Here is a 57,671-nt window from a genome sequence, read left to right on the forward strand (position 1 = left end):
AAGATAAGATCCGGTCATATGACTGGGTCTTTTTTTGGTGAGCGCGAGCCGGCGCGTTTAGGAGTCGGAGTGTAAGTGGCCTTGGGCGTGATGGCGGTCTTTGCCATTGCGACCAAGGTCCTTACACGCAGACTCCTGCGCCGGGGAGCGCGTTATGGAGTAAGACACGTTTTAAACAGCCTCGGTCGTGATGGCCTGGGCTTTGGCCATAGCGACCAAGGCCACTTACATGCAGATTTCTGCGACTGCAAGCGCGTTATAGAAACCTGAGCAAGACATCAAGCCTGCCCCAAATAAAATGAAATTCATAACTCACCACTAACAGGAAATCAAAAAATAATCTTGAAACAACAGTACCATGCGTGCTACATTGCAGAAGCAAGCGGAAAAGGGGGCCATAAAATGCCGGTGAACGCGACGAAAGAGACACTAAAGGAGTTGACCGCTACTGGAACGGTGGTTGTCGACTTTTGGGCGCCGTGGTGTGGGCCTTGTAAGGTGCTTGATCCGATTTTAAGTGCGCTTGAAAAAGAACTGTCAGGGCTAAAAGTAGTGCGCTATAACGTGGAGGCGGATGCTTCGGTGCCGCAAACATTGGGAATCATGTCGGTGCCGACAATAGTAGTCTATCAACAAGGACAACCAAAAGAAAAAGTGAGTGGCGTTTATGCCAAAGAAAAATTGAAGCGTTACTTTGAAAAGAAGTTAGAGGCAGCGCGATGACACATTCAATTGAACAAGAAAAAAACCAAACTCCAAATCGTGTCTTAGCTACCTGCCTTTTAGCCGGGCGAATTATGATCGAAGGCGGTTCGGAAATGTATCGGGTGGAAGACACGATGCGCCGAATCGCTTTTAACGCTGGTCAACCGCAAACTTTGGTGTTCACGACGCCAACTGGGATTTTTGCGAGTATTGAAAATCAACCGTATATTCAGGAACGGCCGATTAGCAAACGCTCGATTGATATGGAAAAAGTCTCACGGGTGAATCAGCTTTCCCGATCGTTTGCTGCCAAAGAAATTGACTTGGATGCATTATATGCGGCACTGCTTAAATTAGATCAGAATACGCCGTTTTTTCCAATTTGGTGGCAGGTGATCGGTGCCGCCGTTGTCAGTTTGACCTTAATGGTTTTATTTGCGCAAAAATACAACTGGTTTGATATGCCTTTGGCGGCGTTGGTTGGCGCACTTGGTTTTTGGGTGAATATCAAGGTGAATGCCTTAACAAATATCCGCTTTATCAGTGAATTACTCGGCGCTTTGGTTGTCGGATTAACGGCATGGATCGGTGTTAAATTGGGGTTAGGTCATGATCTGGATGACATTATCATCGGTGCGATTATGCCGCTGGTGCCGGGTGTGGCGATTACCAATTCGATCCGGGATATGTTGGCCGGGCACCTGCTGTCCGGCATGGCGCGCGGAATGGAAGCAATCTTAAGTGCCTGTGCAATCGGTGTTGGAATTGCCATAATATTTCGTTTCTTTTAGTAAAGGAGGCAGTGCTTTTGCCGTGGTTTGTTGCGTTATTGATCCAGCTATCTTTTAGTTATTTAGCAACCGTTGCGTTTGCGGTGATTATTAATGTTCCACGCAAAGCACTGAACCTTGCTGGCTGGGCTGGCATGATGGGCTGGCTGGCATACTGGCTATTGATGGAGGCAGGCATTGGCCGGATGATGGCTAACTTGACCGGTGCCTTTGTCATTGGTGTATGCGGCATCTTCTTTGCGCGTTATAAAAAAATGCCGGTCATTATCTTCAACATCCCGGGATTTGTCCCGTTGGTGCCAGGCGCCGTTGCCTATCAGGCGGTTCGCGCCGTGGTGATGGGGCAGTTGGATAGTGCTTTGCAATATGTCAGTCGCGTGATCATGATTGCCGGGGCGATTGCGGTCGGTTTCATGTTGGCCCAACTCTTGTCAGAATTGTTGTATAAACAGGCAGTCTTGAAGCCGAAAAAGTGATATACTGTTTATATGCGATGAGTCGAGTAAGCACGGTTCTTGTGCTGAAAGTTGCAGCTGACTGGTTAAAAGCCACCCGCCGGATTGTGGGGTCAGCGATCTCAAGGTTGTGGAGCCAGCGAGATCCTATCCAAGTTAAATTGGGTACTGTAAAAATTGGCAGTCAAGCTTAATGCTTGGCTGCTTTTTTTCGTTGCATTTAAAGTTAGCTGTTTTCGGCTTGTTTTTAAAAAGCCGCAACGAGTTATGACGGCTTCCCGTTTTATTAATAGAATTATGAGAAACTCCCCTCGATTTTAGTTACATTTCACATTTTGACGGCGCCCGGAGAATGGTTGAACCGCGATATATCGGCTATTCCAACTGGACACTCAAAAAATTAAAAAATTAAGTTGACTTTTTGCGTGAATCCAATTAGTATTCTAACCAATCATTAATTTTAACGGGAGAAGGCGAGTCAATGTCATCTATGTGTATGTCATCTAAAAAGCGCAATATTCGTCAAAGCATATGCTTAGTCTTGTTGTTGATGCCAGGAACCCGACAGTTTGATCGTTAATGATCAGCGTATCGAGCCCCGTTTTCGTATTGACAGTGGGGCTGATACTTGGCACCCATTCGTCGGAATGGGTGCCTTTTTGTTAAAGATTAATGAAAATTACTAGGGATGTTGAAAAAGAGGGGGAACCAAAGTGAAAAAGAGTGTTGTGAAAGCCTTGATTGGTGCTGGGGTTGTTGCCATGTCCATGCTGGCACTGACTGGTTGTGCGACCAAGAGTGCGGCGAACAAAGGAAATACTGCGGGCAATACCATTGAGATCGGCGTAAATATGGAACTGTCCGGTGCCGTAGCTGGTTATGGCGAGCAGGAAAAGCAAGGAGTCGAGCTGGCAGTTAAGCAGATTAATGCCGCTGGCGGCGTGAAAGTTGGCAACAGTAAGAAAAAGCTGACAGCAGTTTATCGGGACAACAAATCTTCAACCAACGGCGCGGCAGCGGTTGCGGCGCAGTTGGCGAATAACGAGAAGGTCGTTGCTATCGTCGGACCGGCAACTACTAATAATGGAACGGCTTCAATTCCAAATGTCACCAAAGCAGCGGTGCCAATGGTGGGGCCAAGCGCAACGGATCCTAATTTCACCTTGCAGAAAAACGGTCAGGTGCAGCCTTACGTTTTCCGCGCCTGTTTTACAGACACCTTCCAAGGACAAAAAGCCGCGGTTTTTGCCGATGACACGCTGAAAGCCAAAAATGTGGCAATTATTGCCGATAACTCAACGGATTATGGGACCGGTTTGACCAAAGCGTTTAAGAAGAAGTTTACCGGCAAGGTTGTAACCACGGAATATTATCAATCAGGCGATAAAGATTTCAATGCCATGTTGACGAATATTAAAAACAAGAAGATCGATGCGATTTATGCACCGGGTTACTATTCCGAACTGGGACTGCTGATTAAACAAGCGCGTCAGTCAGGGATCAAGGTGCCGATCATTGGGGCAGATGGCATGGCCGATCCTAAACTGGCCCAGATTGCCGGCAACGAAAATGCGACCGATGTTTATTACACCACGCCATTTTCAACACTGGGGGCTAATCGTAGTTCGCTGGTTAAGACGTTTATGAACAATTATCAAAAGCAATACAACGCGAACGCACCGACATTTTCTGCGCTAGCTTATGATTCGGTTTACATGATCAAGCAAGCCATCGAAGATCAAAAGTCAGCGGACTCGGCAAGCATTGCGAAGGGACTGGCGAAAATCAAGAATATGCCTGGCGTGACTGGGACAACCAGCATTGATAGCAAGCATAATCCGGAAAAACCGATTGCAGTTGAGGAATTGACTCAAGGCAAGATCACGAAGGCCTATACCGTTAAATAGGCGTTTTCCACAATTCTGGGAAGGGGGCACCAACTTTGCAGACCATGATGCAACAAATGATCAATGGACTTTCACTCGGCAGTATCTATGCCTTGCTTGCGCTGGGCTACACCATGGTCTATGGGATCATCAAGTTGATCAACTTCGCTCATGGCGATATTTATATGCTCGGCGCGTTTTGGGGTTATTACGCGATTAATTTTTTACACTTAGGGTTTGTTGCCGCTTTATTATCTGCGATGGTGATGGCCAGTCTTTCAGGAGTTTTAATCGAGTATCTGGCGTATCGGCCATTGCGTAATTCACCGCGCATCGCTGCTTTGATTACCGCGATCGGCGTATCGTTTTTCCTTGAAAATGGCATGTCATTCCTTTTTGGCGCCAATGCCCGGAATTTTCCGCAAGTGATTACAACCAAAACTTATTATGTGTTCGGTGTGGGGATTTCCAATGTGCAACTGCTGATTTTATCCACATCGTTGCTGCTGATGGTGCTGTTACAATTCATCATTAAGCAAACCACGATGGGGAAGGCGATGCGCGCGGTCGCGGTGGATCCGCAGGCGGCACAACTAGTTGGAATTAATCCGGATCATGTTATCTCTTTCACCTTTGCGTTGGGCTCTGCGTTGGCAGGGGCAGCGGGCGTTATGATCGGACTTTATTACAACTCGATCGATCCTTTGATGGGGATGGTGCCTGGGATCAAGGCGTTTGTCGCGGCGGTTGTCGGCGGCATCGGCTCGGTGCCGGGTGCGGCAGTCGGCGGCTTCCTGATCGGGTTGCTGGAAACCGGCGTGCAGGCCATTGGGTTATCGGCTTACAAGGATGCGGCGGTTTATCTGGTTCTGATTTTGGTGCTGGTGGTTTTGCCGGCGGGCTTGTTCGGCAAACGTCAACGGGAGAAGGTGTGAGCGCATGCTAAAAAACTTACGCAGCAAATTAATCTGGTTGGCGATCATGGTTAGCGGCTTTGTTCTGATCAATGTTGGCGAATTAACCGGTGTGATCAATGCCTTTATTGAAAATGCCTTGGTGACAGTTGGCATTAATATTATTTTGGCAGTTGGTTTAAATCTGATCATCGGGTTTTCGGGTCAATTTTCGCTAGGACATGCCGGGTTCATGGCCATCGGTGCCTACGCGACGGCGATTGTGACCCAAAATATGGCCACACCGCTTGGCTTTTATCTGGCGATGGCGCTGGGGATGGTGATTGCGATCGTGGCGGCGTTGATTGTTGGCATTCCGACTTTGCGACTGCGCGGCGATTACCTGGCCATTGCGACCATGGGAGCGGCGGAAATTATTCGCGTGGTGATTAACAATCTGAAAATCACCAACGGCCCTGCTGGTATGTTCAACATTCCGCCGCTGGCATCATGGCCAACGGTTTATGTCTTGATGTGCGTGACAACAGTAGTCATCGTCAACTTCATTCATAGTCGGGCTGGACGCGCCGTGATGGCAATTCGCGATGATGACATTGCGGCCGAATCGATCGGGATTAACCCGACCAAATGGAAACTGGCTGCGTTTGTGTTAGGCGCCGCGACTGCCGCGATTGGCGGATCGTTGCATGCCAGCTATTTGCAAACCATTGCGCCAGGGGACTTTGGCATTATGAATTCGATCTCACTGCTCATCATTGTGGTGTTGGGCGGTGTCGGTAGTATGACCGGAACCTTTGTGGCGGCGATTGTCTTGGGGATCATCGACACGGCGTTACAGAATTTTGGCACGCTCCGGATGGTGATTTATGCACTCGCCTTGATTTTGCTGATGGTCTTCAAGCCGTCCGGGCTACTGGGACACTACGAGCTTTCTTTTGGGCGTAAACGGCGCGCGCGAAAGGAGGCGGCATCCTCATGACGAATCAGCTTGTAATCGATCATGTCAGTAAAGTGTTTGGTGGGCTAAAAGCAGTCGCCGATGTGAGTTTGACCATTGAGCAAGGTACGTTAATCGCGTTAATCGGTCCAAATGGGGCTGGCAAAACCACCTTGTTCAACATGTTGACCGGTGAATCCGGGCCGACGACCGGGAAAATAACCTTAACGACGTCTAACGGCGATGTCGATATTACCAAAAAGAAGGCGTACCAAGTTGCCAAGTTAGGCGTTGCCCGAACCTTTCAGAACATTCGGTTGTTCGGCGCCATGTCAGTGAAGGAAAATGTGCTGGTGGCCAGAACCCATCTGTACCACGAAGATTTTCTTGGAACGGTTTTACGCTTGCCGCAATTTTATCAACGGGAACATGACGTCGGATCTGCGGCTGATGAGTTACTGGACTTTTTTGAACTAGCCGACGTCGCAGATGAACCCACGGCGAGTTTGCCTTATGGGACCCAACGGCGGGTGGAAATTGTTCGCGCCGTGGCAACTAAGCCACAGTTATTATTTTTGGACGAGCCAGCAGCAGGGATGAATCCGGAAGAAACGGCTGATTTGAGTCGGCTGATCGCCCGGGTGCGGGAGCATTTTGGCATTACCGTGGTGCTGATTGAACATGATATGTCGTTGGTGATGAATCTGGCCGAATATATTTATGTGTTGGACCACGGCGCGATGATTGCCGAGGGAACCCCGCAAGTGATTCAACGCGATCCGCAAGTTATTCGGGCCTATCTAGGAGGTGACGTGCATGCTTGAGATCAAAGATCTAGTGGTTAATTATGGCGGGATCCAAGCGGTCAAAGACGTCAGCTTCCGCGTTCACACTGGCGAAATTGTGGCGCTGATCGGTGCGAACGGTGCGGGTAAAAGTACCATCTTGAAAACGATCTCAGGTCTGTTGCGGCCGCGCTCCGGAACGATTTTATATGAAGATAAAAACATCGTGGGCATGGCGGCCGCTAAAATCGTAAAAATGGGGGTCTCGCAAGTGCCAGAAGGCCGGCATATCTTTGCTGGGCTGACGGTCAGCGAAAACTTGCAGATGGGTGCGTTCGGTCTCAAAGACAAGCAAGCTGCCAGCGACCAGTTGGCGGTGGTTTACGATCGGTTTCCGGTTCTAAAGGAACGGCTCAATCAAGACGCCGCAACCCTGTCCGGTGGCGAGCAGCAGATGCTGGCGATGGGGCGTGCACTCATGGCGCGGCCGAAGCTTCTTTTACTAGACGAGCCGTCGATGGGCTTGTCGCCGATTTTCATTCAAGAGATCTTCGACATCATTACCAAAATCAACGAACAAGGAACTACGGTTTTGTTAATCGAACAAAATGCCAAGCAGGCGTTAGCGATCGCAAATCGCGGGTATGTTTTGGCCAGTGGAACAGTGAAGTTGACCGGCACGGGTGCGGAATTGCTGGCTGATCCCGCGGTTCAGGCAACTTACCTGGGTGCACAGCCAACTTGATTGTGGGCAGAAAATCAAAATTCCATTATTTTGGATAGGTGGCCATGGGCTGCCTATTTTTTCAAAAAGTATGGCTTCGACAACTATGCTGGCGTAGTATGGAAAACGAATGTAATTTTTAAACAAGGTCGTCAGGAGATACGTTGTGAACGACATTAGGAGGATGAAAATTGACATTAACCGAACACCAGCATTGGCTAGTTCACTTTTACCAGAAGCACAATTGGTACGCTTATAGTCCCTTCATCCGCCTTAATTTTCTGACCGAAGAAACCGGTGAATTGTCGCAGGCGATTCGAGCGTTGGAAATTGGCCGCGATCATCCGGGGGAACCGGTTAAAAGTCAGCATGCCTTGGATGCCAATTTGAAAGAAGAATTGGCGGATGTTCTCGATCAAGTTCTGATTCTAAGCGACAAGTTTGGTATTGATCCGGAAAGTTTGCTTGAACAAAGCGAACGAAAGCTGACGCAGCGGTTTAAGCGCCATGCGTGAAGCCATGAGTCTTGCCAGCTAGTTTAGACTTTTATGAATCGGATCGCATAACTAGCAAAAAAACAGGCCGACCGCAATTGCGATTGACCTGTTTTTTAAATGCTTCAATTATCGCGGCTTGTTCATCAAGGATTCTGACTGCCGTCACGTGGCGCTGGGCCGACACCGCGACCGCTACCACCTTGACCCGGACGAACGCCTTGTTGATTTGGTGTTGCGACCATGTACTGACTGATCAGACTAACAATTTGCCGGTTTTGCGGCAAGGCGCTGTGGTTGGCGTCATCGCCAGAAACTGTAATCTGGGTGTAGTGGGCAACCTGATTTTGGAAAATATACTTACCGGCTTCGACACTTTCGATTGGCACAGTACCGTCGCCATCAAGATTTTCGGTTCCGGCAATCGAGTAAACGGTTAAGGTGCTTGGCAACTTATCGCGACTGGTCATGAAGTCGTTCAACATCTGGGTGCGGTTGTTCGGATTACTTTCTTCAAGATTATACGGCGTTCCGATCGTCATGAGCCGGGTCATCTGCACGTCGGACTCGTTGTAATATTTTTCGAGAAAAAGCGTGAAAATGAGGCCGCCGTTACTGTGGCCAATGCCGCGGAAACGGTTGAAGTTATACGTTTTGGCGAGCTGCTTGAAGGCGATATTAAACCATGCTGCCTGTTTTTTGATATTGTTGTAGCCGTCCTTGTTGTTTTCGAACGCAACGACGATGTACGGCTCGGTGTCGCGCGCAGCGATTTTGCCGCTATAAGTCAGCGTGCCGTTCGTTTTCACTGTGATTTTCAAAAGGCTGTGACCGTTTGTTTGATTATTGAGTTGCGTGATTAAAGTGTTGAAGCGGTCTTCAGTCGCCGAACTCCCGGGAATTAAGATGATAGGCTGCATCCGCGAATTATGGACGACCCGCGCCGATTTGACGTTTTGGGCCATCCATTTGGTTGCAGGGAACACAACCGCGCCAATCGCAAGAATGCTGAAAAGAATAAGCAGCCATCTGCGCCAGTGTTTAATCATGATGATCACCGACTTTCGCTGATTCAAGACTGACGGTTTCGGCCAGCCGGACAAACGGCGCATAAATCAATACCGAGACGATTAAGCAGATCACGGCCACTACTAAGGCGACCAGATTGCCATTCGTGCCAAGAAACGCTGCCAAGGGTCCCGGTGTGGTAGTCGGCACCGTGTAAACCGAAGGCGGCATGAGACGCAGGCGGATAGCAACCCAGGCGATTGCCATGTTAACCAAGGGCGTGATCAAAAACGGCACTAACAGAATCGGATTAAGGGTTACCGGCCATCCGATCATCACAGGTGAACTAATATTGACCAAACCCGGCAGAAGCGATAGCCCGGCAATCCGCCGTAATGGTTTGGACCTACCTACCCAAAGTGTCGCAATAATCAACGCTAATGTCATGCCAACGCCGCCAAAGCTGGCAAACGGATGGTAAATGGTATTCATGGTGATCGGGTTAGGCACGTTGAACAAATTAGCGTGTTCCAGCGCATAGTTTAAGTTCGCCGTGCCAGTCGTACTTCCTGACTGCACCATCAATGGATTAATGGGGCCTTCAATCCCGCCCCACCACATAAGCGCATTGATCGTTGTGACCAGTGCGAGCCGAAGCGACACATGTGGTATGTTCGCAGCCGGTACTTGAAAAATGACATAGAAAAGGCCGATAAATCCTTCTGTTGACACAAGACTAAGGCCGTAAGTGATCGCGACACAACTAATCAGGATCAGCAGAGTCAACCAGGTACCACGCAACCCGCGACTGATCAGGCCGGCGATGGTGTAGTGCTGTGAAGGTTCTTCAAAATCAGCGCGGGTGAAGCGAAACAGCCAGCCGATCAGCAAACCGAAAACAATTGCGACGAATAAGCCACGGTAGCCGAAGTTGTTCATCTGAAATGGTGACTGAGCGTTACGCTGCGCATTAAAATTCAGGATCAAAAAAGCACCGACGCTGGTGAGCGCCGCCAGTGAATCGTCTTTTTTATAAGACCGGGCAATATACTTTGCAACGAAAAAGGCAGCCATAACGGACATCAGGTCAACGGTCACGGTTTCAATGATCAGCAAAAGCGTGCGGATTTGGTTGTAGTGAGGGATGACATTGTCGAGATTATAGATAACCGCAAAAAAACCATTGCGTGAAAAGACATTTAGTTCCAGCATCTGGGCCCACGCGCCGACCATGACAAAGGGGAAAATGACAGCAAAAGTTTGCTGAAGTGCACGATAAATGCGGTTATGCCGCAATCGAACACTGTTTGCCACGAGCATGGGAAGCAATCTTTGCATGAGATTGCTCATTACTGCCATCTCCCTTAATTTTTATTTGATGAAGTTCTATTAAGGTTATTCTAACAAATATTAGTGTAAGCGAGTAGCTTTAAGCCGGAATCTTAACGGGTTTAATGAATTGCTGAAAAAGCAGGCATGAAAACTTATTTTCCAGAATGCAAGGGTTTCCGTACCATGGTATTCTTAAGTCAGGACAGTAAACGGAAACGCGTTCGCTGGCGCAGAAACCTGCGTGTAAGGACCTTGGTCGCAATGACCAAAACCGGGTCATCACGCCCAAGGCCGCTTACACTTCGGTTTCTAAGCGCGCCAGCTCACGCTCTACTGAAACGCGTTCGCTGGCGCAGAAACCTGCGTGTAAGGACCTTGGTCGCAATGGTCAAAACCCGACCATCACGTCCAAGGCCACTTACACTCCGGTTTCTAAGCGCGCCAGCTCACGCTCTTAATTCTTGGAGGCGTAAAAATGAATAAGAACGAAAAACCATTGGCAAAATATATTGATCACACCTTATTGAAACCGGATGCAACGCAGGACGAGATTGATGTCGTTTTGGATCAGGCAAAGCAGTATGATTTTGCCTCGGTTTGCATCAATCCTTATTGGGTTGCGCGAGCCGCGGCCAGCTTACACGATACGGATGTCAATGTTTGCACCGTGATTGGATTCCCACTTGGCGCCAATATAACGCAGACCAAAGTTTTTGAAGCCGGTCAGGCGCTTGATGAAGGCGCAAAGGAAGTCGATATGGTCTTGAACATCGGCGAACTAAAAGCAGGCCATGATGACCATGTTCGCGCCGATATTCAGGCAGTTGCCGATATGACCCATGCAAAAGGCGGCTTGTTGAAAGTCATCATTGAAGCGGTTTTGTTGACTGATGAAGAAAAAGTAACGGCTTGCAAGTTGGCGGCTGCTGCCGGCGCTGATTTTGTTAAGACGTCAACTGGCTTTGCTGCGGGCGGGGCAACGGTTCATGATGTTGCGCTTATGCGGCAGACAGTCGGCGATAAGCTGGGTGTTAAAGCTGCTGGCGGTATTCACTCCTATGCCGAAGCCAAAGCGCTGATTGAAGCCGGCGCTGATCGGCTAGGGGCAAGTGCCGGGGTACAGATTTTGAAAGAAGCGGGTGAGGCATAGTATGGCATTTGAGCGAATTATTACCATTGTTTTAGACTCGATCGGCATTGGCGAAGCGCCGGATGCAGCAAAGTTTCATGATACAGGCGCCGATACGCTTGGTCACATCGGCGATTATTTTGACGGGAAACTTGCGCTGCCAAACTTACAGGCGATCGGACTGGGCAATATCGCGCGGCAAACGCCAATTGCTGGCGTCGGGCCATTGGGGAGTCCCAGCGGCTATTTTGGCAAAATGGCGGAGATTTCTGCCGGTAAAGATAGTATGGACGGCCACTGGGAGATGATGGGTCTACCGGTCACCGAACCGCTTGGCTATTTTCCTGACGGCTTCCCGGCCGATTTGATTAAACAAATCGAGGACTTTTCCGGACGCAAGGTGATTCTTAATAAGCCGTATTCCGGCACCGAGGCCATCAAGGATTATGGCGAGCAGCAGTTGAAAACCGGCGATCTCATTGTTTATACGTCGGGTGATTCAGTGCTACAGATTGCCGCGCAGACTGATGTGATTCCGCTTGAAGAGTTGTATCGGATTTGCCGCTATGTTCGCAGTATCACCATTGATGCCCCTTATCGAATCGGCCGGGTCATCGCTCGCCCATATGTTGGCACCGATCCGACAACCTTCACCCGGACTAGTGACCGTCACGATTACACGTTGCAGCCGGATAAGCCGACGGATCTCGATCGCTTGCAAGGAGCTGGCGTACCGACTTATGGTATCGGGAAAATCAATGATATTTTCTCGGGACAAGGCTTGGACGATGGCGTGCACACCGTCAGCAACACAGACGGCATGGACAAAACGATTGAAGCGGCGAAATCTGACCGTAAAGGGTTTATTTTCACGAATCTGGTCGACTTCGACGCCATGTATGGCCACCGGCGTAATGCCCAAGGTGATGGCGAGGCGTTAATGACGTTTGACCGCCAGCTGGGCGATTTGCTGACGGTCTTACGGCGCGACGATTTACTCATGATCACGGCTGACCACGGGAACGACCCGACTTTCCGCGGGACGGATCATACGCGCGAATATGTGCCATTGTTGGCTTACAGCAAGCAATTCGTTGGCAATGGTGATTTGGGTGTCCGTTCACCGTTTGCTGATTTAGGCGCCACGATTCTCGACAATTTCGGCGTCCGCGGCAATCAGGTCGGCCAATCATTTCTGAGCTTGTTAAAATAACACAACCCAGCGAAAGGGGATCAAACATGAGTACACATATTGCAGCTCCAAAAGGCGCCATCGCGGATGTGGTGTTGCTGCCGGGCGACCCATTGCGCGCCCAATATATTGCCGAGAACTTTTTGGAAAATGCGACGCGCTACAACACCGTTCGCAATGCGTTTGGCTTTACCGGAACCTTTGAAGGCCGGCGCGTGTCGGTTCAGGCAACAGGGATGGGCATTCCATCGATTTCGATTTATGTCAACGAGTTGATTCAGGATTATGGCGTCAAAACGCTGATTCGCGTGGGTACGGCTGGTGGCATGGGGAAAGAAGTCAAGGTTCGCGATGTCGTGTTGGCGCAAGGCTCATCGACAGACAGCAGCATCATTTTGAATACCTTTGGCGCTGGCGTGTACTTTGCGCCTTTGGCAGACTTTCAGCTATTACGCGAAGCAGCAAATTTGGCAGATGACAGTTCGATCCGCTACCATGTTGGTAATGTACTAGGCGAAGACCGCTTCTACAATGATGAGATGGATCGCCAAAAGCTGATTGACTACGAAGTTCTGGCCACCGAAATGGAGACACCGGCGCTGTACCTGCTCGCAGCCAAGTTCCATGCGCAGGCGTTATCAATCCTGACTGTCTCGAACCATTTAATCACAGGCGAGGAAACTACCGCTCAAGAGCGTCAGACCAGCTTCAATGACATGATCGGATTAGCACTCGGCGTGGCTAAAAAGGTTCCTGTACGTTAAATAACATATAAATTTTATGTATACCAGCGATGGTGCTTCAATCAAATTTTGGTTGTAACAGCAATTTAATATGCGAACAGGTGGGAAACGTGTTATTCTGTATATGGTTTCTTAAGAAAAGGTAAATGACAATTGAATTGTAAAACTCAGTCTCATGCAATTATTCAGTCTAGGAATGGAGGAGTACATACATGGTAAAATCTAAAAAAGTATGGTCAGTAACGGCGGGCTTTGTTGGTGCTGCCGGTCTGGCGGCTTTAGCAACCGGTGCTAATACTGTTTCCGCATCAACAACCGGAACAGTTAACTACAAGACCGGTGCAACCACCGTATGGAATAGTCCATCATGGAACCACGTAAAACGCTATGTAACGTTTGGCGACACGGTGCAGCTATTAGGTAAGACAGTTGACCACAATGGGGCCACCTGGTACAAGGTTGGCGACAACCAGTGGATCCCTGAGCTCTATTTGAACGTTGACGGGAAGACTGCCCAAGTTGAAGCACCAGCATCAACTGCCAGTCAGGCACCAGCTAGCCAAGCACCGGCATCCCAGGCACCGGCAAGTCAAGCGCCTGCCAGCCAGGCGGCACCTGCAACGACTCCAGCAGCTACACAAAGTGCCAACATCCAACTTTATGTTAAGAATGTTGGCTCGGCTGTGACGGTTTGGGCAACGCCTGCATACGGTCGGGCAACGGGTCAGTATCTTGAAGGCCAGCAGTCAGTTACAGCTGTGGCTCAACAGCAAGCAAACGGTGAGACCTGGTACCAGCTTTCCAACGGTGGCTACGTACCTGCACGCTTTGTCAGCACGACACCTGTAGCAGCGGCACCGCAATCCACAGCACCTCAGTCGACTGCGTCAAGCGCAGCTGCGCAACCTGCACAGTCTGCTGCATCCCAGGCACCTGCCTCAAGTTCAGCAGCACAACCAAGTCAAGCGCCAGCATCCCAGGCGCCGGCTTCTAGTGCAGCATCGTCAGAAGCAAGCCAAGCTCCGGTATCACAAGCGCCTGCTTCAAGCTCAGCTGCTGAAAGTCAGGCTCCGGCAGCATCCCAGGCACCAGCTTCGAGTTCTGCTACGCAACCGGCACAGACAAGTCAAGCGCCGGCATCATCAGCAGCACCGCAGGCCCAAACAGTGCAAGTAAACAATACCAACGCAAGTAATAATGTGCAGGCGCAACCAGCAGCTTACTCAGCACCTGTAGCGCCAGCCGCAACTGACACCTCACGCTCGGCCAAGGTTCAGGCAGTTATCGCGGTTGCTGAACAGCAAATCGGCAAGCCATATATCTGGGGCGGTAAAGGTCCTACAGGCTTCGATTGCTCCGGCTTAATGTACTATGCATTCCTTCATGGTGCAGGGGTTAACATCGGCGGTTGGACCGTACCACAAGAATCTTCAGGTACGCAAGTTTCGCTGGACGCCCTTCAACCAGGTGACTTACTCTTCTGGGGCAGTCATGGGTCAACATACCACGTTGCGCTTTACATCGGCGGCGGTACCATGATCCAAGCACCGCAACCAGGTGAAAATGTTAAGTACACCGCAGTACAGTACTTCACACCTGATTTTGCGGTTCGTCCGAACCTGTAAACTTAAATTGAATTATCTTTTTCAAAGAAGAGCGTCTTTTAGCGAGGCGTTCTTTTTGTTTAGCTTTTATTTCGGTATTTATGTGGCCAATTTGGATTGCCATTATTTAACTTTATAATGACTAGGAAATCCCCACACCTTCTTACATCCGAGATTAGGAGTCAAAAAACCCTCAGGGCAGTTGTTCCCCGAGGGTTTAAATATTTATGTGACGCGGAGGTGAAAATGCTCAGTCAGAGCTTAAGCCACCGGTTCTTTATCCGCCGCATTAGCCTTCTCAACCGCCGCCATCGCCACAGCGTTGACCCAGTTGATCGGCTGGTCGAAGTTTGGCTGGAACAGCATGTCGACCATAGCGAGGGTTTCGATGGTCATGTGGGTTTGGATGGCCAAGGAGATGACGTTGGCGCTTTGGCTGATGTCGTGTTTGGAGAAGAATGCGCCGCCTTTAACCTCGTGCGTCTTCGGATCCCAGGTCAGGCTGCACAGAACCGGTGTGGTGGTCAGCATGAAGTCTGGGCGATAGTCTTGTTCAATGGTGACGCTATCAAGTTCAAGCCCGCGTGCCTTGGCGCCTTCGGTTGTGAGACCGGATGCGGCAATGGCATGATCAAAAAGTTCAACTGCCGAACTTGCCTGTGTGCCGAGGTACTTCTCAGTCGGTGCCACAATGTTTTTGCCAACCAGAATGCCTTGACGAACAGCGTTGGTTGCCAGTGGAATATAGTCATGCTTGCCCGTTGGATTATAATGCACAGCCGCGGTGTCCCCAGCGGCAAAAATAGCTGGATCACTGGTTTGCATGTAGGCATCGGTGATGATGGCGCCATTTTGCAAGGTGTCGAGATGATCTTTAAGCAAGTCGGTGTTTGGCCGGAAGCCGGTGCATAAGATCGCAATGTCAGCGGTGTAGGTACCCTTGTCAGTTGTGACTACAGTCTCACCTTGATCATTTTTCGCGAAGCTGGTGACCATTTCGCCGAGTGCCAAGTGAACGCCATGATCGGTGTAGAGTTTTTCAACGCGATCGGTGATGGTGGCGTCAAAGTTCTTTGCCAACACCCGCGGCAGACCGTCGATTAACGTAACCTGCTTATCAGTGACGGCATATTGTTCAGCGAGTTCGGCACCGATATAGCCGGCACCGATGACAATCGCACTCTTGATGGTTGGCGCCAGATCTTTTAAGGTTTTGGCATCTTGCCAGTTCTTGCACAGGTGAACATCCGTGTCATGAATGCCCGGGATGTTTGGAACGATTGGAGTAGAACCGGTGGTGTAAACCAGTTTGTCATAAGTATCAGTGGTGACCTCGCCAGTGTTTAGATCCTTGACTTCAACGGTTTTGGCGTCAGGATCAACGCTTAGGACGTCATGCTCCATTTGCATATTGGCGCCAAGCTTGGCAAGTGCTTCAGGGCTGGAATAGAACATTTTGTTGGGATCGCTGACATGATCACCGACCCACAAGGCGATGCCACAGGAGAGAAACGACAGGTTGTTGTTGCGCTCGTAAACGGTGACGTCTGCATCTGGGTGGTCGGTTAGAATCTGTTGGGTCGCAAACGTACCAGCATGGGTGGCACCGATAACAATAATTTTCATAGATAGAACGCTCCTTTGCGTTTTTGATAATGATTTCACAAAGAAAGTGTAACACAATTAATTGTGCGCGGCTAGATTGCAAGGGACCTTTTTTGTGAAAAAATAGTTAAGAAGCGTTTTCACCTTGTGCTGTTAATCTTGCAGCCAGCGGCCGATCATCTCTAAATGGTGCATCAGTTGAAACTTTCGGACGACGCCTAGGCCGGGGAAATGGTGATCGGCAGCGGCCTTCATGAGTGCCGCTACTCCAGCTGTTTGTGCTTGGGGATGATAGGGCAGCCAGGCGGCGAGTTGCGTGAGTATTTCGAAAAATTTGGCTTGTGGGTTGGTGAAATTTTCATTATTGACGGAGACAAAATGATGCAGTCGTAGGGAGCCATCAGTTGCGGGGTAGACTAAGTGGATCGCCAAGGCGCGTTGAGGGAAGCCGTGCTCAAAGTAGTCTGAGGTAGCGAGCGGATAGTCGGCAAAGCCAACGCCGGGCAACATGTCGGGTGGGTATTGATAAAACTCGTCTTGCAGCAAGCCGTACGCCGACGTATGCGAATAGACGGTGAAATGGTCATTGAGATACACGGCGCGCCGCAGAGCTAACTGCCGAACCCGTGCTTCATCCGGCACTAAGGCGAGTTGGCGGCGTGCCAGCAGTTTGGCCTGGGCAGCGGTGGTGGCAATGATCAATGGTGCTGGCTGGGCATCAAAAATCCGCGCGACTTGCACTGATGGACTCAACATCTGCAAGTGCCGCGGCGTTGCCAATAATCGATAGGTGCCGACTTGCGGATTCTGAATGACGTAGGCCGTGTGGGCAGTTTTCGTTAGTGCCTGCGTGGTCTTGGTCAAGCCGGGGATGTCTTTGACAGGTTCAAGCACCGGAATGACGGTCGCAGGTAGTCGCTGGCTGTTCGCCAAGGCGGTGATCGCTGCCAAGTCGTATAATTTTCCGCGAATGATAGGGAAATAGTTCATGATAAGCGATCCATTTTCAATGTTACCACTTCCGCATTGAGGGCGTCGACTTCTTCTTGAAGCGCAGTGATGGTCGTGTTGTTGAGGTCATCGACAAACTGGTCATAAAGATTTTTATCAGGATGATAAATGTCATAGTCAGCGGTTCGTTTTCGCAGTTCAGTAAACAATTCCGCAGTGGAAAATTGTCCGAGTCCCTTGGCGACTTGCTTGGCTTTGACGACTTCACGATTCAGACTGGCGATGAAATGATCGGTTAATTGTTCTTCCGCGACCTGTAAGCTCTGGCGTCGCGCCGGTTTAGCGATTGTCAGTGTACCAGGTGTGCTCACTGGAACGGCACTGGCAGCAATGGCCGCCTTGGAGAACGGATGGTAGACGAAGACGCCGATACCGGCTGGGATTTCAGCAGCGACCACTTGATAAAGCCGCTGTGGTAACACGAAATAATTATAATGGCCGATAAAACTCAAGCGAGCCTGACTGTGGAAGTCCGCTTTCGTGACTTTTAGCTCAAAACAGCGCCAAATCGTCTCATTTTCCTGTTTTTGCCGCACCAAGGTGTCCACAATGCCGTAATCATCGGGCATCGTGACTTCTTCAACAGCAGTGGCACCTTGTTCTTCCCAATAGGCATACAACGTCTTTTCTAGATCACGCGTGAGTTGGGTTTTCATGATGCGCCTCCCAAAAGTGAGTGAGTAACTGAGCGAGCTGCGCCGGATTGCGACTAACCTGAGCATGTGTCCAGTGGTCCGGAAACAGGCGCGCATAGCGAGGGGTCACAAACCGTTCATCGATGAGCAAAATAACCCCGACATCCTTAGCGCCACGAATGACCCGGCCACCCGCCTGCAAAACATTGTTAAAGCCAGGCAGTTGATACGCGTAGGCAAATCCCTGGCCTGCATTTTGATCAAAATAATCCCGCAACTGATCGGTTTCCGCATTGAGTCCCGGTAAGCCGACCGAAACAATGGCGACGCCGATCAGCTGGGCACCGCGCAGATCAATGCCTTCTGCAAAAATACCGCCAAGAACGGCAAAGCCAATCACTGGTTCATGGCCGGCTTTGAAATGATCAAGAAAAGCTTGGCGATCCGCTTCGGTCATGGCATTTTCCTGCACACAGGTTTTAAGTGTGGGATTGGCAGCGGTAAACGCGGCATAAGCAATTTTTAAATAAGCATACGACGGGAAGAAGAAAAGATAATGCCCTTTTTTGGCGCTGACTAAGGTTGTGAGACTCGCAATCAGCTGCGGCAGGTCTTGCTCGCGCCGGCGATACGTGGTGTTGACGCTGGTGTCGACGATGATAGCCTGATTCTTTGGGTCAAACGGCGACGGTAAGGCGTAGGTCAGACTATTGTCAACGCCGCCGAGTAACTTTTGAAAATAAGGCATCGGCGATAAGGTGGCAGAAAACAACACGGCACCGCGGCCTTTTTTCAATGATTCATCGACAAAATGTGATGGATCCAGGCACAATTCCTTGACTGTGACAACGCCATGATCCTTAGTAATCTCGGTTTTGAACGTCTCATCGTAAAAATCGCCAATGCGTAAATATTGATTCGCCAGGAAGAAAACCGGTAACACGAGATCAACGGCGGGCTGCAAGGCGGGCGTTGGCGGTTCGGCTAACCAATCGTGGACCGTTTCCGTGAACTTGGCGAGGACATTGGTAAGGTCATCAAGCGGGGCTTCTTCAAAGACAGGTGATTGTTTCATTAACCGCTGATCGGCGATGGCTGACAGGGTATTCACGATCCGGGTGATGGCGCGCCGCAGCTTGGTGAGTGCCGCACCTTTATAAGGAACGAGCGCCTGCTTGAGATTGGTAAAGTCCTGATCGGTGATGCTGGCAGTATACATGTCCCGTGCCCGACTCACGAGATTATGGGCTTCATCGACTAAGAAAAACTGACTGTCATCGGCATCGCTAAAGAACCGCTGTAAAAAGACCAATGGATCAAACAAATAATTGTAATCGCAAATAATGACATCACAAAACAGGCTGGCGTCTAACGAAAATTCAAATGGATCGACCGTGTGTTTTCGCGCGTAGGCTTCGATGACAGACCGAGTGATTTGGTCCTCGTGTGCCAGCAGGTCATGCAGTGCCGGTTTTAAGCGGTCGTAATAGCCCAGCATGTAAGGATTTTGACTGGGATCGTCTGGCTCATCGGCAAAAGTGATCGTGTCTTTGGCCGTCAGCGTGATGCTTTTCGCCTTAAGCCCCGAGCCTGCCATCAACGCCATTGCCTGCTCAGCTACACGCCGGGTACTTTGCTTGGCGGTTAAATAGAACGCCCGCTGAATCAAACCGCTGCCCATAGCTTTGACGGTTGGAAAAAGCGTCGAAATCGTTTTGCCGGTACCAGTGGGTGCTTGGACGAAAAGGCGCGCGCTGCTGTAAATGGCTTTGTAAACGGCGGCGGCGAATTCGTGCTGGCCGGCGCGATATTCGGGAAACGGAAAATCAAGCGCATCAATCGACTCATTGCGGCGCTTGATGATGTCGCTGCGTAACTTAAGCCAATCGGTGAACTCTGTCAGTAAATCCGTGAAATCATCGGCCAACTCGGCGGCCGTTTTGGTTTCAGTGAAACGGCTGATAGTGTCAGTACTGGTTTGCACATACACTAAGGTAATGGTCGCGTGATCAAGGTGACGTTGTTGACAAAGTAAGTGACCATAAATGCGTGCTTGGGCCCAGTAGCGATCTTTGGTATTTTGGGGGCAATCTTCCCATGGCCGGGCGCTGGTTTTGATTTCTTCAACGGTTAATGTCTTGTCGCCATCGGTCCAGACCCCATCGGCGCGGCCTTCGAGCTGGTAATCTTCATCTTCGACGGTAACCGTGGTTTTCAAATAGACTTCTTTTTCGTAATCCGGCTCACGGTGAGCCGCCTGCAATTTGCGGTGGATTTGGCTGCCGATGATGGCGGTATTATTTGAATTGCTGGTAATCGGGTTGAGATCGCCGGTACGAACGGTTAATTCAACAAATTCCCGAATGCCAATACGATTATGCGCCATCATCGGACCTCCTAAGCGTGAGCCGGCGCGTTCAGGAGTCGGAGTGTAAGTGGGCCTTGGGCGTGATGGCCCGGGCTTAGGCCATTGCGACCAAGGTCCTTACACGCAGACTCCTGCGCCGGTGAGCGCGTTAATGCCGTACTCAAATACAATTAGCTTTAAGTATAGAACATACATTCTGTTTGGGGAAATGGCTAACATAATATTATCAATGAATTCCGGGTGTTCCTTGGTTTTTATTTTAATTAGAGGCATAATAAGGGGTGTCAAGACATATGACAAATACGGCGGCTTGCAAACACTGTCGATCGGTAAGCCGCGACATCAAATGAGGGACATAAGATGAAGAAGACTAGTTTCTGGCGTTTGTTAGGTTTTTTGGGTGCGATTTTGGTCTTGTTGACCGCTTGCGGTAAGCAGAGCTCAGCAGCAAAATCGTCGTCATCCAGTGCACCAGTAAAAATTACATACTGGCACCGGATGACAGGTTCGTATGACAAGGCATTGAACAAGCTCATCACGAAGTTCAATCAAAGTCAAAAGAAGTACAAAGTGGTCGCAACGTCACAGGGATCTTACAACGCGCTGCAGCAAAAGATTATGGCTGCGGGCAAATCCAAAACTCTGCCGACGATGGCTCAGTCGCCTTATACCAACATTGGCGACTATGTAAAGAACCAATTGTTGTTACCGTTCGACCCTGAAATGTTGAGCGGTTCGGATAAGTTGAGCAGTAGTCAACTTAAGGATATTTACCCGAGCTTTTTGGCCGCCGGGAAGTATAAAGGTAAATACTACGGTCTGCCATTCTCGGTTTCGACTTCGGTGCTTTTTTATAACAAGCGTCTGATGTCACAATATAATATCAGTATGCCAAAGACATGGGCGGACTTTGCGGCTGATCAGGATAAGTTAAAAGGGACGGACATTAACGCTGTCGAGCTGGATCAAAGCTACGATGTTCCGTTAGAAGGGATGGCTTACGGTGCAGGTAGTCAACTGATTACACCAAAGCTAAAAGCCAACCTGAATGCACCGAAGACGTTGGCCGCCGTCAATCAGATTCTTGATCTGCGCAAGAGCGGCGCATTGAAGACAGCAGGCGAAGATCAGTACTTCAGCGTCCCGTTCGCAAATGGTAAAGCCGTCTTTGGAATTGGCTCATCAGCCACCGTTCCGGTCTTATTACAACAGGCGCCCAAGGATCTTGAATGGGGAACGGCTGTGATTCCTGAATATGAAGGCAAGCGCAGCAATCCATTAAACGGAAACTACAATGTCTTGTTCAAAGGTGCATCCAAGGCGCAACAAGCCGGCGCATGGGCATTCCAGAAATTCTTGTTGAAGTCGGAAAATGCTTCACAGTGGGCGATGGATTCCGGTTATGTACCAGTTACCAAGAGTGCATCTAACAGTACGACCTTTAAGAATTACCTGAAGAAACACGAGCAATACAAAGCAGCGGTTTCTGCCGTGCCGCAAAGCTTTGCATCAACCGTCTTTGCTGGCTACACAGATTACCGCAACGACCTTATGAGCACAGTTGACAGTACCTTGACGAAAAACGTCAGTGGCGAAACCGCGTTTGATCAGTTGCAGAAGCAGACTGAGAAGATTTTAAAAGAAAATCAGTAATGGTATTCCACTAGGTTAGTGGTACCCTTCATAGTCTAAAAAATGACCGAGCTGCCAGATTTTTTGGCAAGTTCGGTCATTTGTTTTACAGATTCAAATTTTTGAAGTGGGTAAAGAAACTATTTTATCAGGCTATGACAAGAAAATCCGGGATCGTCTTTTGGTTTCAATTTTTATTTGCGCTCATACGTAAGCACGAACCAGCCGTACGCAAGAAGTATGATGCCGAGGGTTGCGATTCCTAATGAGTTGATCAATGTATCTATTGTCAGTCCGTCTTTCGAGGTGAACCAAATCAGAGCGCTGACAAACATGATCGCCCAACTGATTGAGTAAATCAAAAATGCCTTTTTATGCGATTTCATAGCATCTTAAAACCTCCATGCTTAGTAAATGGGTAACATGATATTTGGAAATAATGCCATTGTACCGTTAACTGAAACTAATAATCAAATAATGTTATAATTACAAAAAGATCCATCTAATTATTAACTGAGAACTTTATTTATGTGCCAATGTTTATAGCCTTAAAACATTATAAAATTACTTGACGACCAGGGAATATGAAACTCATTTTGCTGCTTCAATTGGCGAAATACCGTAACTGCGACATATTCAACGCAGACACAATTTCCTTATGGCGTTTGCGTCACCCAACCTCAGTGGGCTATGATGGTCGGAGGATTGTTAAGCATTAAAGGAGACCGATATGGAAATCAATGTACACAAGTTTCAGGAAGCAGTTTTAGCAGGCACTTTCGAGCATACAGAAGTGCATCTGACCGCAGCCGCTTTTAAGAAAGACGGCGTTGATGCCGCGATGGCGAAGGTGTTCGCGGATGTCCGCAACGCCATCGAAAAGAACCAGTTGATTCAGGCTGATTTGGTTATCGACTTTCCTGAGCCGACCACGATCACAGTTGAAACCGGCGTGATCAACCTGCCTTTTGCAAACGTCAATAAAATTACGAACTTTCTTGAGCCGGATGAAATTGTCCCGGTCCGCGTTTATTTAATCGTGACTTCTCCATTCGTCAACGTTTCTGGCTTGCGGATTGACGAAGCAGCAACGGCCGCTGATTATCTGCAGGACTTCGCAACGATCAATGACCAGATGATTGCCTCAGTTCAGGAAAAACTGGATCACATTCAAACCGAGATGGCTAAACCTAAGGAAATCGCCAAGGAAGTTCCGGCCAATAAACAAAAACCTGCGGCCAAAAAAACAACCAGACGGACTGCCACGAAGAAACGTACCACAACGCGGAAAACAACCAAAAAAGCGGCAACTGCAAGCAAAACAGCGGCGAAAACCACCGCTGCTAAAAAGACAACGACACGAAAAACCGCTAAAAAGTAAACGAGAAAATGATGTTACGGATAGTCAGCGATACTTAGTTGGATCGCTGGCTATTTTCATGCACGCAGAAATGGCATTTCAATTTCCAAAGGCGTAACCAACGATGAGTTAATAATTAATCTGAGGAAAACGTGAGAATGATATGTGAAAAGGGCCGAATGAATTGAAATGAAAACGATTGCATATTATTCTTGAGATGTTGCCGGAATAGGCCAATTTTGTTTCAGACACCAACCATAGGGGAGGTCGAGTTATTGAAAAAGCAGGGGATCCACGTCTGGCTCTTGGCACTTGCGGTACTACTGGGTATTGCCGTGGGTTTGAAGCAGCCACCGAAGCAGGTCGCAGCTGCGGATAATCGGTTACAAAGTGTCTTTTCAATTGATGCCGGGCGGAAGTACTTTTCGGTTGATCAGTTGGAAACGATCATTGATCGGGCACACACGGATGGATACACCGATGTGCAGATTCTATTGGGTAATGATGCGTTACGCTTCATGCTGGATGACATGAGCCTGACTGTTGACGGGAAGACGTATACCAATGATGCGGTTAAGCAAGCCGTACTTGCCGGGAATCAGGCTTACTACAACGATCCGAACGGTAATGCCTTGACGCAAGCTGATATGGACGCGGTTTTAAAGTATGCCGCTGAGCGAGACATCAACATTATTCCGGTGATCAATAGCCCCGGACATATGGATGCGATTTTAACGGCAATGACAAAGCTTGGGATCAACAATCCGGCGTTTAATGGCTCCAAACGAACAGTTGATTTGAACAACGACACAGCTATTGCGTTTACCAAGGCTTTGTTACAAAAGTACGTTAGCTATTTTAAGGACCGGGTGACGATTTTTAATTTCGGCAGCGACGAATATGCCAACGATGTCGATACCGGCGGCTGGTCCAAGTTGCAGCAAACCGGCACTTACCGCAAATTTGTGGCGTATGTAAATGGCTTGGCTCAGATGGCGGAAAATGCCGGGTTGAAGCCTATGGTGTTCAATGATGGGATTTATTACAACGACCGCACGGATTTTGGCACGTTTGACCAGGATCTCATTGTGTCTTACTGGACGGCAGGGTGGTTTGGCTATGACGTTGCCAAGCCGGAATTCCTGGCGAATAAAGGCTTAAAGATCATGAATACTAACGATGGCTGGTACTGGGTGTTAGGGCGTATGAGCGGCAATCTGTATAGTTATGAGACTGCGGTTGCCAGCTTAAAGAGCAAGAAATTTACGGATGTGCCGAGTGCCAGCAGCACGGTTCCGATTATCGGCAGTGTTCAGGCAGTTTGGGCCGATAACCCGAGCGCAAAGCTGGATATGCCTGCACTCCTGAAACTGATGGATCAATTTTCCACCACGTATACTGCCTACATGCCACGACCGGCGGATTACAGCAAAGTTGATGCTGCGCTTGCCACCGTGCCGCGGCAATTGAGCCAGTACACGGACGCCTCGTTAGCCAAATTAGAAGCAACACTTAATGCCGTGATTCGCGGTAAAAAAGCCAACGAGCAGGCTACTGTTGATGGCTATGCCCAAGCGATTACCGCTGCCGTTAAGGGCCTGCAGTTACGTGGCGCTGATTACAGCCAAGTCGATGCCGCGATTGCCACAGCCAAAAAGTTGGACCGGCAGCATTACCAAGACTTTGCTGCAGTTGATGCTGCGATTGCGGCCGTGAAACGCGGTCTGGACATCACCCAGCAAAGCAAGGTCGACGCGATGGCGACTGCGATTCAGACGGCGATCAAAGGACTGGCACTTAAACCGACACCACCAAAAGCGCCAACGCCGACAACACCGGAACCCGCACCAAAACCGACAGCAGCCGCACCGTCAAAAGAGACAAACAAGCAACCGCCGTTACCAAGTACGGCAGAAGCAACGACACCAGCGTTAATGCTCGCAGGTGCTTCGTTGCTCGCGAGCATGGGCCTGTTATACTGGCGCCGTCGTGAGACAGATTAGTTATTTTTAAACTGACAATAACACCCGCTGCGCTTAATTGCGTAACGGGTTTTTGGTTGCCCCAAAACCGGTCAAGTGGCCGGCTACGACACGTTCAGCAACGAAAGGAATCAACATGAATGACAGTTTTTGGAATCACGGCGCAATAACAGTGCAAGAATTGCGCTTTCATAAATGCAAAAGCAAGCGTTTGCAACAGCTGACAGGTGGTCTAGACTTTTTAATTGGAAAGGGGGAACGGCAATTTGAAAGATAAGAAGCTGTTGATTCTGGACTTTTTACTGAAGCACGGCACAGTTCACTACGATCAAATTGCCGAAGCGACCGGGCTTTCCGAGCGCACAGTTGGCAATTACTTAAATCGGCTGGACGCGGATTTATCACCGTATGCCGTCAAATTAGTGCGCAAGCGCAATGTCGGCGTGTCTTTAGACGGACCGGCGGACCAAAAAGCCCATTTGTTACGCAGCATTCATGGTCAGGAAGGGTTCACCTCGCAAACAGCACGTGAGCATTATCTGATGATCAAGTTGTTGCTGACCAATCGGCCGTATACCCTCAGCAAGCTTGCTGACGACCTATTTGTTAGCCGCCGCACCATCGACAACGACTTTAAGTCCGTCAAGCGAGTCTTCCGAGAAAATCACGTAACCGTGCAAACTAGCCGAACCGGCATCCAAGTGACAGCCTCCGAATCACGGCGGCGCCATATGTTGGCAAAATTACTTCGCGGCTACTGGGGTGAAAGCCTGTCCGTTGCCAAGCAAAAAGACGGCGAGGTGGTCCAGCAGATTCATTTGCCGGCGTATCTGAATCATTTAGTCAATCCAGCGACCACCAAGGCGGTTATGCAGAGCTTGGCTGAATTTCTGAAACAGTCAGACTTGATCTTTTCAGATTATGCACTGCAATCGTTGGCCATTCATCTTATCATCGCTTGCGAGCGCCCAAAAAAAACCGCGCCTGCACCGGTCCACCCAGCGCCACTGCTGCCTGAAACCAAGCAATTATTAACCCTTGTGACTAAGCATGTGCACCGGACACTGGATAATGCCGATGCGCAACAGATCAACGCCCACATCGCAGCGATTCTGGATCGGCAGGTCAGTGATGCGCCGGCCGCAAGTATTGAGGATCAGGCAGCACCGGTGCTTAGACAGCAGATTGCCGGGTGGCTAACCGGGATATCGCCAGACACACGGCTGCTGGACGATTTAAGCGTTCATCTCAGCGGCGCTCTGGCCCGGATTTCCCAGGGTATGACGATTCCCAATCCATACACGGAAGAGATCAAACGCAATTTTCCAATGGCGTTTGATGCGGCTGCTCAGCTGAGCATGGCCGTTGCGAAACACTATCATGTCACTTTCAACGATGACGAGTCCGGCTTTCTCGCCCTACATTTCGAATCCTTCTTCGAACGGCAACATGCCGCAGATCGCATTTCAACGGTGGTGGTTTGTTCCAGCGGTGTCGGGACCAGCCGTTTGCTTGCTCAACGCTTGGAAGAACGCTTCCGCGAAAAGCTAGTCATCACGCGGACAATCGGCTTGGCAGACCTGATGCGGCAAACGATCCCCGAGACGTTGATTATCAGCACGGTGCCGATCCAAGGGATGCGCCAACCAGTGGTGATCGTGAATCCGTTGTTGTTGCAACATGACATCGAAAAAGTCGCGCAGCAAGCTGATCGCCTGCGTTTTGGAACAGATGGCGATGCTTTTCTCAGCCTGTTAGATCCAAAACTGGTTTTGCCGAATTTGCCGCAGACTGATCAACATGCGGCCATGCAGGCAATGATTCGGCAACTGACAAAAAACGGTGTGTTTGAAGACGAAACGTTGCCGCTGAAACTGGCCGAAGATCGCGAAAAGCTCGCGACAACGGCGATGCGCCTCGTCGCGATTCCCCATATCTCGCCGGAAATGGTTCAGCGGCCGGCAATTGCGCTTGGACTGGCACCCGAAGGCATCGACTGGTCTGGGCAGAAGGTCAAAGTGGTCTTTTTCCTCGCACTCAATGCGGCTGCACCTGGCGATCAGCGCCGCATTTACCAAGTCATGAATCGAATGATTGATGATCGTCTATTTTGTGAAAAGCTGGCACAAAGTCCGACCCCAGCCAGCGCGTTAAAAACCTTATCTGAATATGTTCATAAAGGAGCGAACGGATTTGAATGAAGTTAATGTCACCACCGATGTTCACACAGATGTTGCGGTTCCCGCCGAGAAGCACGCGGCACTTGGAACTATTGCGACAATTTTAAGCACGAATCGTCCGATTTCAGCTGATGAGTTGCGCGACAACTTGATTGCACGCGAAGACGAAAGCAGCACAGGATTTGGTAACGGCGTGGCGATTCCACATGCCAAGGTCAACGGATTAACCGAACCTTTTGTTGGCGTTGTGACGTTTAAACAGCCTGTTGCGTGGGATTCTTTGGACGGCCAGCCTGTCTCGATCGCCATTGTCCTGGTAATGCCGGATCAAAACGGTGCGGACAAGTTGCATCTGAAAATGTTGTCGAAACTGGCGCGTAAGTTAATGGATGATGATTTTATCAAAGCCTTGAAGGACGCGCAGCACGATGGTTCGCAAATGACCAAAGTTCTGGATCGGGTTTTATAAAATAAGGGGGAATTTTTGATGGCAAGTTTTGTTGGTGTTACCAAATGTCCGGTTGGCATTGCCCACACCTATATGGCAGCCGAAAAGCTGCAAAAAACCGGGCAAGCTGACGGATACAAAGTTAAAGTTGAAACGCAAGGCGCGTCAGGCACTGAAGATGGTTTAACCGCCGATGAGATTAAAGCTGCTGATTTTGTTGTTTTGGCCATTGATGTTGCGATTGATGGCATGGAACGGTTTGTCGGCAAGCGCGTTGTCTTTTCAACGACGGCGGAAGCGATTAAGGATCCGCAAAAGTTAGTCGATGAAGGTAAGCATGTCGATGTTTATACTGGCGAAAAGCAGCATCAGGATGAAACAGCAGCAACCGAAGCTGAAGATACGTCACATGAGCAAAGCCCAGTGATTAAACAACTGCTCAACGGGGTTTCCCACATGATTCCGTTTGTTGTCATTGGTGGTTTATTTATTGCGTTGTCCATCGCGCTGGGTGGTCACGCGACCGCTAAAGGGATGGTGGTTGCCCCGAATACAATTTGGTCAACGATGAATCAAATCGGCAACATTGGCTTTAGCTTGATGATTCCGATTCTGGCAGGCTTTATTGCGTATGCGATTGCCGGACGTGCGGCCTTGGCTCCAGCGATGGTTGGCGCAATGGTCTCTAACACCCCAGCCATTTTAGGCACCAAAGCAGGAACCGGTTTTCTAGGCGCTATTCTGGTTGGTTATGCTGCTGGTTATTTAACCAAGTGGATGAACTCCTGGCCGATTCCTAAGAGTCTGCGGGCCGTGATGCCGATTTTCGTCATTCCACTGCTTGGTACCGCGATTATCAGTGCGGCCTTTGTCTATCTGCTGGGCAGTCCGATTTCCTGGTTGATGACCGCATTGCAAAACCTGTTGACGTTCTTGTCCAAGAGTCCGTCCACGAGTGTCGTCTTAGGGCTTGTTTTAGGCGCCATGGTTTCGATTGATATGGGTGGTCCGATCAACAAGGTTGCCTTTCTTTTCGGGGTCGCGTCCATTACTGCGGGCACGCCTGAAATTATGGGTGCCGTTGCCTGTGCCATTGCCGTACCACCGCTGTCATCCGGGATTGCGACATTGTTCAAGTCAGAATTGACTAGCGACGAAGAAAAGACAGCTGGCGTATCGGCCATTTTGATGGGGCTGATCGGTATTACCGAAGGCGCGATTCCGTTAGCAACCGCGCATCCTAAGCAAGTCTTCCCGGGCATTATTATCGGTTCCGGGGTGGCCAGTGCCGTGGGGATGGTCTTCCACATTACCGATGCCGTGCCGCATGGCGGACCGATTGTCGGTGTGCTAGGTGCGACGAACAACTTAGGCTTATTCTTCCTGTCAATTTTAATCGGGGTCATTGTCTCGACCGCCATTATCGTATTCCTCAAGCAGCGCGCCGTTGCCCATCAAAAGAGCATGGCATCTGCTGAATAACGCAAATCAGCCCGCTGCGCATCTCTTGCGTAGCGGGCTGTCAGTGTTTCCAAACACCAAAGATCATCTTAGTAGTTAATTGTGATGAAACGTTGAACCAATTAACGAGTTTGGTTAATTTTAAAAAATGATAATGCGCTATTTTGATGAAGGGGAGCACGCGATACCGGATGATTGGCCTAGAGCAATCGTGTATAATGGGAGTCGATAGCAGGAAAAGCAGTTATGACACAGCGAACTGCTGGTAAACGTGACTAAAAGGAAGTGGATCTTTTGACAGAACCATTATTTTTGAAACCATACTTTAATCCTAAAATTTGGGGTGGGCGCAAACTTAAAACAGAATACGGGTTTGATATCCCGGACGGTAAAATCGGTGAAGCCTGGATTATCTCAGGGCATCCGCATGGACCGGCGACAATCGAAAACGGGCCGCTCAAAGGCAAAACCTTGCGTGAGGCATGGCACGAAGACCCGGCTTATTTCGGACCGCAACATAGTCAGGAATTTCCACTTTTGGTGAAAATTCTGGATGCCGAAGCGAGCTTAAGTGTGCAGGTGCACCCGGATGACGCATACGCCGCTGCCCATGAAGCCAAGGGCGAGCTGGGTAAAACCGAATGCTGGTATATTTTGCAAGCTGATCCGGGATCTTACTTAATCTACGGTCATCATGCCAAGACGCGCGAGCAACTGAAGGACATGATCGAGGCCGGCGATTGGGAGCATCTGTTGCGCAAATATCCGGTGAAAACCGGTGACTTTGTTTATGTGCCAAGCGGGACGATCCATGCGCTTAACAAGGGGATTGTCGCTTTGGAAACCCAGCAGAGTTCAGATACGACATATCGGCTGTATGATTATGACCGAACCGACGATCAAGGTCATAAGCGCGAACTGCACATCAAGCAAAGCCTTGACGTGACCACCGTGCCATCCCAGGATCCTAAGCTGGACATTACCAAGCAGCAAGTACCAGGCGGCCAGATCACGACCTTTGTCAAGCCACCGTTGTCGCCACATTTTGCCGTTTATCGCTTGGATATTGACGGTACAATGCCGTTTACCCAGCAAGCACCTTATACCAATGTCACCGTTCTCGAAGGCGAAGGCACCTTCACGGCAGATGGCCAGGATTATCCGATCAAAACCGGTGACAGCTTCCTGATTCCTAACCAAATCAAGGCATGGCAGTTCACTGGAAAGCTGGCTATTGTTACATCGACACCGGGTGCGGACGCTTAATGGCAAGCGGTGCCAGTTGTTCGGACATTAGTTACATCCAAAAGATCGAGACACAAGCCACGGTTAAAATGTAAAAGAGAAGGCATCCGAGAATCGCACGCATGCAGCGATCGGGAGTGCGTTCTCTTTTTTAGTTTCTGGATAAATATACCGTTAAGAACATTAAGCACTAGTGCCAAAGCGGAGCAATCGGAGGCCAGATGGGGCTCAGCTGTGAAATTGATGTTGGTGGGGCGCTTTTTGCCCCGCCTACATCAAGGCCGAGCTTAGAGACTCTGCCGGTTTTGCAGAGGCTCTAAGTCGTGCCCACAGCGTTCCAGCACCATCTGGCCGGAGATTGCGTAGTTTGGCACGGCTTGGGACCTATTGCCTAAGTCTTCCTACATCGTTCAGAAGAAAGTGAGGCTCTCCTTTTTTGATAGTTTTAACTTGCTCAGCGCCAAAAAAATTAGCCAAAAATGAGAACGCTTTCGTATTGATATTTTTATATCGAACAGTTGGTTAAGTCAGTGAAAATCTGAATATTTGCGTCTGTGGTATCTTTTCATGACAAGATCATGTGACTGGTATGGACCACGTCAAATAAAAAAGGCAGATTCACCAGATTAGAATTAGATCGTTTCCGTTGACAATCAGAAGTGCAAGCGCATACACTACTAAGTGGTTGGTACCACGTGGAGGTGAGGATATGGAAAAGGTTCCGTTGACTAAACAGCTGGTAAATCAGCTGGAGACATTTATCAAAGAAAAACTTCAGCCCAATGACAAGTTGCCGTCCGAGCGGGATCTTAGCGAACTGTATCATGTCAGCCGAAACACGGTTCGGTCAGCGCTGAACGAATTGTTTCTACGCGGTTTCATTTATCGCAGTACCGGTAAAGGAACGTTTGTGGCGGAACGATTCGACGAGCGAACCGATGTCAGCGGCTCGTACAGTTTTACCAAACAGATGCTAGCCATGGATCGCCAACCCGTGACCAAGATTCAGCGGCTAGAAAAAATCGCGGTACCGGCAAGTATTGCCAAGCGGATGCGCATCGATCCCGGGACGCCGGTGTATGTATTGGATCGGCTGCGAATTGCGGACAAGTTACCGATGATGATCGAGCGCAGTTACTTACCGGCGTTAACCGTGCCGGATCTTGAAAAAGACGCCTTGGCCAAGTCACCGTTGTATGACTGGTTGGAAGAGCACTACGGCATCCATATTGCCTCGGTTGACGAAGCGTTCTTCGCCGGCTTGGTTTCACCGGAAGACGCCAAGTTGCTCCGGGTTGCGCCGGCATCGGCGTGCTTGAACATTCGGCGGACGACTTTTGCAGACACTGGCGAAATCGTCGAGTATACCTTGAGCGTGGCGCGGGCTGATCAATTTGTTTATCACGTTCATCATGTTAATCACTAGGAGGATGGATAATTTGTTTGAAAAGACAACTGAAGAATTAACCAAATTAGGCGCACAGATTACGACAGCGGAGATTAAACAGCAGCCGGAACTGTGGCAAGAAGCATTTGATAATTACACCCGTGACAAAGAAAAGATCACTGCTTTCTTGAAACAAGTAACGGATGCCGCTAACGGTAAGCAGGTTCGGGTTATTTTCACTGGTGCCGGGAGCTCCCAATATGTCGGCGACACGGTAACCCCGTATTTGCGGGCACATGGCGATCGCAGCAAATTTGTGTTTGAATCAATCGGTTCAACCGATATCGTATCAGCACCGTATGATTTTTTGGAAGCCGACACACCAACGATTCTGGTTTCTTTTGCTCGTAGCGGCAACTCACCAGAAAGCCTGAAGACAGTCGAATTAGCGGAACAAGTGGTGCACAACCTCTATCAAATCAGCATTACCTGTGCGCCTGAAGGTCAGTTGGCTAAGAAATCCGCCAGCGAAGACAAGACGTTGTTGCTGTTGCAACCGGCTGGCTCTAACGACAAAGGCTTCGCGATGACCGGCAGCTTCTCCTGCATGACATTGAGCGCATTATTAGTATTTGATACCGCTAGTGACGCCGACAAACAACAGTGGGTCAAGGCGATTGCTACGATGGGCCAAGAAGTCGTTGACCGCGAAGCTGAAGTTCAAAACGTCATCAATCGCGATTTCGAACGCATCGTTTATCTGGGCTCCGGTAGTCTCGGCGGGTTAACCCGTGAAACGCGCCTGAAGGTTTTGGAACTGACGGCTGGTCAATACGCCACGATGTTTGACACCTCGATGGGCTTCCGTCACGGTCCTAAGAGCTTTGTGAACGACAAGACCTTGCTGTTCGACTTTGTCAGCAACAATGCTTATACCCGTCAATATGACATTGATGTGCTTGAAGAAGTCAAAGGCGACAAGATTGCCCCATCCGTCATGGCAGTTGGCACCAAGCAAGACCAGAACTTCTCAGGCGAGGGCTTCTATTTTGAAAATGGCCTAAAAGATCTACCTGAAGGTTACCAGGCTTTGCCAGACGTGATGTTTGCCCAGACTTTGGCACTTTTGGCTTCCATCAAGGTTGGCAACTTACCTGACACCCCATCACCGACCGGAACCGTTAATCGGGTGGTTAAAGGGGTTATCCTGCACGACTATTCGGGTCAGGAATAAGGTTGGCGTTGTCATGGTGCAAGTCGGCAAGAAAATCGCGTCGGGTTGCATCGCTTAAACTGGGAGGCAAATGTTCATGAGTTATTACATTCACGCCGCAAAGTTTTTCCTTAAACATGCGACTGAAATTGGCGGCTATCTGGAAATTACCGATGACGGAGAATTCGGCGAGTATCTGCCGGAAAATGCCAAGCCGGATGGCGACATCGTGGAACAACCCGGTAAGCTGATCGCGCCGGGGCTGGTCGATACGCACATTCACGGCCTTCTGGGTCATGATGTGATGGACAACGATTGGAACGGCATTGAGACAATGAGCCAGAACTTGGTAAAAGCCGGCGTCACCAGCTGGCTGCCGACCACTTTGACCGGTTCATTCGACCAGCTGAACGACGTCTGCAAAACCATCGCCGCACATGCTGGGGAAGAAACCGGCGCTAAGATCCAAGGCATCTATTTTGAAGGCCCGTACTTCACCACTAAACACAAGGGCGCGCAGAATCCTAAGTATTTTAAGAATCCGAGCGAAAAAGAATACGATGCCTGGCAAACGTCGGCAAATGGCCTCTTGAAAAAGATTGCCATTGCACCGGAACGTGATGGTGCCGTTGCCTTTACGCGGTATGCGACTGCTGACGGAACTGTGGTCGCGCTTGGTCACAGTGATGCCACGTTTGAACAGGCAAAAGCATGCGTTGATGTCGGTGCGTCAGTCTTCACTCACACGTTTAATGGCATGAGTCCGTTGAATCATCGGGAGCCCGGCATGGTCGGTGCCGCGATGTACCTGCAAGGCGTTGACGACGAGTTGATCTGCGACGGTCATCATGTACGGCCGGAAGTTGCCACCACGTTAATTCGGCTAAAAGGTGCGGAACACATCGCACTGATCACCGATTGCATGCGGGCCGGCATGATGCCGGATGGCGATTATGTCTTGGGTGAATTCCCGGTTTATGTTAAAGACGGGATGGCACGCATGAAAGATGGCGACAGTCTAGCCGGCTCCGTGTTGGAATTGAAAGATGCATTGACAAATTTGCTGACATGGAATGCGGCAACGCCGGAAGCGATCATTTGGATGGCGACCCAAACGCCGGCTGCTTCATGCAACATTGATGGTCAGTGCGGCAGCATTTTACCGGGTCGCGCGGCTGACTATCTGGTCCTGGATACCGATTTGACGCTGCAGGCCACGTATTTAGACGGCAAAATGGTTTATCAAGCCGAAGCATGAGAGATTATCTGACACAAAACCTGTGAAAATCGGGATTAATGTGTGAAACTGAAGAGTGTTAGCAGGACAGCTGTTATGAGTGAAAGGGGGCCAGGCCTTCATGACGACTTTTTCGATCGGGCATGATTTTATGCTGGACGGCAAGCCGTTCAAGATCTTATCTGGCGCAATTCATTACTTCCGGGTTCATCCAGACGATTGGTATCACAGTTTGTATAACCTGAAAGCACTTGGCTTTAACACGGTAGAAACGTATGTGCCGTGGAACTTGCATGAGTATCGCGAAGGCGAGTTTGATTTCAGCGGCATCCTCGATATTGAACATTTTCTTGATGTGGCTGAAGATCTTGGCCTGTACGCGATTGTTCGTCCGTCACCGTATATTTGTGCCGAATGGGAATTCGGTGGGTTTCCGGCGTGGCTGTTGACCAAGTCCATGCGGTTGCGCACCGATGATCCAAATTATCTGCAAGCGATTGATCATTATTATGCAGCGTTGATGCCGCATCTGGTTAATCATCAAGTCACTCACGGCGGTAACGTCTTGATGATGCAGGTGGAAAATGAGTACGGATCATACGGCGAAGACCACGATTACTTGGCGGCGCTTGCCGAATTGATGAAGAAACATGGTGTCGATGTGCCGTTATTCACCTCAGACGGGCCGTGGCCAGCAACGTTAAATGCCGGCAGCATGATCAACAACGGCATTCTGGCAACTGGTAACTTTGGCTCGGCAGCCGATAAGAACTTTGATCGACTTGCGGCATTTCATCAGGCGCACGGGCGGGATTGGCCGCTCATGTGTATGGAATTTTGGGATGGCTGGTTCAACCGTTGGAGTGAGCCGATCATTCGCCGCGATCCTGACGAAACCGCCGAAGATTTACGGGCGGTCATTGAGCGCGGCAGTGTCAATCTTTACATGTTTCATGGTGGCACCAATTTCGGGTTCATGAACGGTACCTCTGCACGTAAGGATCACGATTTGCCTCAGGTGACTTCTTACGATTACGATGCACCGCTCAATGAACAAGGCAATCCCACACCGAAGTATTTTGCCATTCAAAAAATGCTTCATGAGGTCTTGCCGGACATTCAGCAAGCCGAGCCACTGATCAAACAGACTATGGCACCGGCTGAGCATCCGCTGACGGCCAAGGTTTCATTGTTTGCGGTGCTTGATCAGCTTGCTAAGCCGGTTGCAGCTGCTTATCCGCAAACCCAAGAGTTTTTGGGCCAGTACACGGGTTATACCTTGTATCGGGCGCAACCATTGATTAGCGGCACTGACAAAGGGACGCCGGCCAAACTACGGGTGATTGATGCCCGCGATCGGGTTCAAGCGTATTTGGATCAGCACTGGTTGGCGACCCAATATCAGGAAGCCATAGGCGATGACATTTTGTTGCCACAGGTTGAAGGCCATCACCAGCTTGATTTGTTGGTCGAAAACATGAGTCGGGTTAACTACGGTGCCAAAATCGAAGCGATTACCCAGTTCAAGGGCATTCGGACCGGTGTCATGGTTGACCTGCATTTTATCAAGGGTTATCAGCAGTACCCGTTGGATTTGGATCAGGCACCAAAACTGGACTTTTCAAAAGATTGGCAGCCTGAAACACCGGCGTTTTATCAATACACGTTTGATCTGACAGAGCCGCACGATACCTATCTTGATTGTCGCGGATTCGGTAAAGGAGTGATGCTGGTTAATGGTGTCAATGTCGGCAGGTTCTGGGAGAAAGGACCCACGTTGTCACTGTATGTGCCAGCGGGACTCCTGCATGCCGGGCAAAATGAGGTCATCGTGTTTGAAACCGAAGGCCGCTATGCCGAAAACTTGAAAATGGCTGACCACCCGATATTTGTAGAACCGGATGAAGAGGAGGAGTAAAAAAATGGCTATTATTGCAGCACGTATTGATGGTCGCCTGGTCCATGGCCAGGTTGCCAACCTTTGGACCACCAAACTGGGTGCGACCAGAATTATCGTTGTCGATGAGGCAGCATCCAAGAGTGACATCGATAAAAGTGGGTTGCGGATGGCAACCCCGGAGACGGTTCGCTTGTCAGTTCTGGATGTTAAGACCGCGGCTAATCACATTTTGAACCACAAATATGATTCCCAGCGGGTTTTCATTGTCGCAAAGCGGCCGGAAACATTTTTGGCCTTAGTCGAAGCTGGCGTGCCGATTAAAGAATTGAACGTCGGCAATATGTCTCAGACGGATCAGACTCGGTCCATTACCAAGTCAATCAATGTGGTTGATGATGACGTTGAGACCTTCAAGAAGCTGGATGCCGCTGGTGTTCACTTGATTGCACAAATGGTTCCGGGGGATCCCGCAGCAGATTTCATGACGCTGCTCAAAAAAGGATAGGGGGAGTCAACAATGATTGCATGGTGGCAATAGCACTTTTAACATTATATGCAGGTTATCAAATCCTTGATGAACTGCAAATTTATTCAGCCATGAGTTCACCGGTTTTTGCCGGATTAGTATCAGGTTTAGTCATGGGCGATATGAAAGCCGGTTTGATGATCGGTGCGTCCGTTCAGTTGATGGTTTTAGGGGTCGGCACATTCGGTGGTGCATCTAAAATTGATGCCAACTCCGGGACGATTCTGGCAACGGCTTTCTCCGTTAGTTCAGGGATGAAGCCGGCTGCAGCGGTTGCTGCGATTGCAGTTCCGGTTGCAAGTATCATGATTCAGACCGATATCTTAGCACGTTTTGCCAACACCTTCTTTGCACATCGGATTGATAAGATGGTTGACGAATATAACTACAAAGGTATCGAACGTTACTTCCTTGCCGGTGCACTTCCATGGGCACTGTCACGGATGATTCCGGTTGGTTTGGCGCTTTCCTTTGGTGGCGGCTTTGTTACCAACGTGGCACATGTCTTGAATACAAGTTGGAAATGGTTAGGCGACGGGCTCACAACTGCCGGCGCGGTTCTGCCGGCTGTCGGGTTTGCGATCCTGCTCCACTACCTGCCAGTTAAGAAGCATTTTGCTTATCTATTCCTCGGGTTTACCTTCACGATGCTTTTCACAACGCTGTTTGGCAGTGTCCAGATGCTGGGTACGGCGATGACTGAAGTTACCAAGAAATTCACGGCAAACTTCAATGGCCTGTCCATGTTAGCGATGGCGTTCATTGCCTTTGCCTTTGCTGCGATTGCTTACCAGCAGTCAACAGCACTGCACGATAGCACTGGCGGCGGTAACGGTGAAAGCGGTTCTGCACCGAAGAAGAATACCAATGAAGAGGGGGAAATCACCGATGATGAACTCTAATAAACCCACTTACAAATTAACGGATAAAGATTTCCGGCAGATTAATCGGCGTAGCTTGTTCGGCTTCCAGTTGGGTTGGAACTACGAACGAATGCAGGCATCAGGTTACTTGTACACGATCCTGCCACAACTGCGGAAGATTTATGGTGATGGCACACCTGAACTGAAGAAAATGATGAAGACGCACACCCAGTTCTTCAACACATCTAATTTCTTCAACACCATCATCACCGGGATTGACTTGTCAGTCGAAGAAAAAGAAGGTATCGCCGGCGAAGAAACCGTCGTTGGTATGAAAACCGGGTTAATGGGTTCCTTTGCTTCCATCGGGGATTCAATCTTCGCTGCTTTGATTCCTGCCATTTTCGGGGCCATTGCAGCTAACATGGCGCAAGAAGGTAACCCAGTTGGGGTGTTCATCTGGATCGCCGCCCAAGTTGCCATCATGGTCTTCCGGTGGAAACAGTTACGGATTGCGTATAACGAAGGGGTTTCCTTAGTTACCACCATGTCGCATCGTTTGGCTGCCCTGACCAATGCCGCAACGATCATGGGGGTCTTCATGGTTGGCGCGTTGGTTGCAACCATGATTAACGTTAAGTTCGCCTTTGCACCAAAGATCGGCAATGTGCCATTGGACTTCCAGAAGTATTCGGATATGATTATTCCTAAGCTGTTACCAGCTTTGATCGTGGGTGCCATCTACTGGCTGCTTGGCCGTAAGCACATGACCTCGACTCGGGCAATCTTCATCGTCTTGTTCGTATCCATTGCACTGTCCGCCTTGGGTGTCATTGCAAAAGGCTAATCAAGTACGTTAAAGTTTTAGTTGTAAGCATGAGCTGCTCCAGCCATATCTGATTGCAGGTATCATTAAACAGTCATGCGATTTTAAATCATCATGAACCGCGGTCGGTTGGACCGGCGCATGTTAAAGGAGTTTTACGAGATGAGCAAATTAGTTTTAATCAGTCATGGTCAGTTATGCGAGGAACTCAAAAAGAGTGCCGAAATGATCATGGGACCACAAGATGATATCGCGACAGTTGCGTTGCTGCCGAACGAAGGACCTGAAGATTTTCAAGCCAAGTTCAAAGCCGCAATCGAAGGGGCCGATGATGTTACCGTGCTAGCCGATCTCAAAGGCGGCACCCCCAACAATGTCGCTGCCCGGGTGTTGGCAGAAGGCGGCAACTTCGACCTTTATGCCGGCATGAACCTGCCAATGGTCATCAGCTACTTGAATGCCCAGATGCTGGACATGAAGCCTGATCTGCTAGGTGACGGAAAAGCTGGCGTGGTTTATATCAACGATATCGTAAAGCACTAGTCAGTTTTGAATGACTGAGGAGAGCCTGTGTCCGGTTGGATGCGGGCTTTTTTCATGTCCGAGTGGGAGAGGCACGGCTGTCTATTAGTTCTGAAATAAATCGTCCATTTTTCATTTATTCGTCAATATGGCTCGATGGTAACCTGATCGAAGTAAGGTTGAAATTGCGCGGGATCAACAAAGCCGGTTTCAGCCTGCATCGTATTCAGCATCCCCGTTGTCATGGCTGTTTTCAAAATGGTTTCGTCGGACTGGTTGTCATGGATACTGATTGCTAGTCCAGCAAGTGTCGCATCACCGGAACCAACAGGATTTACCACGTTAATTTTGGGGATGACGGCGTGGTAGAATTTATCACCATGCTTGGCAAAAGCGCCTTGGGCACCCAGCGAGACGACGATCCATTCAACGTCACTGAAGATCGGCGCCTGCAAGTCCTGCTTGAGTGCATTAAAGTCGGTTTTATCAACATGATGTTTGAGTAACCCGCCTAATTCTTCATCATTAGGTTTAATCAGCTTTGGTTTAAGCGGGGCTTCAAGTGCGTGACGAAGGGTGGCACCGGATGTATCGAGCAAAACAGGAACGTTTTGGTGCTGGGCATGTGCAATCAGCAACGTATAATAAGTTTCCGGCAATCCTTGTGGTAGCGAACCAGAGATCGTGACTGAGTCTGCCTGGGTTAACAACTGGTCAAAATGCATCAGAAACTTATCGGCGTCTGGTTTGGTAATGAATGGCCCGGCCTCAAGAATTTCAGTTTGATTTCCTTGATCATGTAAAATCGCGATTGAACTTCGCGTCTCTGCGTGAATCGATAAAAATTCGTGCTGAATCCCTTCTATATCAAGTTGATGTTGTAGCCACTGGCCGAAGTAACCACCAATGAAACCAGTAGCGAGGATATCATGATGAAGTTGGTGAATGACGCGTGAAACATTGAGCCCTTTGCCGCCCGCAGTTTTACGGACGTTCTTAACACGGTTAACGGTATCGATGGCTAAGTGTTCTAAGGGATAAGCAACATCGATCGATGGATTTAAAGTGACTGTCAAAATCATATTAATTGCCTCCATAACAAAAGCCGATGCTACAAAGAATCGGCTTTTTATTGATCATGGTTTCTCAGCTAAACGCGATTATCCACGCGATTTACCTCCGGAAACATTGACAGTCTGACCTGTCATATAACTCGAACGGTCGGAGAGGAAATAAGTGACCAAATCGGCAACTTCGGATAACTTACCGCTGCGGCCTAATGGAATAGTTGATGTTTTTGCGTAACCTGCCCGCAACTGTTCAACAGTTTCATGGCGTGAGTAAGCTAGTCCTTCCTCATAGGAAAGTGTCCGTAAACCTGTGGCCTCCAGAACACCAGGAGCAACGCCAATCATACGAACGTTATATTGTCCCAGCTCTTTAGCCCATGCACGGGTAAAGCCATTGATAGCACCTTTTGTACCGGAATAAATCCCTGCACCTTGCGAACCTTCCAATCCAGATTCGGATGACATATTAACAATGACCCCTTTATGCTGCTTGACTAACTCTTTGACGATGATGGAAGAGCAAAGCCAGACACTTTTGACGTTAATGGTAAACATCTTGTCAAAATTAGCTTCATCAATCACATATTTGCCATCCGGATCGGTTGGATCAGTCAGAATTCTCGGAATATTAATACCGGCATTATTAACTAAGCCGTCGATCTGGCCGAACTTTTCTTTAGCAACTTTGACCATATGCTCTACCTGATCCCGCTTGGTGACATCTGTCTGAACAAACAGCAGGTTATCATCCTTAAAGCTGCCTTCCTTAAGATCGGCGTTGACAACTTTAGCGTGATTGCTGAGCAGATCTTTAACAATCGCATCGCCAATTCCTGATGAACCACCTGTTACAACAAATACCCGACCATCAATATTCAACCAATCAGTAGCCATAATTTAATTCCTCCTAAATAAGTGTGAGCGTGAGCCAGCCCGGTCAGAAACCGGAGTGTAAGTGGTCGCCGGTTCTTGGCCATTGCGACCAAGGCCCTTACACGCAAGTTTTCGGGCTGGCGAACGCGTTATGATTTACTGTTTAATGAACCAAAATCCAAAACTTATTTTTCTTTATCATCAGTTACATAAAGTCGCTGACGCTTGTAAGCAATATACGTGTAGACGAATGCACCGATGAAAAGAATTGCGATCACGATAAACCCAATGCCGACCTGTCCAGTGAAGCCTTTGGTTAATAAATAAGTGATTGGTGATCCGGCTTGGTCAAGCGAGGATACTTGCTTGCCTTTTGCCAGTAAGTTTGTTGCGTGACCAAGCGCAATTTCTAATGGATACATCTGATTTGAAATCCAGATAGTGATGAACATGATCACCGAGCCAGAGATCAAGGTACGGAAAATATTTCCTTTGTGGACCCCTGTTGCGATAGCGATGAAGAAACCGATCGTTGCTAAGTCGCCAAAGGGCAGGACGCGATTTCCAGGGACAAGAACGGCAATCAGTAAAGTAATTGGAACGAACAGTAGCCCAGCTGCAATGACGTCTGAATTACCGAGCAACAAAGCTGGATCCATCCCGATCGTGAACAGTCCGCCTTTAAAATGTTTGTCCATGATGACTTTGGCACCTTGTGAAATCGGGATAAGACCTTCCATGATGAATTTAACGACAACGGGCATCAGTACCATAACTGCCGCCATCTGGATTCCCAGCTGCAATGATTTACCGATTGGAAACTTTGCCAATAGCCCGATAATAACGCCTAGATTTGCACCGATAATGGAAGGTTGGCCTAAAACGCCGAATCGTTCTTCGACAGTCTTAGAAGTGATCGTAATTTTATTTAAACCCGGAATGGCTTCGATCAAATCATCAATTGGCTTGGCGAAAATGCCCATATACGCAGAAGTTCCGTGTGGAATAGAGATTCCTTCCAGTCCGAAAAAGTTATCTGTGACTGGTTTGAAAATATCACCTAATTTATACGCGATTGCTGCATGAATGCAGATAGCGACAATGCCCCAAGTAAAACTGCCAGTAGCCAGCTGGACAATGGCGCCTGTAAATGCCATATGCCAAATATTCCAAATATCAACGTTTACGACCTTAGTCATGCGAGTGAGCAGCATGACGACGTTGACAGCGATAGCAACCGGAATGGCGATCAAACCCATAGCCGATGCCCAAGCCATTGGCGAGGTCCCGGGCCAGCCGATATCAACAACGCTCAGTCCTAAATTAAAGTTTTTGGCCATTGCTTCAGCGGCTTTGCCAAGATTATCGGTCAAAAGTGAAATGACCAAATTAATCCCGACAAAGCCAATCCCAATTGAGATCCCAGCGCGTAGTGATTTGCCAATACCTTGGCGCAAGGAAATGCCCAGTATGAAAATGATGATTGGAATCATGACGCTCGGTCCCAAATCAACAATGTATTGGATGACTTGCATGGTGCTACCTCCTAAAAGTTAAAATTCCCAACCTAAAAGACAGAGGTCATAACGATTGTCGTTAAAAGAAAACTAGACCATAACCGTCATTAATTTTCCGCCGATTAGTGAAAGCCCTTACACGAATGGTGATAAACACTTTCGGAAAAAATGCAAGCCATTTGTTCAAAAAATTCGGTATATACCCAAGAAAAAGCGCTTAAATGGTTTAGAAATTGGGTAATTCAATATTAAGGTAAGCGCTTGCATTAATCCGGACTAACGACTATGATGGCTCTAGAAACTGATTAAAGGGATGGAGTGTGATCAAGATGGCATTGTTGAACAAGAACCTGATTCATCGGAACGCAACGTTTTTAGACGCTGATGATGCATTGAAATCAATGGCAACGACAATGGTTAAAAACCGGTATGTTAAGGCATCATTTGTCGATGCGGTGGTGAACCGCGAACATCAATTTCCTACTGGGTTGCCGACGGGTGGCATTATGGTTGCCATTCCGCATGCTGATTGGACCAATGTCAATCGCGGCACGATTTCTGTCGCAACGTTGAAGGAGCCCGTTGTTTTTAAAAATATGGGTGATCCGGAAGAAGACTTGGCGGTCCGGTTGATATTCATGTTAGCGGTCAGTGAACCGCATGCAGAGGTGACCTTGTTGAAGGATTTGATGGGCATCGTTCAGAATCAGGCGACATTGCAAGGATTACTTGACGCCAAGAGTGATGATGAATTATTTAACCGGCTTGAAGACATGTTCCGTGATGTCACTGTCGATGCAGGAGAAAGGGAGCAATTAAAATGAAAAAAATTATCGTAGCATGTGGGTCAGGAATTGCGACGTCAACTGTGGCTCGGAATGCTTTGGAAGAAAAGCTTAAGTCAAAAGGCATTGATGCCACTCAAGTATCAATGGACCAAACCTCAATTCCTCAGCTGCGTTCCAAAGCTGATCAGTTTGATCTAGCAATCACGACTGGAAAATTTACGGAAGATATTGGTGTGCCGGTTTTAAATGGGTTACCTTTTTTGACAGGCGTAGGCGAGGATGAACTCGTTCAGAAGGTCATTGACGTGCTTGATTTGAAACCTAAAGCTTAGTTGACAGGATTCTCAGGGACTGATGGTAAGCAAGTTCAGTATCTTGAATTGCTACTCAAACATGGTATGATCGTACTGTGTTGTTTTGCTAAATGTACATGAGAATGAAGCATGTCGGTTATGCTTTTAATGATCTGAAACTTTCAGAAATTAAAAAGAGGGATAGCCCTCTTTTTTTATTGAAAAAAGGAAACTGTGATCGTTTACTTAAGGTGGGAGGTGTTTATGTTTGAAATATTTTGGTGTGACGCTTGCATCTACTGAAGCTACGCATATCACCCGTGATAACTTTTTTGAGCCGCTCGACTTAACGATCAGAAAACGATTATTATTTAATTATGCTTTGAAAAATCGCCGGTGGATTAAAGTCAATGGCTTTTTGCGGCGTCCAGGAGATTGGATCAATGAAAAGGAAGCCTTTGAAGTAACCAATCTGGCTTCCCGTCTGCCATTAGAGCAACTTCAGCGTCGTTACCCGGACTATTACCCACTCATCAACAAATCCCAGTGGCTTCAGCATCGCGATGAGGCTCAGCAGCTTTTCGATACTTTCATTCCAAAAGTGAAGCGGCGAAAGCGTGCTCGATATGAAGATGAAATTATGGAATTTTGTCATGATAATGGTTTTCAACAAATTGATTCACTTCGAACACATACTGCCAGAAGTGCGGGTGCCTATGTGCTCGTTTTGGATGATTATTTGTCTATCTACTTCAGCGTAGTGCCCAATATCGCGACTGCTATTACCGCTCATTGGGATGCTTTGCTTGATTTGGATGCCATTACGTCACTTGATGCCTTACCGATTGATGCGTTTAAGGCGTTGGATACAACCCGTATCTTTGTGAGAACCACGGAAAAACGGAATCTTGACAAGCTTAAAACTGAATTAGCGGACCTTGTGCCATATCGATATACCCTTAATCAATCTTCCCCGGGACTACCAGGGATCAATAGTAAACAGGAAACCAATTTAGCACTCTTTCCTAAGGGCGTTGAAGTTCACGATGCCATGGGCGGCTACGAATTATTTGAATATGATCTTGCCCGCGAGTTGAACATTCATCCCCGAAAAGACGATAAAAAGTGACCACGAGCAACACCCGCACACCGCGATGAAGAATTGGCGGTAGGCGGGTGTTGTTTTTGCGAGTATGATGGACGAAATGACACGATTGAGTTGACCTTATTGAAGACATCACATTTTTTTGAAAAATTTAAGGTAGAATGCTTTTGTAATCTTTTCAATAACAGTACAATGGAGAAAGTCACTTTTAAAATGAAAGCAGGTATCTGAATGGATGACAAACTAAAGATCATTGAATTGCTCAAGCGCCAGGTGACAGCTAAAACGGCTGAATTAACGACCGAAAATATTCAGAAAACAACTCAAGACATTCAAGATTTGCTCAAAATCCTCAATGATGTCGCTGCAATCGATTTTGTTGCAACGCCGTCTGAGACACCTAATAAGCAAGAACCAGCAACAACTTCTGAAGAAGCAACCATTGAATCACCCGCTCCAAAGCCGAGCGTCACCACGCAAGTAGAAAAACACGAGCAGGTGCCGCAACAGCCTAAAGTCAGCAGCGAGCCTGAAGTGCCATTGTTGTCAGAGCACTGGCTGAATAATCACAAATCGTATATTGGCCGGTTCCATTTGGATTTGAATGGTGGCCATGTCGGTTCCATTAAAGTCTCTGAAAGTAAGTTACATAAAATGTCGAACCCACCGGAAAACGGCGACTGGGTGAGAGCGGATGAATATAAAGATGGCGATTCCGTGAATTATAAAATGACGACACTGAAGCGTGATCCATTACCGACCGACATTGTGCGGCTGAAGTTTCTACCTGCTGTCTTCCGGCAAGATGTGAAGCGTTGGTACATTGAATTTAAATCGCCGGAGCATGAAACTACGCAACAGCTGCTTTTAGGTGATTATGATGTGATGCTATTTAAGCTGAAGCCGGGCGACTACATCGACTATGCCTATCGCCGCGGTCAGGAAATTGACGGCAAAATTATTTGGCGCTACACAAATTCGGCTGCAGTTGCGACCCGCATGAAGCAAAAGTTTGCCAAAGCAACCGATACGGAGTCTAATCATGAAACGGCTGCGAGTCGTCAAACGCAATACAAAGCTACGGTCAATAAACCGGCCAAACGGAAGCAACGCGCACTGCAGCAGGTATTTGCCAACAAACAACTGTTACTCGTCTGCATTGAAAACTCTGGCATGCCGCGTAAAGTTAAGCGCAACGTGGAAGAACGCGGCGGCAAGCTGATTCTCTCACCGCGTTCAGACTCCAACGCGATGTTAAAAAAGAAAGTTCAAAAAGCCGATATGGTGATCGTGCCGACTGACTTTGTCGATCATGGCCAGATGTTTGCCGCCAAAGATGAAGCTAAACGCATCGGCAAGCCGATCTGGATGGCTAAGAACACCAATGAACGCAACATGCTTCAGTGGTACAAGCGGCATTTTCCTAATGAAGCTAAGGCACCAGTGATGGATTATGAAGCATAGTTAGCTTTGCTTGCTGAATGATGGTGAGTGCTCAGCGTCATTAATTAATCACAAGCGCAAAAAATGGATCCTAGCGGGACTGAATTACGTCTCCTAGGATCCATTTTTTGTCATTATTCTGTGATTCGTTCAGTTTGGCGTGGGTCTTTTTCCATCGTCGGCCACTTGGCATAGGTAGCAAGGATGCGATCCACTGCTTCTTTGAGCAATGGGCGCGGCATGCCAATGTTGAGGCGGACAAAGCCGTCGCCATCTGCGACAAAATAGCTGCCAACGACGCAGGATAGATCAGCGGGTGTGAAGAACTGCTTCATGCTGGCCTCGTCAGGAAAAAGTCGATGCGTGTCGATCCAAGCCAGAAAACCAGACTCGGCTGGCATCACCTTCATCTCGGGAATGGCGGCGAGACGCTTTTTTAGGTAGTCGAAATTGGCAGCGACATAAGCGACCATTTCATCTAACCAGGCGTCGCAGTCTGTGTACGCAGCGATGAGCGCCGGAACAGCAAAACTGTTGGGTGAGGTGATCGAGTTGGCGCTGAATTGTTGACTGAGCCGATCACGAATCGCCGGCTCGGGGATGACCACGTAGGATGTCTTTAGACCGCCTAAATTAAAGGCTTTGTTGGGTGATAAGCAGAGAATGCTTTGCGACTGAATCGCCGGATCAGCTTGCCAAATGCTGGTAAAGTTGACGCCGGGATAAACAATATCGCGGTGAATTTCATCGCTGACCAGTAAAACGTGATGTTGCCGGCACAGCTCAGCGACTTTTGCCAATTCCGCTGCTGTCCAGACGCGTCCGGAGGGGTTTTGCGGGCTGCAGAGAATGAACAGCTTGACGTCAGGGCGTTGCATTTTGGTCGCCATATCGGTGTAGTCAAAAAAGTACTGGCCTTCCTTAAGCACCAACGGACTGGTCACGAGCTGGCGGTGGTTGTTTTGAACCGCTTCGGCAAAAGGATCGTAGGCAGGGGTGTTAATTAAAACCCCTTCACCAGGTGCCGTAAAGGCTTGAACCAGATAGTGCAGCGTCGGAACGGTGCCATAGCTTAGCTTAATCCAGTCTTTTTCAAGTTTCAGCCCGAATCTGCGGGCATTCCAGGCGATGACGGCAGCATAAAAAGCTTCAGGGATATAGGTGTAGCTATAATCTGGCACCGCCGCCCGCGCCATCATAGCCTGATGAATCGGCGGAGCAACTGGAAAGTCTAAATCGGCCAGATCCATGGGAATCGCGTGTGGCGTTAAGCCGAATTTTTCAGCGAGCACCTGATCAGCCCACTTGCGCGCGTTTCCGGCTTTGCGGTCGAAAAGGGTGTCAAATTGGCTCATTTTCCACTACCTCCAGTTGAGTTAAGTGGCGCGGTGTTTGGTTCAAAACGCGGGCACCGGTTGCGGTGATCACCACATCATCTTCGATTCGTACGCCGCCAATGCCAGGCAGATAGGCACCTGGTTCGACTGTCACGATCATGCCGGGCTGCAAGATCGTCTGGCTGCGCGGGTTGAGAATCGGCTGGTCACCGCCTAGCCCCAGCCCGTGGCCGAGACCATGGGTGAAGCAGTCGCCATAACCGGCAGCGGTCAAGACGCCCCGCGCGATTGCATCAACTTCACGGCCCTGCATCCCCGGTTTGATGGCGGCAATCGCGGTTTGCTGAGCGGTGAGCACAGCTTCATGTACTGCCGCAAGTTCCGGGGGAGCGGAACCGATTCTAAGCGTTCGTGTCATATCTGATTGATAGTCATCGAAAACTACGCCGAAGTCAACTGTGACCAGTTCACCTTCCTGTAGGCGTCGAGCAGTCGGCCGGCCATGCGGAAATGCTCCCCGTGGGCCGCTAGCGATGATCGGGTCAAACGCCATCGCTGACGCCCCTGCTTCCAGCGCGTAAAAATGCAGCCAAGCACTGAGCGTTTGTTCACTGACCCCTGGCCGAATATGCGGTAAGAGTTGCGCAAAAATGGTGTCTGTGACCGCACAAGCAGCAGTTACCGCAGCGATTTCCGCTTCATCTTTGACCGCCCGTTGCCGCGCCACGAGATCGTCGGCAAGCGTAAGCGTCCAGTTGTGGGTCGCTAATGCTTGATACTCCGCGATCGAAAAACCGCCGCTGACCAGACCGATGTGCTGACTGCCTTGCGTTTTTAAACAGTCGATCAATTGGGGCAAATAACTGCCTTGAGGGACTTCAACATTCGTAAATCCTTGGGTATCGGCGGCTTCAGCACGGTAACGGCCGTCGTGAAGCTGGAGTGCCCGCGTTGGCGTAATCATCACATGCACGCCACTGCCCGGTAATGCGCCGACATAGCGTTTGCTCGGGCGATCATGCAACAGCAAAGCATCTAATGCTTCGGTTTCCAGAGCTTTTTGTAACTTGGTTAAGTGGCTCATTCTTTTCCTCTCATTCCTACATGCCTTTGAAAAAAGGGTGCACATCTATCAAGCGGCACCCTTAGCAACATCTATTTTCCGCAAACCTGGCTGATTAAAAGTCGAGATCCAACCCAGCCAAGGTATCTTCGTCTTCTTTTGAAAAGATTGACTTTTGGGCGGCTTTTTTGGCTTCATCGCGTAATTCAACGCGTTCCATTATTTTAAAGAATGGCCAGTAAAGTGCGACCGCCAAGACCAGTTGCAAGGCGTTGGCTAAAATCGTGCGGTAGTCGCCGTTGGTTAAGAAACCTTCTAGGAAAACGCCGACATAAGGTGGGTTGAAGATCGGTTTGGCAATCCAACCCCAATGCATGAAGAACATCGGTAACGTGCCGATGATGGCCCCACCGAAAACGTGCGGAATGAACATGATCGGGTTCAGGATGATCGGTGCGCCGAAAAGGATCGGTTCGTTGATCCCGAATAAAGACGGGAATAGGGAAATTTTACCGATTTTCCGATAGCGCTTGCTCTTGGACAACATGCAGGCAACTACGCAGCCGATTGAGATGCCGCAGCCGGTAAAGCCGAAGAAGCTGGAAACCGCGCCGGTTGTGTAAAAATGGGGAATGGCTTCACCGGCATTCATGGCGGCAATGTTTTCGGCGATGAATGTGACCATAATCGGACTGGTGATCGGTGAGAATACCGATGAGTGGATACCGAAGAAAAAGACGGTACAAATCGCAAAGTTCAGGGCTAAAACGGCCCATGGATTGTCCATACTACCGACCAGTGGCGCCAAGAAGCGGGTCAAAATGCTTGGCGGCAACTCGCCAGCTATGTTTAAGAATGCAAACCGGCCGGCAATGAACGCGCCCCCGGTAATGAGCGTGACCGGAATCAATTCAAATGAACGGGATACGAAATCCGGCACCCCTTCAGGCATTTTGATTGTCAAATGGTGTGTTTTGCACCAGTGATACAGTTCAACCGTCAGCAAAGCCACCAGCATTCCGGTGAACAGTCCGCGAGCGCCAAGGTTGGCAACATCTAATTGGCCGGCTTTGTTGAAGGTAGCGACCATCATCAAAAAGGCAAAGCCAGACAAGGTGACGCATCCAGGAATATAGAGTTTGTAATGATTACCGAGGTTGTAGGCAATGGACAAACAGGCATATAGCCCGATCATGCCAATGGACAGCTTGACCGGTAAATCAAACAGCGCGGCGTTGCTAGTAATAAACTGCGAAACAGCATTCTTGGGTCCGAGCATATTCGGTAATGCCGGGATGATGGTGAAAATACTACCGAGAATGGTAAAAGGCGTCATCGCCACCATCCCGGCCTTAATCGCACTTAGGTGACGTTGATTATCCACCTTATGCGCAATCGGCATGAAAAAACGATTCATAAACGCTTCAAACTTGTTAAACATCGCGGGATCACTCCTCTCGTGGTGTGAGCGTGAACTGGCGCGGTTAGAAGTCGGAGTGTAAGTGGCCTTGGGCGGTGATGGCCCGGTTTTGGCCATTGCGCCCAAGGTCCTTACACGTAGACTTCTGCGCCAGTGAACGCGTTATGGTGAGCGTGAGCCAGCCCGGAATTTAAGCCGACAAACGCACAGTGCTAAGTATTAACCAGCGTGCTTCTTCTGGTATTTGGCATGTGTCACCAGCGCCAGCTTCATCACAGTTGCACCATCCATCTGGCCGTAAACATCCTTGTCGATCACGGCATAAGGGATGTGCCGCGGTTCGCAGATTTCACTAATGTAGCCGGTTTTGTGACCGATTTGCGGTCCAACCAAAACGATGTCATAGTTATCGATTTCGTCCTCCAGACCATCAACGGGAATGGCGTTGAAGTGAAAATCAGCTTCATTCAGCTTGCGGCTGTCTTTCACAACCTTAGCCATATTTTGCATCAACATATTGGTGGAAAAGCCACCGGCACAGCATAAAAGAATTCGCATTTGGAAGTTCCTCCTATTTTTGAGTGTTGGGAATTGGCATAGCAATTTTTTGTTTTGAAATATGTTTATTGAGCTGGTTTACGTTCTGTTTTCGAAGATTTCTATTAATGTCTCAATCAAGTCCCGTGCCAACTGGCTAGTCATGTAGTGGTCTTGGGCGTGGACCATGAGCAAGTTGACCGGTTCGGGTGTCTGATCAGGGTCGAATTCTCGACTGATCATGGCGGTTTGGGCATTATGAGCGGCGACATCAATTTCTTTAGACTCCGCCAACAAATTGCGCGCGCGGTCAAAGTCGCGTGTTTTCACCGCTGCCAACGCCTCGAATGCTTTGGTTTTACTTTCGCCGGCGTTCGCAATGAGTTGCATAATTTCAAGTTCTTGGGTGGTTGCCATAAAACGCTCCTTTAAAATGCCAGCATGGGTAACGCGGCTGGCGGGATTTTTATCATTAGGGAATTAGGACGACTGAGAGCCGTCATAGGTGGGGCTAAAAAGTGTGGGCAGCTTCAACCAGCTGCAACGACAATTGGCGGCACATGGCAGCATATAAGGCAACCATATGATCAACATCGGCTGCCTGGGCAAGCGACTGGGCACAGTGGCCATAGCGACAGGGCAAGATAGTCACGACTGTCGGAATACCAGCACCGACTTTATGTGCTTCGCCGCCATCGGTACCGCCGCCATTAAACATGTCCAGCTGCAACGGCAGGGAAGCCCCGGCTGCAGTATCTTTGACGAATTGCTGCAATTGGCGATTCGGCGCCAAGGTGCGATCAAAGTGCGTGAGGATCGGTCCCTTACCGACTTGACGCTGGTTCACTTCGCTGCGCTCGCGGGGATGTTGAAAAGTCGCGACATCCACAATGAAAGCCAGGTCCGGTTGAATCAATTGGGTAGCGGTTTTGGCACCGCGAATGCCGACTTCTTCACTGATGGTCGCGGCAAAATGTAACGTGAATGGCAGCTCTTCATCGGCAAGCTCTGTTAAAAGCCGGGCACCGACATAACAACCGAGCCGATCATCTAATGCTTTACCGCCAAAAACGCCTTCCGCGGCATATTCGCTGAATTCGGTCGCAAAGGTGACCATGTCGCCGATGTTAATGCCCAGTGCGGAGACTTCATCAGCCGTATTGGCGCCGACATCACACAACACTTGATCAAAGGCGGGCAGCGATTCATCGCGAATGACCATTCCCGGCAGTTTTTCTCCAGTGGCTGTCGTGACTCGAACGCTTTGCCAGTGACTGGCGGCAGGTTTAACCCCGCCGACAACCATCAAGCGTAAGAGACCTTCAGGTGTGATCGTCCGGACCATATAGCCGACTTCATCCATGTGGCCATAAATCATGACGGAAAACTGCGGCTTGGCAGCTCTTTTGGTAAAAATCAGACTCCCAAGACCATCCGTCTGGGTGGCAAAGCCATACGGTGCTAAATAATGGCGTAAAACGTTGCGCACTTCGCCTTCGTTGGCGGCGATTGCGTCGGCATTGCTTAACGCAGCCATTAGTTGTAAATCCATGTTGTTTCAGCTCCTTCCAGCGCTGTGCGCAAGATCTGGTGAAATGACGAAAATTCAGTTTGCTGAACTAGTTTGTTGATGACGTCCGGCTTTTGCATTAAGGCCGCCAGTTGCATGGTTAACGTCCGATGCAAAGGAAGTTGATCCTGTTTCAAGGCGATTAGCCAGGCGAGATGCACCGGCCGAGCCGTGTTTGTGGCGCTATTTGGCAAAAGGATGACGGCCACCGCATTTTTCTTGGCATTGAATGACAAAGGATGCGGAATCGCGATGCCATTATCATAGATGGTTGGCAAAAAATCCTCCCGCTGAAGCACCGACGCCGCATAGTCCGCCTGCCCGCAATACTCGGCCATTGTCGCGGTGACAGTGGTCAGCAGGCCGCGATAATCAGTTAAGGTCGATTGCTGGAAAAATAGCGATGGGACCAACAAATCGGCCAGTGACGCTGTCGCATTGTGACGGGATGCGACCGATAATTCGTGACGCAAATGCGCAAAGTCCAGATCCGAAGCAACTTCGTCAATCCGGATCACCGGACAGTCAAACGATTCGTTTAAGGCGGTCACTGTAAACAACAAGTCCAGCGATAACTCATGAATCGCGGCTAACTCGTTAAGTCCGAATGTCTGAATCATGGCTTCAGGAAAAATTCGCCGTAAGCGTAAGCACAAAAGCGTCGCAATCCCGCCGCCGGTACCGCACACGACCGCAATTCGGTAGCCGCCGCGGCTCCATTTTTCATGCGCCTGCTCTAGCGGTACCAACAGGTGGGTCGTGAGGTAGCCGATTTCGGCTTTAGGCACGTCGATTTGATATTCCTGACTTAGCCACTGCGCGAATTGAACCGCCCAGTTAAACGCGATCGGGTAATCTCGCGCTAATGGTTCCAGATTCAGACCTGCCAGACTTTGGTGCTCCTGCAGCCGACCAATCAAGGCCAAAACGTGGAAGTACATGAGTGATAGGAACTCCGGATGCGTGGCGAAGTTCGTTTCGTGGCGCTCATCTAATGCCGTGAAATAAGCTTGAAGTTTAGCTTTCAGCCGATCATGATCCAGTCGGGTTGTCAGTTGTTTGCGTTTTGCCGCAAAGCTGACGGTTAAAAATTCCCAGGCTTCTGTCCCCAAACGGATGTCGGCCACCACGTCCGCAAATGGTGCATCGTCAGGCGCAGGTTGTGGTTGCTGACCGGTGACGGCCAATGACCAGCCGATTTCACTGGCAAATTGGGCGGTTACCGGTGGATCCAGTCCTAGTGGTTGCACTTGTTGCGTGAGTGCCGAGTGGCGAGGCGGCAACCCATATTGTTGCAAGGCCAGAACCCGACTTTGCCAGTGGCAGCACGCCCGCACCCCGTAATGTGCTTTGCGTTCTAAAGTTAGCGGCGTGCCGACAAGAAGTTTGTCCAGCTCCCGTAAATCACGTTGCAACTGCTTGGGACTGATTTGCTGGGTTTCCGCCAGCGTGGCGACCGTGAGATATTGCGTCGTTGTCAACAAGAGACGCAACAACTCCGGAATTCTTTTGGCGGGCATCTGTGGTTGCGCTTGCTGCTTCATGGCGGCTAAATAATCCGCCAGCAGTTGCGAATCTGTTACCTGGAGTTGATAACCGCGACCACGTTGAAAGCAAATCTGAAAACCGGTCGCATCACGATTCAATAACCGTAAATCATTTTGCAATGTTCGCCGCGACACCCCAATCGTCTCGGCTAACGCGGCTGCGGACATCGCACCGTTTGCCTGTAGTGCTTGAATAATCATGTGTTCACGCAAGTAAGTTCCCCCAATCCGTAAGCGCTTTCAACGATAATGCTATTATGCCGGAAATAGGCGACTGCCAAAAGCCCCACTTTTGCAAATTGGCGTGGCAAAAATGGCGGGGTTGTGGCAGTCGTTTAATGATTATTTTCAAAAAAGACGACCAAGTACCCCGTTGCAATCAATTGTGCGAATTGCAAGAGGAGGCTTAGTCGTCTTTTTTAGACTTGAACGATTTAATTTTATGATAAACCAGCGTCGTTAGCTGCAAAATCATCGCGAGGCCAGACACTGTACGGCTCTTTAGGCCACCGTCCCATCAGCATTTAACTGCGCCATATGAATCAACGTTTCGGCAATTTTACCCATGGCCTCTGTGGAGACAACCTCATAAGGGCCGTGGAAATTGATGCCACCGTTGAACAGATTAGGTGTCGGGATACCTTGATAAGTAATTTTTGAACCGTCTGTCCCACCGCGGAACGGAACGGTTTTGGGTGTGAGTCCGGCCGCCTTGATCCCAGCTTCAGCTAAGCGGAGCGGGTAAGGATCCTTGTTGATGATGTCGGCCATGTTGTAGTACTGGTCGTACATCGTCACTTTGAGGCGTGGCTGGTCAAACTGGGCATTAAGTTCGTCCACAACCTTCTGGAAGTAGGCTTTGCGGGCTTCGAACTGTTGGTGATCGAAGTCGCGAATAATGTAAGTCAGTTGGGCTTCGCTGATTTCGCCATGGAACTTCAAGAGCAAGAAGTAGCCTTCATGACCGGCACTGAATTCCGGACGGTCAAAAGCGGGCAAGGCGGCGTCAAGCTGGCGGCCAAGCGTGTTGGCATTCACCATCAATCCCTTGGCTTCCCCGGGATGAACCGAGGTGCCTTCAATCGTCACCGTGGCTTGCGCGGCGTTGAAGGTTTCATATTCGATTTGCCCGGGATCGCCGTTATCCAGCGTGTAGGCAAAGTCTGTCGCAAATCCCTTGGCATCAAACTTATCTGCGCCGACACCGATCTCCTCGTCCGGGCCAAAACCAAACTTAATGAGACCATGTTTGATTTCCGGATGGGCCAGCAAATACCGCGCCGTCGCCACCGCACCGGCGATCCCGGCTTTGTCGTCAACCCCCAGTAAAGTGGTACCGTCGCCAGTAATAAGTGTTTGGCCAAAATACTGCTTCAAAGCCGGAAACTGCTCAACGGTCAACTGCAACCCGTTAGCAAATTCAATCGGGCTGCCATCATAGTGCGGATGAACTTGCGGTTGCACGTTTTCGGCATTGTAATCTGCCGTGTCCAGATGAGCGATGATGCCGAAACTTTTGACCGGCTTGTCGGTGTTAGCCGGCAATGTCGCCGTTACGAAGGCGTTTTTGTCATTCAAACTGACATCTTGTAGTCCTAAGTCTTGCAGCTGCTGGACCAGTAACTTGGCCAATTTCGTTTGGCCCGGCGTTGAAGGGGTCGTGTCGCGGCCCGGATAAGAGCGGGTGTTGATTTTTGCATAACGGATAAAGTCTGCCTGTATTTGCGCTAAATCAAGGTCAATCGTCAATGAGAATCCCTGCCTTTTCGATGAGAAAAATATTAACATTACATTGCAATCAGTTTGAATCTGGCTTAGTATTTTGTCAATAGCGCAATTTGGGAATTATTGGAGGGATACATATGTTTAGGTCAAAAAAATGGCTTTTGGCGTTGCCATCTGCCGCACTCGTACTTTTGGCCGCCGGTTGCTCATCAAGTAGCAGTGGTCAAAGTGGGCAATCAAGTACCAATCAAACGCTCAATTGGTCAGAAACATCTGCAATTGTGACGAATGATCCGTCGCAGTCAACGGATACCGTTTCTTTTCAAGTCTTAAACAACACGCAGGAAGGGATTTACCGGTTAACCGACAAAGGGCAAAAGCCGCAGTTGGCGCTGGCTAAAAAGGTCACGAACAGTAAAGATGGCATGACTTACCACGTCACCTTGCGCAATGCCAAATGGAGCAATGGCGATCCGATTACGGCGCAGGACTTCGTGTATAGTTGGCAGCGCACTGTGGATCCTAAGACCAAAGCCACTGATGCGTTCTACTTTGCGCCAGTGAAAAATGCCACGGCCATCACCAAAGGCACCAAGCCGGCATCCGATCTGGGCATTAAAGCCACTGACAGTCACCATCTGACCATCACGCTGGAGAATCCGACCGCTTACTTTAAGAAGTTGCTGGCGTTCCCGCTGTATTATCCGCAGAATCAAAAAGTGGTCGAGAAATATGGTAAAAAGTATGGCACTTCCGCAACCACACAGGTTTACAGTGGTCCGTTCAAGCTAACGAAGTGGAATGGTACCGGTGATAGCTGGACACTTGCCAAAAATCCGCAGTACTGGGATAAGAAGCACGTTAAACTGGCTAAGGTTAACGAAACGGTCATCAAGGATGTCCAAACCGGGATGAACCTTTATCAAACCAAGAAGTTGGATTCAATCGTGTTGACTGGCGAGCAGGCCGCCGCCCATCTTAATGACAAAGATGCGGTTAAGCGATTGTCTTCCAATATGACGCGGGTCGATCTGAATCAAAAACAGGTTCCGGCATTCAAGAATCTCAAAGTGCGCCAAGCCTTTTCCATGATGATTAACCGCACTGCGCTGACCAAGAATGTTTTGAAAGATGGCTCCAAGCCGGCACTGGGTTTCATTCCAGTCGGGCTGCACACCAATCAAAAAACCGGCGCAGATTTTGCCAAGACAACGCAAGTGAAAAGCGCAGTGGCGTATGACAAGACTAAGGCCAAGAAGTTGTTTGAAGAAGGCATGAAAGAATCGGGCCAGAGTCAGCTGAACTTAACGCTACTGGCCGATGATACGGATGTTTCCAAGCAAGTTGCCGAATACCTGCAAGGCGCGTTTGAAAACCTGCCGCATGTCAAAGTGACGATCAAGAGCATTCCGAAAGCACAGCGGCTGCAAGCCATGAACGCCGGCAACTACGACATGGTGGTGACAGGGTGGCAATCGATTTTCGCTGACGCCTACAACTTCCTGGACGTCTGGATCAGCGACTCCAGTTACAATTCATCCGGCTACAAAGATGCCAAGTTGGATCAGTTGCTAAGCGAAACCGAGACCAAGTACGGCAACGATCCGCAAAAGCGCTGGACCATGTTGCAAGACGCCGAAAAGATCTTGATGAAGGATCAAGGCACTTTGCCGCTTTATCAAGCCGACAATTTGCAGTTGTTGCGGTCAAATGTAAAGGGGTTGTCATTCAATCCTAACGGGACACCGTATGACTTCAAGACGGCTTATCTGAAGTGATCATTAAGTGAAAATAAACAGCCCATCATGCTATGCACATAGAAACGGTGCAGCATGATGGGCTGTTTGCATGCTATGAAACCAGCAGCTACATTCTTCGAAAGAAGGTAATGACTTTGGTTTTAGAACCTTAGTACGTCACAATCCTAAAGAAAGGAGTAGTTTCTTAGTTGTGAAAGATGCACTTGACTGAATGTTTCAGTTTGCCTTGCCCTGCTAGCATTAGTCATTGTACTAATTGACCGGAATAACACAAAATAGCCGTCACGCCTAGCAAGCGAATTGACGGCTATTTTGTAGTCTAAAATGAGCTGCTGTTAAATAGCATTTTAAAGGAGCTGGTGTTGACGCACCAAACTCTTTTATGTGGATATAATAGCATGCGACTAAAGAAGCATCAATAGTGATATGACATTCTAGAAACCGCTTAATAAATGCTTAATGATAACTAACGATATTCTAAAAAGTGGTTTCTATTCTAATTAATCCTATGCTACAATAAACC

Annotated in this window: 49 protein-coding genes and 1 pseudogene; 33 read left to right on the forward strand and 17 right to left on the reverse strand. The window is 49.1% G+C overall.

Annotated features, from left to right (window positions below):
- Positions 1-402: 402 nt before the first annotated feature.
- The 9 genes from GSO_RS12400 (at position 403) to GSO_RS12440 (ending at position 7,712) form a co-directional block, all read left to right on the forward strand.
- The gene (locus GSO_RS12400; RefSeq protein ID WP_010492686.1) at positions 403-723 is read left to right on the forward strand and encodes a thioredoxin family protein; all 321 of its coding nucleotides are present in this window, start codon (positions 403-405) and stop codon (positions 721-723) included.
- The gene (locus GSO_RS12405; protein WP_010492688.1) at positions 720-1,496 is read left to right on the forward strand and encodes a threonine/serine exporter family protein; all 777 of its coding nucleotides are present in this window, start codon (positions 720-722) and stop codon (positions 1,494-1,496) included. Before GSO_RS12400 ends, GSO_RS12405 begins: the two co-directional genes overlap by 4 nt.
- A gap of 17 nt (positions 1,497-1,513) precedes the next feature.
- The gene (locus GSO_RS12410; protein WP_010492690.1) at positions 1,514-1,972 is read left to right on the forward strand and encodes a threonine/serine exporter family protein; all 459 of its coding nucleotides are present in this window, start codon (positions 1,514-1,516) and stop codon (positions 1,970-1,972) included.
- A gap of 692 nt (positions 1,973-2,664) precedes the next feature.
- Entirely contained in the window at positions 2,665-3,858 is a 1,194-nt protein-coding gene (locus GSO_RS12415) for an ABC transporter substrate-binding protein (protein ID WP_010492692.1), read from the forward strand.
- Positions 3,859-3,893: 35 nt separating this feature from the next.
- Positions 3,894-4,772 (forward strand): branched-chain amino acid ABC transporter permease, encoded by an 879-nt coding sequence (locus tag GSO_RS12420; RefSeq protein WP_029345603.1) that lies wholly within the window; start codon positions 3,894-3,896, stop codon positions 4,770-4,772.
- Between the two features lie 4 nt (positions 4,773-4,776).
- A complete protein-coding gene (locus GSO_RS12425) occupies positions 4,777-5,730 on the forward strand; it encodes a branched-chain amino acid ABC transporter permease (protein ID WP_010492695.1) in 954 nt (317 codons plus the stop codon).
- Positions 5,727-6,512 carry an ABC transporter ATP-binding protein gene (locus GSO_RS12430; protein WP_010492696.1) on the forward strand — a complete coding sequence of 262 codons (786 nt, stop codon included), beginning with the start codon at positions 5,727-5,729 and terminating at the stop codon, positions 6,510-6,512. The genes GSO_RS12425 and GSO_RS12430 overlap by 4 nt, the downstream gene beginning before the upstream one ends.
- Positions 6,505-7,218, forward strand: a complete 714-nt coding sequence (locus tag GSO_RS12435) for an ABC transporter ATP-binding protein (RefSeq protein ID WP_010492698.1) — start codon at positions 6,505-6,507, stop codon at positions 7,216-7,218. The genes GSO_RS12430 and GSO_RS12435 overlap by 8 nt, the downstream gene beginning before the upstream one ends.
- Positions 7,219-7,388: 170 nt before the next feature.
- A complete protein-coding gene (locus GSO_RS12440) occupies positions 7,389-7,712 on the forward strand; it encodes a MazG nucleotide pyrophosphohydrolase domain-containing protein (RefSeq protein ID WP_010492700.1) in 324 nt (107 codons plus the stop codon).
- A gap of 125 nt (positions 7,713-7,837) precedes the next feature.
- Here the strand turns inward: GSO_RS12440 and GSO_RS12445 are convergent, their stop codons facing one another.
- Together GSO_RS12445 and GSO_RS12450 are read right to left on the reverse strand one after the other, a co-directional pair.
- Positions 7,838-8,740, reverse strand: a complete 903-nt coding sequence (locus GSO_RS12445) for an alpha/beta hydrolase (protein ID WP_010492703.1) — start codon at positions 8,738-8,740, stop codon at positions 7,838-7,840.
- Complete coding sequence (locus tag GSO_RS12450) at positions 8,733-10,049, reverse strand: PTS sugar transporter subunit IIC (protein WP_010492705.1); 1,317 nt, start codon at positions 10,047-10,049, stop codon at positions 8,733-8,735. Before GSO_RS12450 ends, GSO_RS12445 begins: the two co-directional genes overlap by 8 nt.
- Before the next feature lie 457 nt (positions 10,050-10,506).
- Between GSO_RS12450 and deoC the strand changes: the two genes are divergently transcribed.
- From deoC to msp1, 4 genes are all read left to right on the forward strand, one after another.
- The gene (deoC, locus tag GSO_RS12455; RefSeq protein ID WP_010492706.1) at positions 10,507-11,181 is read left to right on the forward strand and encodes a deoxyribose-phosphate aldolase; all 675 of its coding nucleotides are present in this window, start codon (positions 10,507-10,509) and stop codon (positions 11,179-11,181) included.
- 1 nt (position 11,182) lies between these two features.
- Positions 11,183-12,373, forward strand: a complete 1,191-nt coding sequence (locus GSO_RS12460; protein ID WP_010492708.1) for a phosphopentomutase — start codon at positions 11,183-11,185, stop codon at positions 12,371-12,373.
- A 26-nt stretch (positions 12,374-12,399) separates the two neighbouring features.
- Positions 12,400-13,116 carry a purine-nucleoside phosphorylase gene (deoD, locus tag GSO_RS12465; RefSeq protein ID WP_010492710.1) on the forward strand — a complete coding sequence of 239 codons (717 nt, stop codon included), beginning with the start codon at positions 12,400-12,402 and terminating at the stop codon, positions 13,114-13,116.
- A 191-nt stretch (positions 13,117-13,307) separates the two neighbouring features.
- Positions 13,308-14,720, forward strand: a complete 1,413-nt coding sequence (gene msp1 / locus GSO_RS12470) for a cell wall hydrolase P75 (RefSeq protein WP_010492712.1) — start codon at positions 13,308-13,310, stop codon at positions 14,718-14,720.
- Positions 14,721-14,960: 240 nt separating this feature from the next.
- Here msp1 and GSO_RS12475 read toward each other — a convergent pair whose 3' ends face one another.
- The 4 genes from GSO_RS12475 to GSO_RS12490 all read right to left on the reverse strand — a co-directional run bounded on the left by GSO_RS12475 (position 14,961) and on the right by GSO_RS12490 (position 20,336).
- Positions 14,961-16,325 carry an FAD-dependent oxidoreductase gene (locus GSO_RS12475; RefSeq protein WP_010492715.1) on the reverse strand — a complete coding sequence of 455 codons (1,365 nt, stop codon included), beginning with the start codon at positions 16,323-16,325 and terminating at the stop codon, positions 14,961-14,963.
- Between the two features lie 132 nt (positions 16,326-16,457).
- Positions 16,458-17,294, reverse strand: a complete 837-nt coding sequence (locus GSO_RS12480; protein WP_010492717.1) for a sce7725 family protein — start codon at positions 17,292-17,294, stop codon at positions 16,458-16,460.
- Positions 17,291-17,971, reverse strand: a complete 681-nt coding sequence (locus GSO_RS12485) for a hypothetical protein (protein WP_010492719.1) — start codon at positions 17,969-17,971, stop codon at positions 17,291-17,293. Before GSO_RS12485 ends, GSO_RS12480 begins: the two co-directional genes overlap by 4 nt.
- Positions 17,949-20,336, reverse strand: a complete 2,388-nt coding sequence (locus tag GSO_RS12490) for an ATP-dependent DNA helicase (RefSeq protein WP_010492721.1) — start codon at positions 20,334-20,336, stop codon at positions 17,949-17,951. Before GSO_RS12490 ends, GSO_RS12485 begins: the two co-directional genes overlap by 23 nt.
- Positions 20,337-20,678: 342 nt before the next feature.
- Between GSO_RS12490 and GSO_RS12500 the strand changes: the two genes are divergently transcribed.
- The 15 genes and pseudogenes from GSO_RS12500 to GSO_RS12575 all read left to right on the forward strand — a co-directional run bounded on the left by GSO_RS12500 (position 20,679) and on the right by GSO_RS12575 (position 39,121).
- Positions 20,679-21,971, forward strand: coding sequence for an ABC transporter substrate-binding protein (locus GSO_RS12500; RefSeq protein WP_010492723.1), 1,293 nt, complete (start codon positions 20,679-20,681; stop codon positions 21,969-21,971).
- 709 nt (positions 21,972-22,680) lie between these two features.
- Positions 22,681-23,331 carry a hypothetical protein gene (locus GSO_RS12510; protein WP_010492725.1) on the forward strand — a complete coding sequence of 217 codons (651 nt, stop codon included), beginning with the start codon at positions 22,681-22,683 and terminating at the stop codon, positions 23,329-23,331.
- A 254-nt stretch (positions 23,332-23,585) separates the two neighbouring features.
- Entirely contained in the window at positions 23,586-25,313 is a 1,728-nt protein-coding gene (locus tag GSO_RS12515; protein WP_010492726.1) for a family 20 glycosylhydrolase, read from the forward strand.
- A gap of 245 nt (positions 25,314-25,558) precedes the next feature.
- Entirely contained in the window at positions 25,559-27,493 is a 1,935-nt protein-coding gene (locus GSO_RS12520; protein WP_010492727.1) for a BglG family transcription antiterminator, read from the forward strand.
- A complete protein-coding gene (locus GSO_RS12525) occupies positions 27,486-27,941 on the forward strand; it encodes a PTS sugar transporter subunit IIA (RefSeq protein WP_010492728.1) in 456 nt (151 codons plus the stop codon). The genes GSO_RS12520 and GSO_RS12525 overlap by 8 nt, the downstream gene beginning before the upstream one ends.
- An 18-nt stretch (positions 27,942-27,959) precedes the next feature.
- Positions 27,960-29,402, forward strand: a complete 1,443-nt coding sequence (locus GSO_RS12530; protein WP_010492729.1) for a PTS fructose transporter subunit IIC — start codon at positions 27,960-27,962, stop codon at positions 29,400-29,402.
- 273 nt (positions 29,403-29,675) lie between these two features.
- Positions 29,676-30,647, forward strand: coding sequence for a mannose-6-phosphate isomerase, class I (gene manA / locus GSO_RS12535; RefSeq protein ID WP_010492730.1), 972 nt, complete (start codon positions 29,676-29,678; stop codon positions 30,645-30,647).
- Between the two features lie 688 nt (positions 30,648-31,335).
- Positions 31,336-32,052 carry a GntR family transcriptional regulator gene (locus tag GSO_RS12540; RefSeq protein ID WP_010492732.1) on the forward strand — a complete coding sequence of 239 codons (717 nt, stop codon included), beginning with the start codon at positions 31,336-31,338 and terminating at the stop codon, positions 32,050-32,052.
- 13 nt (positions 32,053-32,065) lie between these two features.
- Positions 32,066-33,247 (forward strand): SIS domain-containing protein, encoded by a 1,182-nt coding sequence (locus tag GSO_RS12545; RefSeq protein WP_010492734.1) that lies wholly within the window; start codon positions 32,066-32,068, stop codon positions 33,245-33,247.
- A gap of 76 nt (positions 33,248-33,323) precedes the next feature.
- A complete protein-coding gene (gene nagA, locus GSO_RS12550) occupies positions 33,324-34,484 on the forward strand; it encodes an N-acetylglucosamine-6-phosphate deacetylase (RefSeq protein ID WP_010492736.1) in 1,161 nt (386 codons plus the stop codon).
- Positions 34,485-34,584: 100 nt separating this feature from the next.
- Positions 34,585-36,381 (forward strand): glycoside hydrolase family 35 protein, encoded by a 1,797-nt coding sequence (locus tag GSO_RS12555; protein ID WP_010492738.1) that lies wholly within the window; start codon positions 34,585-34,587, stop codon positions 36,379-36,381.
- Positions 36,382-36,385: 4 nt separating this feature from the next.
- On the forward strand, positions 36,386-36,868 hold the full coding sequence (locus GSO_RS12560; protein ID WP_010492740.1) for a PTS sugar transporter subunit IIB: 483 nt from the start codon (positions 36,386-36,388) through the stop codon (positions 36,866-36,868).
- Positions 36,869-36,880: 12 nt separating this feature from the next.
- Positions 36,881-37,791, forward strand: a pseudogene (locus GSO_RS12565) (PTS mannose/fructose/sorbose/N-acetylgalactosamine transporter subunit IIC).
- Positions 37,778-38,599 (forward strand): PTS system mannose/fructose/sorbose family transporter subunit IID, encoded by an 822-nt coding sequence (locus GSO_RS12570; RefSeq protein ID WP_010492745.1) that lies wholly within the window; start codon positions 37,778-37,780, stop codon positions 38,597-38,599. Before GSO_RS12565 ends, GSO_RS12570 begins: the two are co-directional and overlap by 14 nt.
- Positions 38,600-38,740: 141 nt before the next feature.
- Positions 38,741-39,121: a PTS sugar transporter subunit IIA gene (locus GSO_RS12575; RefSeq protein ID WP_010492747.1), complete on the forward strand. Its 381-nt coding sequence runs from the start codon at positions 38,741-38,743 to the stop codon at positions 39,119-39,121.
- Positions 39,122-39,243: 122 nt separating this feature from the next.
- On the opposite strand, the gene GSO_RS12580 is transcribed toward GSO_RS12575, so the two are convergent.
- The 3 genes from GSO_RS12580 to GSO_RS12590 all read right to left on the reverse strand — a co-directional run bounded on the left by GSO_RS12580 (position 39,244) and on the right by GSO_RS12590 (position 42,578).
- Positions 39,244-40,182 (reverse strand): hexose kinase, encoded by a 939-nt coding sequence (locus GSO_RS12580; RefSeq protein WP_010492750.1) that lies wholly within the window; start codon positions 40,180-40,182, stop codon positions 39,244-39,246.
- 78 nt (positions 40,183-40,260) lie between these two features.
- Complete coding sequence (locus GSO_RS12585; RefSeq protein ID WP_010492752.1) at positions 40,261-41,064, reverse strand: SDR family oxidoreductase; 804 nt, start codon at positions 41,062-41,064, stop codon at positions 40,261-40,263.
- A 164-nt stretch (positions 41,065-41,228) separates the two neighbouring features.
- The gene (locus tag GSO_RS12590; protein WP_010492754.1) at positions 41,229-42,578 is read right to left on the reverse strand and encodes a PTS galactitol transporter subunit IIC; all 1,350 of its coding nucleotides are present in this window, start codon (positions 42,576-42,578) and stop codon (positions 41,229-41,231) included.
- A 311-nt stretch (positions 42,579-42,889) separates the two neighbouring features.
- Between GSO_RS12590 and GSO_RS12595 the strand changes: the two genes are divergently transcribed.
- The 4 genes from GSO_RS12595 to GSO_RS12610 all read left to right on the forward strand — a co-directional run bounded on the left by GSO_RS12595 (position 42,890) and on the right by GSO_RS12610 (position 46,210).
- A complete protein-coding gene (locus GSO_RS12595) occupies positions 42,890-43,384 on the forward strand; it encodes a PTS sugar transporter subunit IIA (RefSeq protein ID WP_010492756.1) in 495 nt (164 codons plus the stop codon).
- Positions 43,381-43,680, forward strand: coding sequence for a PTS sugar transporter subunit IIB (locus tag GSO_RS12600; RefSeq protein ID WP_010492757.1), 300 nt, complete (start codon positions 43,381-43,383; stop codon positions 43,678-43,680). Before GSO_RS12595 ends, GSO_RS12600 begins: the two co-directional genes overlap by 4 nt.
- Positions 43,681-43,909: 229 nt before the next feature.
- On the forward strand, positions 43,910-44,770 hold the full coding sequence (locus GSO_RS12605) for a hypothetical protein (RefSeq protein ID WP_010492759.1): 861 nt from the start codon (positions 43,910-43,912) through the stop codon (positions 44,768-44,770).
- A gap of 207 nt (positions 44,771-44,977) precedes the next feature.
- Positions 44,978-46,210, forward strand: coding sequence for a DUF2325 domain-containing protein (locus GSO_RS12610; RefSeq protein WP_010492761.1), 1,233 nt, complete (start codon positions 44,978-44,980; stop codon positions 46,208-46,210).
- 113 nt (positions 46,211-46,323) lie between these two features.
- Here GSO_RS12610 and GSO_RS12615 read toward each other — a convergent pair whose 3' ends face one another.
- The 8 genes from GSO_RS12615 to pepT all read right to left on the reverse strand — a co-directional run bounded on the left by GSO_RS12615 (position 46,324) and on the right by pepT (position 55,412).
- A complete protein-coding gene (locus GSO_RS12615; protein ID WP_010492763.1) occupies positions 46,324-47,544 on the reverse strand; it encodes a MalY/PatB family protein in 1,221 nt (406 codons plus the stop codon).
- Positions 47,531-48,610, reverse strand: coding sequence for a M24 family metallopeptidase (locus GSO_RS12620; RefSeq protein ID WP_010492765.1), 1,080 nt, complete (start codon positions 48,608-48,610; stop codon positions 47,531-47,533). The genes GSO_RS12615 and GSO_RS12620 overlap by 14 nt, the downstream gene beginning before the upstream one ends.
- A gap of 94 nt (positions 48,611-48,704) precedes the next feature.
- A complete protein-coding gene (locus GSO_RS12625; RefSeq protein ID WP_010492767.1) occupies positions 48,705-50,030 on the reverse strand; it encodes a PTS sugar transporter subunit IIC in 1,326 nt (441 codons plus the stop codon).
- 198 nt (positions 50,031-50,228) lie between these two features.
- The gene (locus tag GSO_RS12630; protein WP_010492769.1) at positions 50,229-50,567 is read right to left on the reverse strand and encodes a PTS sugar transporter subunit IIB; all 339 of its coding nucleotides are present in this window, start codon (positions 50,565-50,567) and stop codon (positions 50,229-50,231) included.
- Positions 50,568-50,645: 78 nt separating this feature from the next.
- Positions 50,646-50,963 (reverse strand): PTS lactose/cellobiose transporter subunit IIA, encoded by a 318-nt coding sequence (locus GSO_RS12635; RefSeq protein WP_010492771.1) that lies wholly within the window; start codon positions 50,961-50,963, stop codon positions 50,646-50,648.
- 94 nt (positions 50,964-51,057) lie between these two features.
- The gene (locus GSO_RS12640) at positions 51,058-52,098 is read right to left on the reverse strand and encodes a M20/M25/M40 family metallo-hydrolase (protein WP_010492774.1); all 1,041 of its coding nucleotides are present in this window, start codon (positions 52,096-52,098) and stop codon (positions 51,058-51,060) included.
- Positions 52,083-53,876, reverse strand: a complete 1,794-nt coding sequence (locus GSO_RS12645; RefSeq protein WP_010492776.1) for a BglG family transcription antiterminator — start codon at positions 53,874-53,876, stop codon at positions 52,083-52,085. Before GSO_RS12645 ends, GSO_RS12640 begins: the two co-directional genes overlap by 16 nt.
- A 288-nt stretch (positions 53,877-54,164) precedes the next feature.
- Positions 54,165-55,412, reverse strand: coding sequence for a peptidase T (gene pepT / locus GSO_RS12650; protein ID WP_010492778.1), 1,248 nt, complete (start codon positions 55,410-55,412; stop codon positions 54,165-54,167).
- Positions 55,413-55,525: 113 nt separating this feature from the next.
- On the opposite strand from pepT, the gene GSO_RS12655 reads away from it, so the two are divergent.
- Positions 55,526-57,166 carry a peptide ABC transporter substrate-binding protein gene (locus GSO_RS12655; RefSeq protein WP_010492780.1) on the forward strand — a complete coding sequence of 547 codons (1,641 nt, stop codon included), beginning with the start codon at positions 55,526-55,528 and terminating at the stop codon, positions 57,164-57,166.
- Positions 57,167-57,671: the final 505 nt, after the last annotated feature.

The sequence above is a fragment of the Lacticaseibacillus zeae DSM 20178 = KCTC 3804 genome (assembly GCF_000260435.1).
GTDB classification, from domain to species: Bacteria; Bacillota; Bacilli; order Lactobacillales; family Lactobacillaceae; genus Lacticaseibacillus; species Lacticaseibacillus zeae.

Coding starts and splice junctions, on each gene's coding strand:
- GSO_RS12400 (WP_010492686.1), top strand. CDS start 403: ATGCCGGTGAACGCGACGAAAGAGACACTAAAGGAGTTGACCGCTACT.
- GSO_RS12405 (WP_010492688.1), top strand. CDS start 720: ATGACACATTCAATTGAACAAGAAAAAAACCAAACTCCAAATCGTGTC.
- GSO_RS12425 (WP_010492695.1), top strand. CDS start 4,777: ATGCTAAAAAACTTACGCAGCAAATTAATCTGGTTGGCGATCATGGTT.
- GSO_RS12430 (WP_010492696.1), top strand. CDS start 5,727: ATGACGAATCAGCTTGTAATCGATCATGTCAGTAAAGTGTTTGGTGGG.
- GSO_RS12435 (WP_010492698.1), top strand. CDS start 6,505: ATGCTTGAGATCAAAGATCTAGTGGTTAATTATGGCGGGATCCAAGCG.
- GSO_RS12445 (WP_010492703.1), bottom strand. CDS start 8,740: ATGATTAAACACTGGCGCAGATGGCTGCTTATTCTTTTCAGCATTCTT.
- GSO_RS12450 (WP_010492705.1), bottom strand. CDS start 10,049: ATGAGCAATCTCATGCAAAGATTGCTTCCCATGCTCGTGGCAAACAGT.
- deoC (WP_010492706.1), top strand. CDS start 10,507: ATGAATAAGAACGAAAAACCATTGGCAAAATATATTGATCACACCTTA.
- GSO_RS12460 (WP_010492708.1), top strand. CDS start 11,183: ATGGCATTTGAGCGAATTATTACCATTGTTTTAGACTCGATCGGCATT.
- deoD (WP_010492710.1), top strand. CDS start 12,400: ATGAGTACACATATTGCAGCTCCAAAAGGCGCCATCGCGGATGTGGTG.
- msp1 (WP_010492712.1), top strand. CDS start 13,308: ATGGTAAAATCTAAAAAAGTATGGTCAGTAACGGCGGGCTTTGTTGGT.
- GSO_RS12475 (WP_010492715.1), bottom strand. CDS start 16,325: ATGAAAATTATTGTTATCGGTGCCACCCATGCTGGTACGTTTGCGACC.
- GSO_RS12480 (WP_010492717.1), bottom strand. CDS start 17,294: ATGAACTATTTCCCTATCATTCGCGGAAAATTATACGACTTGGCAGCG.
- GSO_RS12485 (WP_010492719.1), bottom strand. CDS start 17,971: ATGAAAACCCAACTCACGCGTGATCTAGAAAAGACGTTGTATGCCTAT.
- GSO_RS12490 (WP_010492721.1), bottom strand. CDS start 20,336: ATGGCGCATAATCGTATTGGCATTCGGGAATTTGTTGAATTAACCGTT.
- GSO_RS12500 (WP_010492723.1), top strand. CDS start 20,679: ATGAAGAAGACTAGTTTCTGGCGTTTGTTAGGTTTTTTGGGTGCGATT.
- GSO_RS12510 (WP_010492725.1), top strand. CDS start 22,681: ATGGAAATCAATGTACACAAGTTTCAGGAAGCAGTTTTAGCAGGCACT.
- GSO_RS12530 (WP_010492729.1), top strand. CDS start 27,960: ATGGCAAGTTTTGTTGGTGTTACCAAATGTCCGGTTGGCATTGCCCAC.
- GSO_RS12540 (WP_010492732.1), top strand. CDS start 31,336: ATGGAAAAGGTTCCGTTGACTAAACAGCTGGTAAATCAGCTGGAGACA.
- nagA (WP_010492736.1), top strand. CDS start 33,324: ATGAGTTATTACATTCACGCCGCAAAGTTTTTCCTTAAACATGCGACT.
- GSO_RS12555 (WP_010492738.1), top strand. CDS start 34,585: ATGACGACTTTTTCGATCGGGCATGATTTTATGCTGGACGGCAAGCCG.
- GSO_RS12560 (WP_010492740.1), top strand. CDS start 36,386: ATGGCTATTATTGCAGCACGTATTGATGGTCGCCTGGTCCATGGCCAG.
- GSO_RS12570 (WP_010492745.1), top strand. CDS start 37,778: ATGATGAACTCTAATAAACCCACTTACAAATTAACGGATAAAGATTTC.
- GSO_RS12575 (WP_010492747.1), top strand. CDS start 38,741: ATGAGCAAATTAGTTTTAATCAGTCATGGTCAGTTATGCGAGGAACTC.
- GSO_RS12580 (WP_010492750.1), bottom strand. CDS start 40,182: ATGATTTTGACAGTCACTTTAAATCCATCGATCGATGTTGCTTATCCC.
- GSO_RS12585 (WP_010492752.1), bottom strand. CDS start 41,064: ATGGCTACTGATTGGTTGAATATTGATGGTCGGGTATTTGTTGTAACA.
- GSO_RS12590 (WP_010492754.1), bottom strand. CDS start 42,578: ATGCAAGTCATCCAATACATTGTTGATTTGGGACCGAGCGTCATGATT.
- GSO_RS12595 (WP_010492756.1), top strand. CDS start 42,890: ATGGCATTGTTGAACAAGAACCTGATTCATCGGAACGCAACGTTTTTA.
- GSO_RS12600 (WP_010492757.1), top strand. CDS start 43,381: ATGAAAAAAATTATCGTAGCATGTGGGTCAGGAATTGCGACGTCAACT.
- GSO_RS12610 (WP_010492761.1), top strand. CDS start 44,978: ATGGATGACAAACTAAAGATCATTGAATTGCTCAAGCGCCAGGTGACA.
- GSO_RS12615 (WP_010492763.1), bottom strand. CDS start 47,544: ATGAGCCAATTTGACACCCTTTTCGACCGCAAAGCCGGAAACGCGCGC.
- GSO_RS12620 (WP_010492765.1), bottom strand. CDS start 48,610: ATGAGCCACTTAACCAAGTTACAAAAAGCTCTGGAAACCGAAGCATTA.
- GSO_RS12625 (WP_010492767.1), bottom strand. CDS start 50,030: ATGTTTAACAAGTTTGAAGCGTTTATGAATCGTTTTTTCATGCCGATT.
- GSO_RS12630 (WP_010492769.1), bottom strand. CDS start 50,567: ATGCGAATTCTTTTATGCTGTGCCGGTGGCTTTTCCACCAATATGTTG.
- GSO_RS12635 (WP_010492771.1), bottom strand. CDS start 50,963: ATGGCAACCACCCAAGAACTTGAAATTATGCAACTCATTGCGAACGCC.
- GSO_RS12640 (WP_010492774.1), bottom strand. CDS start 52,098: ATGGATTTACAACTAATGGCTGCGTTAAGCAATGCCGACGCAATCGCC.
- GSO_RS12655 (WP_010492780.1), top strand. CDS start 55,526: ATGTTTAGGTCAAAAAAATGGCTTTTGGCGTTGCCATCTGCCGCACTC.